At 63.5% G+C, this 47,140-nt stretch carries 49 protein-coding genes and 1 pseudogene (1 of these 50 only partly in view); 37 read left to right on the top strand and 13 right to left on the bottom strand.

Translation table 11 applies throughout. The features are described 5' to 3' along the window. Nucleotides 1-118, top strand: a pseudogene (locus tag H8S34_RS15125) (acryloyl-CoA reductase electron transfer subunit beta); the annotation flags it as partial. Between the two features lie 87 nt (nucleotides 119-205). Here the strand turns inward: H8S34_RS15125 and H8S34_RS07705 are convergent. The 4 genes from H8S34_RS07705 to H8S34_RS07690 all read right to left on the bottom strand — a co-directional run bounded on the left by H8S34_RS07705 (nucleotide 206) and on the right by H8S34_RS07690 (nucleotide 5,443). After that, complete coding sequence (locus tag H8S34_RS07705; RefSeq protein ID WP_101691596.1) at nucleotides 206-1,015, bottom strand: SDR family NAD(P)-dependent oxidoreductase; 810 nt, start codon at nucleotides 1,013-1,015, stop codon at nucleotides 206-208. Further along, the gene (locus H8S34_RS07700) at nucleotides 1,015-1,914 is read right to left on the bottom strand and encodes a dihydrodipicolinate synthase family protein (protein WP_243207945.1); all 900 of its coding nucleotides are present in this window, start codon (nucleotides 1,912-1,914) and stop codon (nucleotides 1,015-1,017) included. The genes H8S34_RS07705 and H8S34_RS07700 overlap by 1 nt, the downstream gene beginning before the upstream one ends. 194 nt (nucleotides 1,915-2,108) lie before the next feature. Continuing rightward, nucleotides 2,109-3,830 (bottom strand): dihydroxy-acid dehydratase, encoded by a 1,722-nt coding sequence (ilvD, locus tag H8S34_RS07695; RefSeq protein WP_101691598.1) that lies wholly within the window; start codon nucleotides 3,828-3,830, stop codon nucleotides 2,109-2,111. A gap of 182 nt (nucleotides 3,831-4,012) precedes the next feature. Continuing rightward, nucleotides 4,013-5,443, bottom strand: a complete 1,431-nt coding sequence (locus H8S34_RS07690) for a GntP family permease (RefSeq protein WP_186963560.1) — start codon at nucleotides 5,441-5,443, stop codon at nucleotides 4,013-4,015. 645 nt (nucleotides 5,444-6,088) lie between these two features. Between H8S34_RS07690 and H8S34_RS07685 the strand changes: the two genes are divergently transcribed. From H8S34_RS07685 to H8S34_RS07555, 27 genes are all read left to right on the top strand, one after another. After that, complete coding sequence (locus H8S34_RS07685; protein WP_180956730.1) at nucleotides 6,089-6,895, top strand: AraC family transcriptional regulator; 807 nt, start codon at nucleotides 6,089-6,091, stop codon at nucleotides 6,893-6,895. A 279-nt stretch (nucleotides 6,896-7,174) separates the two neighbouring features. Next, nucleotides 7,175-12,109, top strand: a complete 4,935-nt coding sequence (locus tag H8S34_RS07680) for a fibronectin type III domain-containing protein (protein ID WP_186963557.1) — start codon at nucleotides 7,175-7,177, stop codon at nucleotides 12,107-12,109. A 28-nt stretch (nucleotides 12,110-12,137) separates the two neighbouring features. Next, the gene (locus H8S34_RS07675) at nucleotides 12,138-13,367 is read left to right on the top strand and encodes an S-layer homology domain-containing protein (RefSeq protein WP_180956731.1); all 1,230 of its coding nucleotides are present in this window, start codon (nucleotides 12,138-12,140) and stop codon (nucleotides 13,365-13,367) included. Between the two features lie 254 nt (nucleotides 13,368-13,621). Then, nucleotides 13,622-14,773, top strand: a complete 1,152-nt coding sequence (locus tag H8S34_RS07670) for an iron-containing alcohol dehydrogenase family protein (RefSeq protein ID WP_101691603.1) — start codon at nucleotides 13,622-13,624, stop codon at nucleotides 14,771-14,773. Nucleotides 14,774-14,794: 21 nt separating this feature from the next. Next, nucleotides 14,795-16,246 carry an aldehyde dehydrogenase family protein gene (locus tag H8S34_RS07665; protein WP_186963556.1) on the top strand — a complete coding sequence of 484 codons (1,452 nt, stop codon included), beginning with the start codon at nucleotides 14,795-14,797 and terminating at the stop codon, nucleotides 16,244-16,246. A gap of 146 nt (nucleotides 16,247-16,392) precedes the next feature. After that, nucleotides 16,393-16,701, top strand: coding sequence for an XRE family transcriptional regulator (locus tag H8S34_RS07660; RefSeq protein WP_101691605.1), 309 nt, complete (start codon nucleotides 16,393-16,395; stop codon nucleotides 16,699-16,701). Beyond that, a complete protein-coding gene (locus H8S34_RS07655; protein WP_101691606.1) occupies nucleotides 16,691-17,947 on the top strand; it encodes a PBSX family phage terminase large subunit in 1,257 nt (418 codons plus the stop codon). The genes H8S34_RS07660 and H8S34_RS07655 overlap by 11 nt, the downstream gene beginning before the upstream one ends. 18 nt (nucleotides 17,948-17,965) lie before the next feature. Next, nucleotides 17,966-19,159, top strand: coding sequence for a phage portal family protein (locus H8S34_RS07650; protein ID WP_101691607.1), 1,194 nt, complete (start codon nucleotides 17,966-17,968; stop codon nucleotides 19,157-19,159). After that, nucleotides 19,156-20,082, top strand: a complete 927-nt coding sequence (locus H8S34_RS07645; protein ID WP_186963555.1) for a hypothetical protein — start codon at nucleotides 19,156-19,158, stop codon at nucleotides 20,080-20,082. The genes H8S34_RS07650 and H8S34_RS07645 overlap by 4 nt, the downstream gene beginning before the upstream one ends. 44 nt (nucleotides 20,083-20,126) lie before the next feature. After that, a complete protein-coding gene (locus tag H8S34_RS07640; protein WP_186963554.1) occupies nucleotides 20,127-20,468 on the top strand; it encodes a hypothetical protein in 342 nt (113 codons plus the stop codon). A 25-nt stretch (nucleotides 20,469-20,493) separates the two neighbouring features. Continuing rightward, nucleotides 20,494-21,525, top strand: coding sequence for a phage major capsid protein (locus H8S34_RS07635; RefSeq protein WP_186963553.1), 1,032 nt, complete (start codon nucleotides 20,494-20,496; stop codon nucleotides 21,523-21,525). Nucleotides 21,526-21,553: 28 nt separating this feature from the next. Then, the gene (locus H8S34_RS07630; RefSeq protein ID WP_186963551.1) at nucleotides 21,554-21,901 is read left to right on the top strand and encodes a hypothetical protein; all 348 of its coding nucleotides are present in this window, start codon (nucleotides 21,554-21,556) and stop codon (nucleotides 21,899-21,901) included. Continuing rightward, nucleotides 21,898-22,209, top strand: a complete 312-nt coding sequence (locus tag H8S34_RS07625) for a hypothetical protein (RefSeq protein WP_101691612.1) — start codon at nucleotides 21,898-21,900, stop codon at nucleotides 22,207-22,209. Before H8S34_RS07630 ends, H8S34_RS07625 begins: the two co-directional genes overlap by 4 nt. 4 nt (nucleotides 22,210-22,213) lie before the next feature. Next, nucleotides 22,214-22,720 (top strand): hypothetical protein, encoded by a 507-nt coding sequence (locus H8S34_RS07620; protein WP_186963549.1) that lies wholly within the window; start codon nucleotides 22,214-22,216, stop codon nucleotides 22,718-22,720. Then, on the top strand, nucleotides 22,717-23,751 hold the full coding sequence (locus H8S34_RS07615) for a phage tail sheath C-terminal domain-containing protein (protein ID WP_207724916.1): 1,035 nt from the start codon (nucleotides 22,717-22,719) through the stop codon (nucleotides 23,749-23,751). The genes H8S34_RS07620 and H8S34_RS07615 overlap by 4 nt, the downstream gene beginning before the upstream one ends. 16 nt (nucleotides 23,752-23,767) lie before the next feature. Next, nucleotides 23,768-24,157, top strand: a complete 390-nt coding sequence (locus H8S34_RS07610; protein ID WP_101691614.1) for a hypothetical protein — start codon at nucleotides 23,768-23,770, stop codon at nucleotides 24,155-24,157. Then, entirely contained in the window at nucleotides 24,154-24,618 is a 465-nt protein-coding gene (locus tag H8S34_RS07605; RefSeq protein ID WP_243207944.1) for a hypothetical protein, read from the top strand. The genes H8S34_RS07610 and H8S34_RS07605 overlap by 4 nt, the downstream gene beginning before the upstream one ends. Continuing rightward, nucleotides 24,579-24,788, top strand: coding sequence for a molybdopterin oxidoreductase (locus H8S34_RS07600; RefSeq protein WP_101691615.1), 210 nt, complete (start codon nucleotides 24,579-24,581; stop codon nucleotides 24,786-24,788). Before H8S34_RS07605 ends, H8S34_RS07600 begins: the two co-directional genes overlap by 40 nt. Then, nucleotides 24,785-25,351, top strand: a complete 567-nt coding sequence (locus H8S34_RS07595; RefSeq protein WP_186963547.1) for a hypothetical protein — start codon at nucleotides 24,785-24,787, stop codon at nucleotides 25,349-25,351. The genes H8S34_RS07600 and H8S34_RS07595 overlap by 4 nt, the downstream gene beginning before the upstream one ends. A 34-nt stretch (nucleotides 25,352-25,385) precedes the next feature. Further along, nucleotides 25,386-25,949 carry a LysM peptidoglycan-binding domain-containing protein gene (locus H8S34_RS07590; protein WP_101692043.1) on the top strand — a complete coding sequence of 188 codons (564 nt, stop codon included), beginning with the start codon at nucleotides 25,386-25,388 and terminating at the stop codon, nucleotides 25,947-25,949. Next, the gene (locus H8S34_RS07585; RefSeq protein WP_186963546.1) at nucleotides 25,949-26,890 is read left to right on the top strand and encodes a hypothetical protein; all 942 of its coding nucleotides are present in this window, start codon (nucleotides 25,949-25,951) and stop codon (nucleotides 26,888-26,890) included. Before H8S34_RS07590 ends, H8S34_RS07585 begins: the two co-directional genes overlap by 1 nt. Before the next feature lies 1 nt (nucleotide 26,891). Further along, the gene (locus H8S34_RS07580) at nucleotides 26,892-27,272 is read left to right on the top strand and encodes a hypothetical protein (protein ID WP_243207942.1); all 381 of its coding nucleotides are present in this window, start codon (nucleotides 26,892-26,894) and stop codon (nucleotides 27,270-27,272) included. Next, nucleotides 27,263-27,607 carry a hypothetical protein gene (locus H8S34_RS07575; RefSeq protein ID WP_186963544.1) on the top strand — a complete coding sequence of 115 codons (345 nt, stop codon included), beginning with the start codon at nucleotides 27,263-27,265 and terminating at the stop codon, nucleotides 27,605-27,607. Before H8S34_RS07580 ends, H8S34_RS07575 begins: the two co-directional genes overlap by 10 nt. 13 nt (nucleotides 27,608-27,620) lie before the next feature. Beyond that, nucleotides 27,621-28,676 carry a baseplate J/gp47 family protein gene (locus H8S34_RS07570; protein ID WP_186963542.1) on the top strand — a complete coding sequence of 352 codons (1,056 nt, stop codon included), beginning with the start codon at nucleotides 27,621-27,623 and terminating at the stop codon, nucleotides 28,674-28,676. Continuing rightward, entirely contained in the window at nucleotides 28,673-29,248 is a 576-nt protein-coding gene (locus H8S34_RS07565; RefSeq protein WP_101691620.1) for a DUF2313 domain-containing protein, read from the top strand. Before H8S34_RS07570 ends, H8S34_RS07565 begins: the two co-directional genes overlap by 4 nt. After that, nucleotides 29,249-29,716 (top strand): alpha-amylase, encoded by a 468-nt coding sequence (locus H8S34_RS07560; protein ID WP_186963540.1) that lies wholly within the window; start codon nucleotides 29,249-29,251, stop codon nucleotides 29,714-29,716. A gap of 55 nt (nucleotides 29,717-29,771) precedes the next feature. Then, complete coding sequence (locus H8S34_RS07555) at nucleotides 29,772-30,356, top strand: helix-turn-helix domain-containing protein (RefSeq protein WP_101691622.1); 585 nt, start codon at nucleotides 29,772-29,774, stop codon at nucleotides 30,354-30,356. Nucleotides 30,357-30,417: 61 nt separating this feature from the next. Here the strand turns inward: H8S34_RS07555 and H8S34_RS07550 are convergent, their stop codons facing one another. The 3 genes from H8S34_RS07550 to H8S34_RS07540 are packed head-to-tail and all read right to left on the bottom strand — an operon-like array spanning nucleotide 30,418 to nucleotide 32,214. Further along, complete coding sequence (locus H8S34_RS07550) at nucleotides 30,418-31,104, bottom strand: hypothetical protein (RefSeq protein WP_101691623.1); 687 nt, start codon at nucleotides 31,102-31,104, stop codon at nucleotides 30,418-30,420. Continuing rightward, complete coding sequence (locus tag H8S34_RS07545; RefSeq protein ID WP_186963538.1) at nucleotides 31,101-31,850, bottom strand: permease prefix domain 1-containing protein; 750 nt, start codon at nucleotides 31,848-31,850, stop codon at nucleotides 31,101-31,103. Before H8S34_RS07545 ends, H8S34_RS07550 begins: the two co-directional genes overlap by 4 nt. A 13-nt stretch (nucleotides 31,851-31,863) precedes the next feature. Continuing rightward, complete coding sequence (locus H8S34_RS07540) at nucleotides 31,864-32,214, bottom strand: PadR family transcriptional regulator (RefSeq protein ID WP_186963536.1); 351 nt, start codon at nucleotides 32,212-32,214, stop codon at nucleotides 31,864-31,866. A 157-nt stretch (nucleotides 32,215-32,371) separates the two neighbouring features. Between H8S34_RS07540 and H8S34_RS07535 the strand changes: the two genes are divergently transcribed. The 3 genes from H8S34_RS07535 (at nucleotide 32,372) to H8S34_RS07525 (ending at nucleotide 34,640) form a co-directional block, all read left to right on the top strand. Next, nucleotides 32,372-32,662, top strand: coding sequence for a NifU family protein (locus H8S34_RS07535; RefSeq protein ID WP_101691626.1), 291 nt, complete (start codon nucleotides 32,372-32,374; stop codon nucleotides 32,660-32,662). A gap of 134 nt (nucleotides 32,663-32,796) precedes the next feature. Next, the gene (locus H8S34_RS07530) at nucleotides 32,797-33,264 is read left to right on the top strand and encodes a sigma-70 family RNA polymerase sigma factor (RefSeq protein ID WP_186963534.1); all 468 of its coding nucleotides are present in this window, start codon (nucleotides 32,797-32,799) and stop codon (nucleotides 33,262-33,264) included. A gap of 2 nt (nucleotides 33,265-33,266) precedes the next feature. Beyond that, nucleotides 33,267-34,640, top strand: a complete 1,374-nt coding sequence (locus tag H8S34_RS07525; protein ID WP_186963532.1) for a DUF4179 domain-containing protein — start codon at nucleotides 33,267-33,269, stop codon at nucleotides 34,638-34,640. Between the two features lie 64 nt (nucleotides 34,641-34,704). On the opposite strand, the gene H8S34_RS07520 is transcribed toward H8S34_RS07525, so the two are convergent. Continuing rightward, a complete protein-coding gene (locus tag H8S34_RS07520; RefSeq protein ID WP_186963530.1) occupies nucleotides 34,705-38,139 on the bottom strand; it encodes a pyruvate carboxylase in 3,435 nt (1,144 codons plus the stop codon). A 63-nt stretch (nucleotides 38,140-38,202) separates the two neighbouring features. On the opposite strand from H8S34_RS07520, the gene H8S34_RS15015 reads away from it, so the two are divergent. The 5 genes from H8S34_RS15015 to H8S34_RS07500 are packed head-to-tail and all read left to right on the top strand — an operon-like array spanning nucleotide 38,203 to nucleotide 42,473. Further along, nucleotides 38,203-38,415, top strand: coding sequence for a hypothetical protein (locus H8S34_RS15015; protein ID WP_207724915.1), 213 nt, complete (start codon nucleotides 38,203-38,205; stop codon nucleotides 38,413-38,415). Between the two features lie 46 nt (nucleotides 38,416-38,461). Beyond that, on the top strand, nucleotides 38,462-40,552 hold the full coding sequence (gene recG, locus H8S34_RS07515; protein ID WP_186963528.1) for an ATP-dependent DNA helicase RecG: 2,091 nt from the start codon (nucleotides 38,462-38,464) through the stop codon (nucleotides 40,550-40,552). A 47-nt stretch (nucleotides 40,553-40,599) separates the two neighbouring features. Then, complete coding sequence (locus tag H8S34_RS07510) at nucleotides 40,600-41,058, top strand: GNAT family N-acetyltransferase (protein WP_101691631.1); 459 nt, start codon at nucleotides 40,600-40,602, stop codon at nucleotides 41,056-41,058. A 29-nt stretch (nucleotides 41,059-41,087) separates the two neighbouring features. Beyond that, nucleotides 41,088-41,471 (top strand): C-GCAxxG-C-C family protein, encoded by a 384-nt coding sequence (locus H8S34_RS07505; protein ID WP_186963526.1) that lies wholly within the window; start codon nucleotides 41,088-41,090, stop codon nucleotides 41,469-41,471. Nucleotides 41,472-41,519: 48 nt separating this feature from the next. Beyond that, nucleotides 41,520-42,473 (top strand): D-2-hydroxyacid dehydrogenase, encoded by a 954-nt coding sequence (locus H8S34_RS07500; RefSeq protein ID WP_186963524.1) that lies wholly within the window; start codon nucleotides 41,520-41,522, stop codon nucleotides 42,471-42,473. Nucleotides 42,474-42,802: 329 nt separating this feature from the next. Here the strand turns inward: H8S34_RS07500 and H8S34_RS07495 are convergent, their stop codons facing one another. The 3 genes from H8S34_RS07495 to H8S34_RS07485 all read right to left on the bottom strand — a co-directional run bounded on the left by H8S34_RS07495 (nucleotide 42,803) and on the right by H8S34_RS07485 (nucleotide 45,410). Then, nucleotides 42,803-44,221, bottom strand: a complete 1,419-nt coding sequence (locus H8S34_RS07495) for an MATE family efflux transporter (RefSeq protein WP_186963522.1) — start codon at nucleotides 44,219-44,221, stop codon at nucleotides 42,803-42,805. A gap of 66 nt (nucleotides 44,222-44,287) precedes the next feature. Next, a complete protein-coding gene (locus H8S34_RS07490; protein WP_101691635.1) occupies nucleotides 44,288-45,178 on the bottom strand; it encodes a radical SAM protein in 891 nt (296 codons plus the stop codon). Between the two features lie 16 nt (nucleotides 45,179-45,194). Continuing rightward, on the bottom strand, nucleotides 45,195-45,410 hold the full coding sequence (locus H8S34_RS07485; protein ID WP_101691636.1) for a helix-turn-helix domain-containing protein: 216 nt from the start codon (nucleotides 45,408-45,410) through the stop codon (nucleotides 45,195-45,197). Between the two features lie 79 nt (nucleotides 45,411-45,489). Between H8S34_RS07485 and H8S34_RS07480 the strand changes: the two genes are divergently transcribed. Then, a complete protein-coding gene (locus H8S34_RS07480) occupies nucleotides 45,490-45,672 on the top strand; it encodes a hypothetical protein (protein WP_101691637.1) in 183 nt (60 codons plus the stop codon). On the opposite strand, the gene H8S34_RS07475 is transcribed toward H8S34_RS07480, so the two are convergent. Beyond that, nucleotides 45,658-46,227 carry a thymidine kinase gene (locus H8S34_RS07475; protein ID WP_101691638.1) on the bottom strand — a complete coding sequence of 190 codons (570 nt, stop codon included), beginning with the start codon at nucleotides 46,225-46,227 and terminating at the stop codon, nucleotides 45,658-45,660. The two genes, H8S34_RS07480 and H8S34_RS07475, sit on opposite strands and share 15 nt — an antisense overlap. Nucleotides 46,228-46,272: 45 nt before the next feature. Beyond that, nucleotides 46,273-47,140, bottom strand: the 3' portion of a protein-coding gene (locus H8S34_RS07470; protein ID WP_186963520.1) for an aldehyde dehydrogenase. 497 nt of this gene lie beyond the right edge of the window; only the last 868 of its 1,365 coding nucleotides appear in the window; its start codon lies beyond the right edge, outside the window; the stop codon is at nucleotides 46,273-46,275.

The raw sequence follows: 47,140 nt of genomic DNA, 5'->3' as shown, positions 1-47,140 counted from the left end.
GAACAAGAACGAGACCGCCCCCATCTTCGAGGTGGCCTCCTACGGCATCACCGGCGACCTCTTCAAGGTCACCCCCATGCTCATCGAGTCCATCAAGGCCCTGAAGGCCTCCAAGTAATTCGTTTTCCTTTCACAGCAGCATAAAATAGAAAGAAGCGGGAGCACAGAACCATCTGTGCTCCCGCTTCTTTTCTTGATAAGCAGATCAATATTTGGTGTCATACTCCCAGGGGGCGCCGCCGCACAGGCAGCCGCCGTCCACATGGTAGGCCTGACCAGTCATATAGCTGGAGGCGTCGGAGGCCAGCATAATGGCCATACCGACCAACTCGTCCGGACGGCCGGGGCGTCCCATGGCGATCCGGTCCTTCAGATAGACGGAACGGGTAGGATGATCCCAGGTTACCTGGGTCAGCTCGGTCAAAATATGGCCGGGGCTGATGGCGTTGGCGCGGATGCCATACTGGGCAAACTCCACCGCCATGGCACGGGTGAGGGCGATCACACCGCTCTTGGCCGCGCCATAGACCGAACAGCCGCCCAGCATCCCCTCGTCATTGTGGGAGCCAATGTTGATGATGTGTCCGCTCTTCCGCTTGTACATCTCCCGGGCAACGGCCTGACTCATGAAGAAAAGCCCCTTCAGGTTGGTGTCCATGATGCGATCGTAGGTCTCTTCCTCCACATCCAGGAGACCCTCGCGCTTGTTGATACCGGCCACATTGAAGAGCACATCGATCTTTCCATAGCGGGCGACCACTTCGTCCACACAGGACTGGATGCTGGAGCGGTCAGCCACATCCAGAAGGTGGGCCGACACGTGGCAGCCCTCCGCGCTCAGCTGGTTTACCAGCTCCTCACATTTGGAAAGCGTGCGGCCGCACAGGGCGACTTCCGCGCCGGCACGGGCCAGGCCGGCACTGATGGCAGCGCCGATTCCGCCGGCCGCGCCGGTCACCAGAATGGTTTTGCCCTCCAGAGAAAAGAGACTGTGGAGATATTCTGCCGTATTCATCAGCGGATCCCCTCCCGGTGGAAGAGGGCGCGGATCTGGGCGTCATCCTCAACGGTGGCATTGGGCATGGGGAAGGTGCTAGAGCTGGAGGCAGCAATGCCGCGCAGCTTCAGGGCCTCTTTCAGCACGGGCAGGAAGGGGCTGCGGACGGTGTAGAGATCCATCAGGCGGTTGATGGTCTGCTGGCCCTTGGCGATTCCGTCCAGATCGTTGTTGCGGAAGGCCTTGACCCAGGCGGCGCAGAGCTCAGGCACCACATTGGAGAGTGCACCGATGCATCCGTCACCGCCGGAGAGGACGTTGTGAGCAAAGTTATCGTCAAAGCCGGAGTAGATCTCAAAGTCAGGCAGTTCCGACTTGACTACCTTGATCAGCTCGCGGGTGTGGTCCATACCGGAGATGGTGTCCTTCATACCCACGATGTTGCTGTGCAGCTTAGCCAGCTTGACCACGGTATGGGGAGAGATGGTGTATCCGGTGTTGTCCGGGAAGTTGTAAATGTAGATGGGGCCGTCGATGGCGCTGGCCAGATGATCGTAATACTGAAGCAGAGCCTCATCGTCAAAGTGGAAGTAGTAGGGGGGAAGGATCATAACCGCGTCGGCCCCCTGCTCCAGGCAGTAGTTGGAGAAGGAGATGATCTCATCGGCCACCATGCTGGAGGTACCCACGATGAGCTTGACCCGATGGTCAATGGTATCGATGGCGAACTTTGCCATGGCGCGGCGCTGCTCCATATTCATGGCGAAAAACTCACTGCTGCTGCCCTCGACCAGAATGCCGTCCATGCCCTGTGCGATCAGGTTCTCATAGAGCTTCTTCTGGCTGTCCAGGTCCAGGCTGCCGTCGGCGTGGAACATGGTAATCGCGGGGGTCAAATAAGCTGCTTTCATTTTCATACCCTCTCTTTTCTGCGCGATGCGCATATTTTCCGTATCGTGAAATCATTTTCCGAATTGAAAATACAAAACCAAAACGCCTTCTGGAATTGTCCTTATGATAGCGCGCTTTTGGAACCTTGTCAAGGGCCCGGGACAAATCCCGACGGCAAAAGAATCCCCCCGTCCAGAAGACGGGGGGATGGGGATGGAACTTATTCCAGACCGGCGCCCTTCATAGCAGAGAGAGCATGGTCGGTATAGAGCTTGTAGAAGCCCTTGCGCTTCTCACGGGGCAGGATACCAGCCTTGGCACGCTCCTCCAGAACCTTGGTGGCCTCCTCCACGGTGCAGGGCTTGCCGTGGATACCGGTGAGGTTGATGGTGCGGTCCTTGACGCTGTAAGAGATGAGGTCGCCCTCCTCAATGAAGGCGATCGGACCGCCGGCAGCCGCCTCGGGAGAGACATGGCCAATGGCCGCGCCGCGGGTGGCGCCGGAGAAACGGCCGTCGGTGATGAGAGCCACCGAGCCGTTGATCCGCTCGTCGCACACGATGGCCTCGGTGGTCATGAGCATCTCAGGCATACCGCAGCCGCGGGGGCCCTCGTAGCGGATGATGACCACCTCGCCGGGATTGATCTGGTTGTTGACCACGGCGTCGTGGGCGTCCTCTTCGTGGTTGAAGACACGGGCCACGGCGTTGACCACCTCGCGCTGGTTCATGGCGCAGGCGGAGTACTTCAGGACGCTGCCCTCGGGGGCGATGTTGCCCTTGAGGATGGCCACAGAGCCCTTCTCGGGGGCCTTCTCCACGGGGAAGATGACCTGCTCGCGGGTCAGGCCGTAGTTGTGCAGGTAGCCCAGGTTGCGCTCAAACCAGTTGTCCTTGTGCAGATCCTCCAGGTTCTCACCCAGGGTCTTGCCGGTGACCGTCATCACATCCAGATCCAGCATGTCGCGCAGCATCCACTGGACCATGGGCACGCCGCCGGCGAACCAGAAGGACTCGGTCAGGTGCTGGCCGGAGGGATTGATGTTGCCCAGGTGGGGCACCTGATGGTTGATCTCGTCAAAGAGCTCGATGGGCAGGTCATAGCCCAGCTCACGGGCGATGGAGGGCAGGTGGATGGTGGCGTTGGTGGAGCCGCCGATGGCGCTGTGAACAATGATAGCGTTGCGGAAGGCGGCAGGGGTCATGATCTTGCTGGGAGTGATGTCCTTCTCCACCAGCTCCATGATCTTGCGGCCGGCATAGCGGGCGTACTGGATCACGTCACGCATGGTAGCGGGAGCCAGCGCGGCGCCGGGGAGGGTGAGACCCAGGGCCTCAGCCACACACTGCATGGTGGAGGCAGTACCCAGGAAGGTGCAGGCGCCCACCGAGGGACAGCCGGTCAGCTTGTAGTCCCGGACTTCCTGCTCGGTGATGGCGTCCTTGCGCTTCTGGCGCAGGGAGATATCGCCGGCCACCAGAGAAGTGGTCTGATTGGGGCCGGGGCGCATGGAGCCGCCGGGCATAAAGATGGTGGGGATGTCCATACGGGCGGCCGCCTTCAGATGGGCGGGGATGGACTTGTCGCAGCTGGAGGAGAGGATCATGCCGTCCCAGGGCACGGCGGAAGCGTGGACCTCCACCATGTTGGCCAGCGCCTCACGGGAGGCCAGAACGGCATTCATGCCGTCATGACCCTGGGCGCAGCCGTCACAGATATCGGTGGCATAGTACTTGGCAGGCTTGCCGCCCTTTTCGTACACGCCGTAGACGGCCTGCTCCACCAGCTGGTTCAGATGCCAGCTGCCGGGATGAGAGTCGCCGTAAGCGCTCTCCACCATGATCTGGGGCTTGTTGATATCAAGATCGTCCCAGCCGGTGCCCATCTCCAAAGCGTCGAACTGGGCCCACAGCATACGGTCGGCATGGCTTTTCTGATTCATAAATGCGTCCTCCTTTGGGCATAGAAAACAAATCGGAAATAAAAGAGGAGAAAATGGCCTGCCCCATGCTCGGTAAAGCAAGCAGCAGACCATTTCTCCTTTGGCAGGTTTTCTGGTGGGAGGAGAAAGGCTCCTCGCTTTTTCAAACGTGTTCGATTGGAAGAGTTTTACTTAGCAGGCGATCAGATGATTCCGATCATATTGCAGATCAGCAGCAGGATCATGCTGAAGACGCCAGCCACGGCATCGGGGATGGTGATGTACTTCAGGCCCTGAGTAATGGTGCCCAGGTTGAAGAAGCGGCTGACCACCCAGAAACCGCTGTTGCTCACGTGGTTGAAGCACAGGGTGCCGGCACCGATGGCCAGAGTGGCGGCCACGGGGCTCAGGCCCAGAGTGGCCATCATGGGGCCAACCACGCCCACGGCGGTGATGCCGGCAGTGGTCATGGAGCCAACGGCGGTCATCATGATAGCACCGCAGAAGAAGGGGATCAGGATGGCGGGGATGGGCAGCTTGTCGATCAGCTCAGTCAGCTCGCCGATGGCGGGGCAGGCCTTGATAACCTCGGAGAAGGCACCGCCCATAGCGGTGATGAGGAGAGCGGCCAGAGCCACTTCCAGACCACGGGCGATCCAGCTGTTGAGCACCACTTCGTTGAAGCCCTTGGGATCAGAACCGGTGGAATCCAGGTTGCTCGCACGGACGGACTTCTTGTGGAAGGTGGCCAGGATCATGGTGTAGATCACACCGGCGCCCAGAGCCACGACCTTGTCGCTCATGATGGCGGCCACAGTGCGGATCATGGCGTCTTCCGCCACGCTCTCAGGAATGGACATGTTGATGAAGGAGCCGCCGGCGATCAGGACCACCGGGATCAGGATGGTCAGGAAAGCGGCAAAGGTATTGGGCAGATCAGGCTCGTTGATGAGGATGTCGGAGACGCTGTTGGACTTGGTCTCCTCAATGCCCTCGACCACGGCGGGCACGGGCTCGATCCATTCCTTCTCACACCACTTCTTCAGGACCAGCCAGGTCAGGAAGAAGGCGATCGCAGTGATGACAATACCCCAGGTGATAACCATGCCCAGGTCGGCGCTCAGAGCGACAGACACAGCCAGGATGCCGGGCGTGGGGGGAACCATGGCGTGGGTCAGGTTCAGACCGGTCTGAGTGAAGGCAGCCATGGTGGACATGGAGATGTGCTTACGCTTGGAGAGCACGTTGGCGATGTTGGAGCACAGGATGGTGGTGATATCGCCAAACACGGGGATGGAGACCACATAGGCGGTCAGCGAGGGAGCCAGCTCCAGGTTCTTACCGTGGAACAGGCGGATGAAGAAGTTGGCAATGGACTTGGCGGCGCCGGTATCCTGTACGCCCATAGCCAGAATGGCACCCAGCATGATGGGGATACCCAGGCTGCCAAGGGTATTACCAAAGCCCTTGGTCAGAAGACCCATGGCTTCCATGAAGGGGAAGCCGTTGACCAGAGCCATACCCAGACCAACCAGGAACAATGCAAACGTGGGATGCAGCTTTACCTTCATAATCAGCACCACCAGAATGGCGATGGCGATTACGAGAGTAATGAGAAATAATACAGCAGACACTCAAAAAACTCCCTTTCCATAACAAACGCTTGCCCATCTGCAAAACCTTCTAAGAATGCAGACGGGACCGGGTCAGGATGCGCGGTTGCTCGACCAATCGATGGGATTACCGGAGGTACATAGGGTTCTGTATCCTCCTGTAGGGTTTCCGTACGTTTGAGACACTCCTCCTTCCTCTGTGCACAGTCGAAAACTGTGGACCTGCCGTGCATATCTCCATGTGATTCCGCTATGCGGAATCACATTTCGGGAGATGATGCTTAAAAAATGCGCTCCTTTTATGGATGCACATTTTAACATGATTATAATAATCGCTTTGGTTGGATTTGTCAAGATACAATAAAAAACGGAGTGAAAAGTAAAAAATTTAGAATAAAATGTTGTAAACTTGATGGTCTGAATCAAAAGAGATGAAACAATATGAAACTTATTTCTGCGATTTGGTCTGGATTTACTTTCTCCAATATAAAAATTAATAAGGTGACCGGATAAAAAGAGACAAAAAACGACTGAGAACAGAATGCAGAAAGTGGTTTGACACACCGGAAAAAGCTATGGTATAACAAAATCAAATCATAAAGCATAGATCAGAAAGCGGTGAAAGAAATCATGCGAGCGGACGATTTCTATAAGCATTCTTTTAAGTTGGAACACGGAGTCGGCTCGCTCTTTGTACAGAATACGGGCCGGCAGCAGTGTGTACCTGGGTACCGCTGGGGACCGGGCGTACGGGACCATTACCTCATCCACCACATCCTCGCCGGGCGGGGAGACTTTGTGGTGGATGAGCAACACTATACCCTCTCCGCAGGGGATACCTTTCTGGTCTATCCCAATACCAGCATTCTGTATTATGCCGATGAGCAGGAGCCGTGGGAGTATGTCTGGGTGGGATTCCAAGGACGGGAGGCCGGCGGACTGGTGGAGCAGACCCCGTTTGCTCCAGACCGCCCGGTACTGCGGGGATTTTATCCCGAAGAGATCAGCCGTTTGCTGCTGGAGCTCTATTCAGACTACGGAACGACTGCATGGAGCGGCTGCGCGCTTACCGGGAGGCTCTATCTCTTTCTGGCGTTTCTGGTTGACCATGGGCGTGGAGGAACAGCCGGGGAGCGGGACAGGGAGGACTGTGCGGAACAGGCCGCCCGCTATGTGATGAGTCACTATGAACAGCCCATCACGGTGGAGCAGCTGGCAGAGTTTGTCTCCACCAGCCAGAACAGTCTCTACCGCAGTTTTAAGGAACGGTTCCAGGTATCCCCCAAACATTTTATTGTGGAATACCGGATCGAACAGGCCTGCCGCCTCCTCTCCAGCGGGATGTACTCGGTACAGGAGATCTCCAATTCTGTGGGATTTGAGGATCCGCTCTACTTTTCCCGCGCATTCAAGCGGGTCAAGGGACTTTCCCCCAAAGCCTATGCGGAGCAGTGCCGGAAGAATGGAATATAATAGAGGGGAAGCTCCTCCGTTTTCAGGACTGAAAATGGAGGAGTTTTGTTATTTTTGACACAGAATGAGCTGTAAATAGAGAAATAAATTGGAGAAATGGCTGCGAGGCAGAAAGAAAAAAGAAACAAATGGTTACATTTTAATATAAAGCCTACCAAACCTATGTGTTTTATGTTACAATACGCCGGCTGAAATATTTCCCATCCGATTGGGGCAGGCAGAGAAGAGCTGCCCCCATAAGAAAAGAACAGGAAGATCAGGAAAGGAAGATATGTGGACATGAACTGGTATCGACGAGCGCTATCTGGACTGCTTGCAGGCGCCATGGGCGTATCCCTGCTGGGGACCGCTCCGGTGGCTGCGGCGGCGGAAACACGCGGCGCCGGCACTGTGCAGGACGCAGAGGGAGAAATTACGGTCACGCTGCGTCTGGACTACCCCTTGACCGTCTCCGGCTGGAAGGCAAGAGCCCCGAAAGTCACGCTCAAGCGGGATGGAGCGGCCCTGCTCCAGGCCGGCCTGGAGAAAGCGCAGACCCTCCCGGACGGCGGGAAGGGAAGCGTAGAGATCGCACTGCGCACCGAGGGAGAAGAGGTACGCTATGTGGATATGACCTTTGCCGGGCTCTCTGCCCGGGAGGGGGAGAATACCTATGCGCTCTCTCTGGAGGGAACCGGTTTTTGCCCCTATACCACCCCGGAGCTCACCCTGGACACTCACTCCAAAGGTGTGGTCCTGGGAACGGGAGACGCCACCTTTACGCTGGGTGATGTGACCGGCGACGGCCTGGCCGATCAGCGGGATGTAGCCCGGGTGCGGGATGCATTGGACACCGCGGACGCCGCATGTGACCTCAATGGGGACGGCGTGGTGGATATTTCCGATCTGGCCACCGTCACCATGGCCCAGGATGCCCAGGGCACGGCACAGATCTTCCAGACCGCGCTGATCCCCGCCAACACGCTGGATCTGGAGCGCATCCAGGAAGCCGTGACGGCGGCAGCTGTGGTAGAGGGAACCGTGTCCGACCTCTTTGCGGACAATGGCCAGAGCGTCAAGCTCTCCCCCAAGGGAGAGGAGAATACCATCACGCTGCCCATCCCGCTCACCGAGGAAGGAGTGGAGATGGAAGAGGTGGCCATTGTCAGCTCGGCGGCCTATCCGGTGGAAACCGGTGTTGTCGTGGCTGAGACAGCCAGCGGAGAGACGCTGGAGATCCCCTTCTCCCAGGCACTGCCTGAGGGAGTGTACGCCATTACCCGGACCGATGACGGGCGCAGAACGGTGACCATTTCCCTGGGGAACCGGGTGCCGGTCAAGAAGATCACCATCCGGGTGGAGACCAAGGGCGATGAGCCGGTGGTCGTGGAGCAGATCCGCTTCCTCCAGGACATCGTGCCCGAGGAGCCCGCGGTCCATAAGCCGAAGGTGGAGCAGCTGCGGGCAGAGGCCGGTGTGGAGTCGGTCACCCTGCGCTGGAAGGGCGTAGTCAATGTCACCGGCTACCGGGTGGACTATGGCACCAGCCCCGATGCGCTGAACCAGTCCGTGGAGAGCGGAGAGACCACCTGTGTGATCTCCAAGCTGGAGGCGCTTAAGCCCTACTATTTTGCCGTGACCCCCATCTCGGATGCCGGCGGGAGCCGGTGGGAGGGCGCGCGCTCGGAAGTGGTCACAGCCACACCCAAGGTGGAGAGCCGCCCGGACCGGCCCGACCGCCTTCAGGTGGAGCCGGGAGACAGCCTGCTCACCGTGAGCTGGCAGCCGGGCAAGCGTACCCAGTATGTGCGGGTTGAGTACCGCAAGAAGGGGGAGGCTGCTTTCCAGACGCTGTCCGGCTCCTTCCAGAACAACAGCGCCGTTATCGGCGGCCTGGAAAACGGAACGGAGTATGAGGTGAGAGTCTACGGCGTCAATGAGCTGGGACAGAGCCCCTATTCCGAGACGGTGCTGGGTACCCCCAAGGCCGCAGAGTTTGAGACCCCCGATCTGCCCACCGCAAACCGGCTGGATAATCAGAGTATCATCGCCTCGGCGGACTATCCGTCCGGCAACACCGACTGGACGGTGAGCAAGGGAACCCTGCCGGGATCCGTATACGATGGGGACTACCGCACCAGCTGGGTCGCCAGCACGTACAATCGGTCCAGGGCCTTTACCTTTACCTTTGATCAGGCCTATTCCATGGACTATCTCATCTATGTCCCCGACCTGGGCAACGAGCCCAGCGGACAAAAGCGTCCCTACCGCAACTTCTTTGACAAGTTCAATGTGAGCATCAACGGGCAGGCTGTACCGGAAGATCAGGTCTCCTTTGAGAAGGGGGAGAATAACACCTACTTTATCGTCAAGTTCCCCCGTTCGGACGTGAAAACCATTACGGTGGAGGGTTCTCAGTGGGCTGGCGCAGGCAACATCAGCCTGTCCGAGATCGCCTTCTATCAGTATGACGGACTGGCCGATGAGATCAACGCCCTCTTTGCCAACGAGAGCCATACCGAGCTGGCGCAGGGTGTGGAGGAAGGAACCATTGAGGCGCTCCGCACCCGGGCGAGCCGTGCCGAGGCCTACTATGTGGATCGGAAGATCCTCTTGGACGAGCTGGACAATGCCCAGCAGCTCCTGGAGGGCCGCCGGAATGAGCTGATGGTGTACTCCGGCCTTCAGAGCCGAAGCGCCGGAGCCGACCAGGCTGCCTTCGGCCAGAGTGCGTCGGCCCTTCAGCCCCTGGGCGTGTCCGCCCGCTCGGGCGCCTGGATCACCGTCTACGTCCAGGGCATCCAGCCCGGCGAGTCGGTCAAGCTGGTGCAGTGGCAGCAGTACTCTGAGACCAATGCCACCCGGGCGGAGTATGCGCTCCGGAACGGACGCAACCAGATCTGGCTCCAGGTCATCGGCAACAGCGGCCTGGGAGAGCGGGGCGGCTCCCTGTATGTGGAGTACGCCGGTTCCCACGGGGAAGACATTCAGCTCCAGATCCGGGATGTGTCGGAGAACAAAAACGTGATCTCTGTCATTCCCATGCTGGATCTGAGCGGAGCGGACTGGTATGGCCACAGCGAGCAGGAGCGCAAGGAACAGCTCAAACCCTATGTGGAGGCCCTCAAGACCTACGTGGCCGGGCTGAGCCTGAGCAATGACCAGGCGAAAAAGACCAGCATCCGCAATGTGACCGAGGTGGGAGGTCCCGGCATGCTCCTCTCCCTGCCCGCCACCCAGGTGCTGGCCGGTCTGGGCGGCGCCCAGGCCTCTGTGGAGGTCATGACGGACAAGCTCTATGACGCGCTGTGCGCGTGGGAGGAGCTGCTCTTCCTGGCCAATAAGACACAGGGAATCATAAGCGCAGATACTTCCTTTGCAGACTACCAGTATCCCATGAGCACGCGGCACAATATCCGCTTCTCCAGAATGTTCTCCGGTGCGTTCATGTTTGCCGCCGGCAGCTATGTGGGCATCGAGTTCAGCGAGACCAGCGGCATGGTGACCGGTGCTCCGCTGGCCGAGACCGGGACGGGCGCCAACGCCCTCTTCGGCTGGGGCATCGCCCATGAGATCGGCCACAACATGGACAAGATCGGAAAGGCCGAGATTACCAACAACATCTACTCTCTGGTGGCCCAGACCGCCGAGGAGACCGGCGAGCTGACCGGCCGTTCCCGCCTGGAGGAGAGCGGATTCTATTCGGACATCTTCCAGAAGACCGCCCTGGGCAAGCCCGGCGAGGCCGCCAACGTCTTTGTACAGCTGGGCATGTACTGGCAGCTCCACCTGGCCTACGATGAGGGCGGAAGCGTTCTGGAGGGGAGTGGTCCCCTGGATTTCTACAACCGCTTCTTTACCCTGTGGAAGTCGGACGCAGAGAAAAATGTCCCGGTTAACGACCGGATCGCCCGTCTGGCCAGTCAGGTCGCCGGGAAGGATCTCTCCGCCTTCTTCCAGCACTGGGGCATGGAGCTGAGCCAGGAGACCCTGGCGTATCTGGCCGCCCAGGGCGAACCCGAGGAGCGGGAGATCTGGTATCTGAGCGACGAGTCCCGCCGCCTGCGCCTGGATGGAGCCGAGCGGGCCCATGTGACCCCCACGCTGGAGAGCACCGCCTCCGGCGGAAAAACGGTGGAGCTGACCATCTCGGTGGACGACCCCGCTATGGTGCAGGGCTATGAGATCCTGCGCAATGGAACGCCGGTGGCCTTCCTGTGCGCGGACGGCACGGCCGTACAGACTTATACGGACCAGGTGGGTGCGGCCAATCACATGGTCTTTACCTACCAGGTGCGCGCCATCGACAAGCTGGGCTATGAGGCCGGCGTGTCCGAGGAGCAGCAGGTACGCATCTCCTACGAGAAGACCCTCTCTCCCGAGCTTTACGAGATCCGCCGGGACGAGATGGGACGGGTCCACATCACGGCCCAGGAGGGCCTGCTCTCCACGGCGGGACTGCTCCTCACCGGAGAAGCGATCCCGGCCGAGGGGAACGTGCAGGCCTGGGTCACCGATGACGCCGGGGCCCAGCCCCTGGAGGGCTGGACGCTGGCCCGGGAGACCAGCTTCCAGGGGGGAGAGACCTTCCTGTGCTACTTCCAGAAGCCGGGGGCCGACGCGGATGATACCCGGATCTGGATCTATGACGCGGCCCAGATCATCCTCACCGGAATCCCGGAGGAGATGGCGTTGGAGGACATCCAGCTGCTGGATTATCCGGGAGACAACATCGAGTTCACACTGGGAGCATCCATTGGCGTGCTGGAGAAGGAGTTTACCTATGACACCGAGGAGGGGAAGGAGAGCATCCCGGCCGGAACGGTGATCATCACCGGCAGCTACCGGGGAGATCCCCTGTACAACAAGGTGCGCATCCTGGGCAAATTCCAGGAGCGGAAACCTGCCTCCGACGAGGCCCCTGTGCTGCGGGAAGAGATTCTGGAGGGCGATGCCCTGCTCTTTGCCGAGATCCCCGAGGATGGAGCGGTGAGCGACATCAGCGACGGCTTCTTCCTCTTTGTGCCCCTGGATCAGGATCTCTTCAAGGCTGTCAATGAGGACCACGGAGAGAAGCCCAGCGCGGGTACTGCGGTGCTCATTGAGCTCAAAGCCCAGCTCTATCGCGGTGAGGACATCGAGGGGAACGGGGAACGCATGACCAGCGATACCCTGTTCATCAGCGTGCCGCGCTATGACAGTATGCCCGCCATCCGTTTTACGACGGAAGAGTGAGCGGGAGATCAGAAGGAGGAACCATTTCATGCATTCCTGGTTTCGTACCGGAATCTGCGCCCTCACGATGGGCGCCATGCTCCAGTTCCCCGCCCTGGCGGCGGGGGTGGAGCTGTCCTTTGACCGGGCGGGCGAGAACGCCGGCGTGACGCTGACGGAGGTGGCCTCCGAACGCTATGCCGCCCAGGTCACCCTCAGCGTGACACAGACCAAAGACATCCAGTTTACCGGCCGGGCGGAGAGCTATGCCATGACCGTCCGGGCCGACCAGGGGGAGATCACCCTGTATGCCGCCGACCGCAATCCGCTGAGCCGTGCAGATGGCCGGCTGGAGATGGGGACCCTGAAGGTGAGTTCGGGCACGGAGATCACCAAGGCCTCCCGTGCGGTGGTCCTGGACCGGAGCCTGGAGCGCACCGAGTGGGCCGACCTGGCCCTGGAGGTAAAGCGGGATACCGCATCCTCCTCCGAGGACGGGAGTGATGGGGAGAGCAGCTCTACCCCCAAAATCACCGTACAGGGAGAGGGCGGGCAGGTCCGGGCGGAGCGGGGCGGCCGGGTGGTCATCACGCCTGACTCCGGATACCGCATTGCCCGCATCCTGCTCAATGGCAAGGAGATCCAAGTGACCAACGTGCTGACCGGGCTGTCCGGAAAGGATCGGCTGGTGGTCTATTTCGAGCGGGAGGAGACAAAGCCCTCTACGCCCTCCTTCACCGACGTGCAGCCGGGAGACTGGTATGCCGGAGCGGTGGAGTTCGTGGTGGAGCGCGGGCTCTTCTACGGACAGTCGGAGACCCGGTTTGCGCCCCAGGCCAATATGAGCCGGGCCATGCTGGTGACCGTCCTCTACCGTTTGTCCGGCGAGAAGGCCCCTGATGCCGCAGGTGTCTTTACGGATGTGCCGGCCGACGCCTGGTACAGTGAAGCGGTGGCCTGGGCTTACGACCGGGGCGTGGCCATGGGGGTCCTGCCCGGGCAGTTTGCCCCGGATCAGAACGTCACCCGGGAGCAGACCGCTGCCCTTCTGAGCCGCTTCTGTGCGGTGCAGGGGACCCCTCTGCCGGAGGGAACGCTGGATTTCACCGATCAGGATGAGATCGGTTCCTATGCCCGGGATGCGGTGGCCTCGGTACAGGCAGCCGGACTGATGCGGGGACAGGGCGAGGGACGCTTTGCGCCCAAGGCGCCCATTACCCGCGCGGAGGTGGCGATGCTGCTGATGCAGTACATCCAGTGGAGCCAACCGGAGAACTGAGAAACGTTCTTTGCCCTACTCCCCTCTCCTGTTTTTGGAGAGGGGAGTAAAATTTTATAAAAAAAGACTTGCAAAGACTATAAGAGTGTGGCATAATGACCACAGAAGCTCTGGCGAAAATAAAATAGTCCCCGAGTGGGATAACGCAGTGGAGAGACGGGAGACCGCCTGATCCCTGCGCGGAGAACGCAGCCGTAACACTGGTAGAGATACCGTGTGGACGGCTGATTTTATTTTTTAGGAGGGTTTTTGAGATGATTACCAAGTACCACATGCCGGTGGATATCCACTTTGAGATCGGATGCCTGAAAGAGCTGGGCGGTTTTTTGAGCCCCTCGGACCGGGTGCTGCTGGTTACCGACCCGGGCCTTCGGGCGGTGGGCCTGGTGGAGCGGGTGGAGGGGGTCATCACCCCGACAGGGGCGGATCACCTGGTGTACGACGCGGTCTCCCCCAACCCGGACGCCCCGCTGGTGGAGCAGGCCATGGAGACCGTGCGGGACTACCGGCCCACCAAGGTGGTGGCCCTGGGCGGCGGCTCCTCCATTGATACGGCCAAGGTCCTGGCGGCTCTGGCTACCAATGAGGGACCGCTGGTGGATTACCAGTGGAACGGAAAACCCTTCTCCCAGGCGCCGCTGCCCCTGATCGCCATTCCCACCACGGCGGGAACCGGCAGTGAAGTGACCATGTGTGCCGTCATTGTGGACCGCAACTGCAAGAAGGGGATCAACAGCCCCGCCCTCTTCCCGGCGGTGGCTCTGGTGGATGCCGAGCTCATGGCCAGCCTGCCGCTCTACCTGACGGCGACCACCGGTATGGACGCCCTCTCCCACGCGGTGGAGGCCTATGTGGGCAAGGGAGCCAATCCCATCACGGACGCCATGGCACAGGAGGCCATCCGGCTGATCGGCGGGGCGCTCTGGCGGGTGTGTGCGGACGGAAAGGACCTGGAGGCCCGGCGGGACATGGCCATGGGCAGCGTGCTGGCTGGCGTGGCCATGGATCAGGCGGGGTTGGGCCTGGTCCACTCCCTCTCCAGCCCTCTGTGCACCTTCTTCCACATGGCCCACGGCGAGGCCAATGCCGTGCTACTGAAATACTGCATGGACTTCAACCTGATGGCACGGCCCGAACGTTTTGCACACATTGCCGCCCTTCTGGGGGAAAACACCACCGGAATGCACCCCTACCAGGCGGCGCAGGCCTCGGTACGCGCGGTGGAGCGCCTCTTCGACGAGACCGGCGTGCGGGTGCCCTTCGCCTCCTTCGGCATGAAGGAGAGCGACGCCGAACTGGTGGCAAGCAACCTCCCCGGCTTCCTGCTGGCCAACAACCCCCGCGCCATCAGCCAGAAGCAGTGTGAGAAGCTCTATCTGGAGATCCTGGCCGATCAGACCCGCTGAGAGATGAGAGGAGGACATTCGATGCAAGTGCGTACCTATCGGAACCTGGTGGACGGCGTTTGGCAGGAGGCTGCCGGCGGACAGACTATGGAGATCTTCTGCCCCTGTGATGGGGAACTGGTCTCCCGTGTACCGGCCTCGGAGCAGGTGGATGTGGACCGGGCGGTGGCGGCAGCCCGGCGAGCCTTTGAAGAGGAGAACTGGGCCTTCAATCCCCGGCTCCGCTCCCAGTGCCTGAGAGCGTGGGGCGCCGCCATGCGGGCCAATCTGGAGGAGCTGGCCACCCGGCTGGCGCTGGAGACCGGCAAGCCCATCAATGAGGCCCGCTTTGAACTCAACAGCTCCATCGGCTATGTGGAATACTATGCCGCCGCGGCCCGGACCCTCTATGGAACGAGCACCGCGGTGGAGCCGGGGCTGCTCTCGGTGCTGGCCCGGGAACCGGTGGGCGTGGTGGCAGTCATCACCCCCTGGAATTACCCGGTGACGTTACTTATGCGGGATATGGCCCCGGCGCTGGCGGCAGGCTGTACCTGTGTGCTCAAGCCCGCTGCCCAGACCACCGGATGCACTCTGGCGGTTCTGGAGCTGCTGGATCAGATCCCGGCCTTCCCGAAGGGCGTGGTCAACGCCGTGTCCGGCCGGGGCGGAACGGCCGGTCAGGCCCTGGCCGAGCATCCCGAGGTAGACATGATCTCCCTCACCGGCGGACTGGAGACCGGGCAGGCCATCATGCGCACGGCCGCCGACACCATGAAGAAGGTCTCCCTGGAGCTGGGCGGCAAGTCCCCCAACATCATCTTTGCCGACGCCGATCTGGATAAGGCCCTGCCCTTTGCCCTCAAGGCCATCTTCACCAATGCCGGTCAGCTGTGCACGGTGGGATCCCGCCTGGTGCTGGAGGAGTCGCTGGTGGATACCTTCCTGCCCCGACTGAAGGAGGAGGCCGAGAAGCTCCGTCCGGGCTACTGCATGGAGGAGAGTACCACTCTGGGGCCGGTCATCTCCCAGACCCAGCTGGATACCATCCTGGAATATATGGAGGAGGGCAAGGCCTGCTCCCAGCTGATCACCGGCGGGTACCGGCTGACGGAAGGGGGCCTGGACAAGGGGTTCTACCTGGCACCCACCATTTTCCTCAATCCGCCCATGGACGCCCGCGTGGTCCAGGAGGAGATCTTTGGGCCGGTACTGGTGGTGCAGACCTTTAAAACAAAAGAGGAGGCCCTTGCCATCGCCAACGGGACGGCCTATGGACTGGCCTCCGCCGTGTGGAGCCGGGACATCGACAAGGCCATGTGGGTGGCGCGCCGCCTGCGGGCGGGCTCGGCCTGGGTCAACTGCTACAATAAGCTCCTGCCCGAGTGCGAGACGGGCGGGTACAAACAGAGCGGCATGGACCGGGCGGGCGGTGCCGAGGGCATGCTGAAATATACAGAAGTGAAACACCTGTGCGTGGATTTTGGAATCTGAGAGCCATCAGCCGGCACGGAGAGAGCGGTATACCTGCAAAGAGCGGGTATACCGCTCTTTTTTTCTTTTTCTCCGGATTGGTGTACGCAAACGTGCAACATTTGGCCCTGGGGCTCCAAGGGTGAGAAGGAGGAGAGAACACAGATATGGAACGAGGACGGAAGGAGAAAAAGGAGGTCCTGGAGCAGATGCGCCGGATCGTGCGCAGCCGGCCCAATGACGCCGTCAAGCTGGCCTTTCTGGACAAAGAACAGGTGGAGGAGATCGACGGGATGGATCTCTTCCTGCTCTCGGAGCTGAAACGGAGCGGAAACGGCGGCGTGGAGGTCAAACTCAGCGACCCGCTGCAGACCATGGAACGGCTGCTGGCCGTCCTGCGGGAGGGAGAGACCAGTCCCGCCGAGTCCTTCTACCGGGCGCTGGAAAACGGAGCGGGAGGAAAGGATGCGCTTTGAGACCTTTTCCCCGAAGCAGCGGACCGTACTGACCTGGTGGTGCCCCTCCTCCCCGTGGGTGGAGAAGGAGGCCATCCTCTGTGACGGCGCGGTGCGCAGCGGAAAGACCCTGTGCTGCGGACTCTCCTTTTTCTGCTGGGCCATGGGCAGCTTTCACCAGAGACAGTTTGCCCTGTGCGGCAAGACGGTAGGATCCCTGCGCCGCAATCTGGTGCGGGAGCTGCTGCCGGTGCTGCGGGAGCTGGGCTTTCACTGTGAGGAGCGGGTGAGCCGCAACGAGATCACCGTGCGCTTTGGGGGAAGGGAGAACCGCTTCTCCCTCTTCGGAGGAAAGGACGAGGGGAGCGCTTCCCTCATCCAGGGGATTACCCTGGCGGGGGTGCTGCTGGACGAGGTGACCCTTATGCCGCGCTCCTTTGTGGAGCAGGCCTGCGCCCGCTGCTCCGTGGCCGGAAGCCGGCTGTGGTTCAACTGCAACCCGGAGGGGCCGGAGCACTGGTTCTACCGGGAGTGGATCTGCAGGGCTGAAGAGCGCAGGGCCCTCCACCTCCACTTCACCATGGCGGATAACCCCTCCCTCTCCCCGGAGATCCGGCAGCGCTATGAGCGGCTGTACAGCGGCACCTTCTACCGCCGCTTTGTTTTAGGGGAGTGGGCGGCCGCTGAGGGGCGGGTATACGACTTCTTTGACGAGAGCTATGTCCGCGCGCCCCCCGAGGGGGAGATGGAGGAGTGGCGCATCTCCTGCGACTACGGCACGGTTAACCCCGCCTCCTTCGGCCTGTGGGGCCGGAAGGATGGGGTGTGGTACCGGGTGGAGGAGTACTACTATGACTCCCGCCGGGAGGGACGGCAGAAAACCGACGGGGAGTATGCCCAGGACCTGGAGCGGCTGGCCGGAGGACGGGAGATCTCCTGCGTGGTGGTGGACCCCTCGGCAGCCAGCTTTCTGGAGACCCTGCGCCGCGCGGGCTGGCGGGTGGTCAAGGCGGAGAACGACGTGCTGTGGGGCATCCGCATCACCGCCGAGCTGCTGCGCAGCGGACGGCTGGTGATCACACCCGCCTGCCGGGACAGCATCCGGGAATTTTCCCTCTACTGCTGGGACCGGCGGGGGACGGAGGACAAGGTGCGCAAGGAATTTGACCACGCCATGGACGACATCCGCTATTTTGCCGCCCTGGTCAAGCGCCGGGAGCAGGCTGGATGCCTGAGCGGCGGCTTTGTGGAGCGGCGGGTATTTTGATGGACAGGAGGAATCAGCATGGGCTGGCTGGACAGGCGCCGAAAACCGGCGCAGGCTGTGCCGCAGATACAGCTGCGGCAGCCGGAAAAACATCCCTTCGGGGCGTGGGACGGGTATGTGCCGCTGCACAGCGGTGAGACTGCCCTGTACCGGAGCATCCGGGAGGCGGTCCCCATCGTGGACGCCGCTATTTTGAAGCTCATCCGCCTGGTGGGCGGCGTGGAGGTGGAGGCGGCAGACCCGGCGGCCCGGGCGGGCCTGCGGCGCTTTCTCAGCCAGGTCCCCACCGGGCGGGGACAGCGGGGACTGGAGTCCTTTCTGGACTGCTATCTGGACTCCCTTCTCACCTGCGGCCGGGCAGTGGGGGAGGTGGTGCTGGACCGGCGGCACAGAGAGGTGGCCGCTCTGCTGTGCGCCAACGTGGCCGACATCGAGATCCGGGAGGGGGAGAGTCCCTTGGATTTTGCCCTGTGCGCCCGGCAGAGTGGGGGAGAGCCGGTGGAGCTGCCCCGGCAGGATCTGCTTCTCTTCACCCCCTTTCAGCCGGAGACCGACAGCCCCTACGGGGTGTCCCTGCTGCGCTCCATGCCCTTCCTCACGGGCATTCTGCTCAAGATCTATCAGGCCATCGGCATGAACTGGGAGCGGATGGGCAATGTGCGCTTTGCCGTGGTCTACAAGCCCGGGAGCGACGGTATGGAGCGGGCCTATGCTCAGGAGCGGGGCATGCAGATCGCCCGGGAGTGGTCGGCCGCCATGCAGGAGGGCAAGCAGGGCAGCATCCGGGACTTCGTGGCTGTGGGCGATGTGGACATCAAAGTGATCGGCGCGGACAACCAGGTCCTGGACAGCGAGGTGCCCGTGCGGCAGATCCTGGAGGAGCTGGTGGCCCGCACCGGCATCCCGCCCTTTCTGCTGGGGCTGAGCTGGTCCTCCACCGAGCGGATGAGCACCCAGCAGGCCGATATGATGACCAGTGAGATCACCGCCATCCGCCGCTCCCTCACCCCGGTGGTGGAGCGGATCTGCGAGATCTGGCTGCGGGTCCACGGGTATGAGACCGGCGTGGAGGTCACATGGGACAACATCAACCTCCAGGATCTGGTGGAAGAGGCCCGGGCGGAGCTCTACCGGCAGCAGAGCGAGAAGCTCCGTCTGGAGATGGAACAGGCCGGTGCGCAAGACCGGCAGAGAAAGGAAGGAGAACCATGAAGCTATCCAAAAGGGCGCAGGTAAAGGAAGGGGTGGACCTCTCAGAAGAGGATCTGGCCCTCATCCATGCCCAGAGCCGCAGTCCGCTGACGGCAGAGGAGATCTACCCCTTCGCGGTGCGCCTGTGCGACAACCGGGTGGACCGGGACGGGGAGCGCTTCCCCCGGCAGACACTGGAGGAGCTGGCCCCCCTCTTCGTGGGCAAGTGCGGCATCTTTGACCACCGGTGGAGCGCCCGGGAACAGGTGGCCCGCATCTACCGCACCGAGGTGGTGGACGAGGAGGGCACGGCCGAGGGCGGCGAGGGCCGCTGCTACCTGAAGGGCTACGCCTACATGATGCGCACCGAGAGCAACAAGGATCTCATTGCCGAGATCGAGGGGGGCATCAAGCGGGAGGTGTCGGTGGGGTGCAGCGTGGCGCGCCGGGTGTGCTCCATCTGCGGCGCCGATCTGGAGGACCGGAGCCGCTGCACCCACGTGAAGGGAGAGGAGTACCACGGACAGCGCTGCTGGGCTGAGCTCCTCCAGGCCACCGACGCCTACGAGTGGTCCTTTGTGGCGGTGCCCGCCCAGGAGCGGGCGGGGGTCATCAAAGGCCTCTCTCCCACCCTGAAGGATCTGGTACAGTCCCATCCGGAGTGCCGCTCCGAGCTGGAGCGCCTGGAGGAGGAGGCTGCCCGGGGCCGGCGCTATCTCTCCTCCCTGCGGGAAGAGGTGGCCCGCCTGGGCGGAATGGCCGAGCCGGGCCTGCGGCAGAAAACCCTCCGCTCCATCGTGGAGCGGCTGGGGGAGGAGGAGCTGACCGCCCTCAAACGGCTCTATGAGGCCAGAGTGGAAGAGGCATACCCCGAGGGAAGTCAGCTGAGCTACGCCTCTTCCCGCACCGGGAGGGAAGGCAGCGACGAGGTATTCCGAATCTGAGCAGATATACCCCCGTTTGAGGGGCGGAGAAAGGAGAAAACGAGATGAAACAGGTATCCTTTGAGGGCATCGGCCAGGTGCTGGCCACCTTCCAGGCCGGCGAGGGTGTTGTGGAGGGCCACACCGTCTGGGTCAGCGGAAACGGAATGGTGGAGCCCTGCACCGATGGCGGCAGCGTGGACGGCGTGGCCGTGGTGGTGAAAAACGGCTGCGCCGCGGTTCAGGTGCGGGGCTTCGCCACGGTCAAGGCCACCGGCGTGACCGCCGGGCGGGTCAAGCTCTCGGCCGACGCAAGCGGCGGCATGAAGACGGATGAGGAGGGGGGCACCCCCTATCTGGTCGCCGAGGCAGACACCACAGCGGGCACCATTGCGGTGCTCCTCTAAGCAGAAAGAAAGGATGGGATGAATCATGGGTCGTCAGTATGACAATCTGAGACTGGAAAAGGGCATGTATCGGGAGGCTGGGCACTCCTTTGCCCAGGTGCTGGAGCAGGAGGACCCCTCCGAGCAGTACAAGGGCACCGCGCTGGAGGGCCTGGACGCCTACCAGCGGCAGCTCAAGCGCTTCGACATCAAGGTGAAGGGACCGGCCAGCGACGTGGTGGAGAAATTTTTTGCCACCTCCCAGTCGGCGGTGCTCTTCCCCGAGTACATCGCCCGCTCGGTACGGCAAGGCATGGAGGAGAGCAATCTCCTGCCCAGCATCACCGCGGCGGTCACCCGGTTTGATGGGATGGACTACCGCTCCATCGCCTCGGTCCCCCAGGAGAAGGACAAGGAGCTGCGCCATGTGGCCGAGGGCGCCGAGATTCCCCAGACCGAGGTGCGCACCCAGGAGAATCTGGTGCGCCTGCACAAGCGGGGCAGAATGCTGGTGGCCTCCTATGAGGCGGTGCGCTATCAGAAGCTGGACCTGTTTTCCGTGACCCTGCGCCAGATCGGCGCCCACATCAACCGGATGCATCTGGAGGACGCCATTGACGTGCTCCTCCACGGGGATGGAAACGACAATCCCGCCCAGTCCTTCACCGTGGGCACTTCGCCCATCGGCGGCTCCAAGGGCACCCTGACCTACGAGGATCTGGTGGATTTCTGGGCCCAGTTCGACCCCTATGAGATGAACACCCTGCTGGTCTCCAGCGATGTGATGCTCAAAATGCTCAAGCTGGAGGAGTTCCAGAATCCCCTGACCGGCCTCAACTTCCAGGGCACCGGCAAGCTGGTCAGCCCTCTGGGCGCCAACCTGCTGCGCACCTCCGCCCTGGGAAGCGGTCAGATCATCGGCCTGGATAAGAACTATGCCCTGGAGATGGTGCAGGGCAGCGATGTAATGGTGGAATACGACAAGCTCATCGACCGCCAGCTGGAGCGGGCCGCCATCACCAGCATCAGCGGCTTTGCCAAGCTCTTTGCCGACGCGGCCAAGGTGCTGAACGTATAAGAATCCGGAGAAGAGGGGGAGAGACGGGATGGAAGAGGAGATCTACCAGCTGGCCCGACAGTTGGGCGAGGTGAGCGAGGGAGAGGAGGAGGCCCTGCGCACCCTGTGTGCCGGGGCAGAGGAGGAACTGCGGCTGCGGCTGCGCTCCGGCTGTACCCCCGAGAGCTGCGGAAAATGCTTCCCGCTGGCGGCGGCATGGCTGGCGCTGGCGGGATTGGAGGGCCTGCGGGGCGGAGTGACCGACTTTTCCGCGGGAGATATGCGCATTTCCGCCCGAAGCGGCGAGGGGAGCGCCTGGTACTATGCCCAGGCCCAGCGCACCCTGAGCCCCTATCTGGAGGATGACGGGTTCTGTTTTCGAGGGGTGAGAGGATGAGAAGGAATGTTCTGCCGGGCCTCCTGCGGCGGTACGGACGACAGGTCGTCCTGGAGGACGGACGCACCGGCATGGCCTTTGTGCAGCCCATCCTGGAGCGCAGTGAGCGTTCCGACCAGGTCCTGCCCACCCCGCTGGGGCGCAGGCGGGCCGACCGCTTCCTCTACTTGGGGGCGGCCGAGCTCCCCCTGCGCTGGGGAGACCGCCTGCGGTGCGGAGAGGAGTACTACCGGGTCTGTTCTGCCCAGGCCATCTATGTGGGCGGAGCGGTCTCCCACTGGTGGGGGATGCTCCGGCCGGAGGAGTGAAGCAATGACAGCACTGGATACCATCCGGGAGACCATGGCCCGGTATCTGAATGAAAACGGCGTGGCCGCCATCACCGCCTGGCCCGAGGAGAACCGGGCACGCCCCCAGGGGGCGGTGGCGGCGGTCTCCCTCCGGGCATGCGAGGGAGAAAACGCGGGGTTTCAGAATTACCTGGGGGAGCGCTACAACCAGGAGAGCGGCCGTTGGGAGGAACTCTACGGACGGCGGGTCACCCTGACCTTCGGGCTGGACCTCTACGCCGGGACTGGCGGGACAGAGGGCGAGAAGCAGGTACGCGCTGCCTTTGACCGCATGGCCGAGGCCCTCCACCGGGGAGGACCGGACGGATTGAAGATCAAGAGTCTCTCCTGTGGAGAGACCGACTATGACAGGACGGCGGACCGCTACCGCTGCCCGGCGGAGGCGGTGTGTGAGGCCTTCCTCTATGCCGTGGCCGACGAGGGCGGGACCTTCCTGGAATTTGAGGTGAAAGGAGCGGCACAGTTTTGAACCAGATCACAAGCCATGAGCGCCCGGGAGTCTACTCCTCCTACGAGGCGTCCACACTGGTCAGCGCCAGCCGGAGAGGCGGCGTGGTAGGCATCGCGGCCAAGAGCGGCAGCGAGCACAAAAATACCCTCTACCGGCTCAGCCGGTATGAGGAGGCGGTGAGTACCTTTGGGGAGGGGGATACCCTGACAGGACTCATCCGCCTGCTCTTTCAGAACGGCGCGTCGGCAGTCTATGCCGTGGTGGCGGGAGAGGAGGGCTATGACACCGCCTTCTCCCTGCTGGAACAGGCCGAGGGACTGACCGCCGTGGTGTGCGACAGCACCGAGCTGAGCGTGCAGCAGGCCCTGCGGCAGAGTGTGCTGGAGGCCTCGGCCGCCCGGCGGGAGCGCATTGCCGTCGTCAGCGGCGGAGCGGAGGGCGTCAGTGAGCTCACCGAGCGGGCCCAAGCCCTCAACTGCGAACGGGTCGTACTGGTGGCCCCCGCGCTCTCCGAAGGAGAGGGCGCGGAGCTGGCCGCCGCCGTGGCAGGGGCCATTGCGGGGGAGACCGATCCCGCCGTGCCCCTGGGCGGCGCGGAGCTGACCGGAGTGGGCGGCCTGAGCGCCGCATATGGAGACAGTGAGATCGATCTGCTGGTCCGGGGCGGCGTGACCCCGGTGGAGGAGGTGGGGGGCATATGCTCCGTGGTACGCGGGGTCACCACCCGGACCACCACCGGAGAGGCCCCCGACAATACCTGGCGGGAGCTGACCACCATCCGGATTGTGGACGATGTGATCCCCGCCGTGCGCAACGCCCTGCGCGCTAAGTTCCGACGGGCCAAAAACACGGAGCAGAGCCGGGGGGCCATCCGCTCCCAGGTGGTGCTGGAACTGGAAAACAAGCGCAGCCGGGAGATTATCACCGACTACGGCGAGGTGCTGGCCCGGGCGGATGAGGAGAATCCCAACGTGTGTGTGGTGGAGTTCTCCTTTACCGTGGCCCACGGCCTCAACCAGATCTGGCTGAGCGCCCATATCACGGTGTAAGAGAGGAGGAAGGGCGATGAATGTAGCGGGATTTCCCACCAGCAGCGACATCTATCTGGAGGTGGACGGCAAAAAGGTGGCGGTGGTGCAGAGCTACGCCGCCAAGAGCAGCAAGACCAGCAAGAATGTGGAGGCCTTCGGTGAGGATCAGCCGGTGGCCGCCATCCCGGGCCAGCGCACCCATGTGATCGAGCTGACCCGGCTCTATGCCACCGACGAGGCCATCCGGGACGGCATCGATTTCCATTCCCTGGAGGATTTCAGCCTGGTCATCTGCAAGCCGGACCGGAAGATCCTCTATTCCGGCTGCCAGTGGAGCAGCATCCAGGAGAGCGGCGCGCTGGGCGCTATGGTGGTGGAGAAGATCACGGTGGTGGCCGCCAAGCGCATCGAGACTACCGTATGAGCGGGCTGTGGCAGATCCTGAGCGCCGGCGCCCGGCGGCTGGAGGCGGGGGAGGGGTATACCCTGCGCCTCCTCTCCGCCCGGGAGACCCTGGAGGCGGGGCGGGAGAGTGAAGAGCTGGCGCGCAATGGCCGGGAGAAGGCCCTTTGCGCCAACGCCTGCCTCCTGGCCCGGGCGCTGGAGAAGGACGGCGTTCCGGTTTTTCCAGACGGGGGCGCGGTGTTGGAGGGGTTGAGTGCCCGGCGCATCGGAGACCTGGCCCGCCGATGGGCCGAATTTGACCGGGCGGAAAATCCCTCCATCCGGGAGGAAGAGAGGGCCGCTGCCCTAAAAAAAGCCTGGAGCACACGCCGGAAGAACGGCTGCGCTGGCGTGTGCTCAAGACCTTCGGCGTGCTGCCCTGCGAGGAGCGGGCCGCAGCCATGCTGGAACGGGATTACCTCTGGTGCGCCCTCCACCTGATGCTGGACGACGAGGAGGAGCTGGCCCGGCTCTGTCCCACCTGCCGCAGCCAGGCCCAGGAGGGCCGCTGTCCCGTGTGCGGGGAGCCCACGGGCCTCTGGGAGGAGAGCCACAATGTGGCCTTTGATCCTGAGCGCTTTGCGGCGTTGAGCCGGGGGGTGAGGCCATGATCGACTATCTGGCGATGCTCCTGGAGGAACAGGTCTGGGAGGACGAGGAGGAGACCGCTTCCCTGGAACTTCCACCGGAGGGCGGCACGGTGTGGAAAAAAGGAAGGGCAGAGCGCGCTCCAGAGAGGGAAACGGTTGAACTGGAAGCGCCGGACTCCTTTCCGGCGTGGCTGGAGACAGAGAGAGCGGCGGTACAGCGGGAACCTATCTGGGAGGAAAAAGAGGAGCCCTCTGCCCAGGCGGAGGAAGCCCTTCCGGAGGGGGGAGCCTCCGGGGAGGAGAGCGTCCTGGAAGTGCTCCGGAGTGGAAGCACATCCCCATTTCCCCGTTGGGCTTCCCCCCGATACAGTTCAGGGACTGCTCACCGGGAGAGCGGGATCTATCCTCAGCTGAAGATGGGACAGGCGGCGGTGGCCTATGCCCGTCAGCGGGGAAGTGCAGGGGGGCTGCTGCTGAGCCGGACCGAGCCGGAGGAGGGGGCCGCCCCCCTCCCGGTGGGAGAGCTGGACCGGCTGGTGGAGCGGGACGCCCGGCGCTATGACGGGGCCCGTCCACTCTACTGAGCGGAGAGAAGGAGGATGGAGCATGCTGAGCGCCATGCGCTACAAAGAATTTACCTGGCCCCACAATCCCAGGACCTATACGATTGAATACCAGCGGAGTATGGCGGTGAACAAAGTGCCCTTCGGACGCTATCACCTCCAGGATCTGGGACCCACCCGGCGGGTGATGCGGGGAGAGGGGGAGTTCGTGGGGGAGGACGCCTATGCCCAGTTCCAAAAGCTGGCCTCTGTCTTTTACCGGGAGGGGCCGGGACTGCTGGTCCACCCGGTGTGGCAGTGTGCAAAGGCCTATTTTGTGGAGCTGTCTCTTCGGCAGGAGCCCCGCAGAGACTATGTGAGCTATACCTTTACCTTCTGGGAGACCTTTGAGGAGGAGAACAACGGCATCACCATGGCCGGGACGGGGAGTGCCTCTTCGAGCGGTCCGGGGAGCACCAATACCGGAACGGGGGAGACCTGGCACACGGTAGAGCGGGGCGAGAGCCTGTGGAGCATCGCCCAGGCCTACGGGATATCCCTCACGGACCTCATTACACGCAATCCCCAGATCAAAAACCCCAATTATATCCGGGTGGGAGAGAAGGTGCGGATTTCCTGATGGAGTGTTGGATCGAGACCTGGGACGGCCGGAAGGAGAGGCTGCCCCAGGCGCTGGAGTGGACCTTTTCTTACGGTGTGGGGACCCCCTGCGACAGCTTTACCCTCCAGTGCGCCTGGGGGGAGAGCCGCAGCGCGCTCTGGGGAGAGGGGGTCACCTTTTGGGCCGAGGAGGGAGGAGAACGACTTTTTACCGGGCGGCTGGACGAGGTGGAGACCAGCTGGGACGCCCGGGGCGGCCTCCTCACCCTCTGTGGACGGGGGATGGCGGCGCTGCTGCTGGACAATGAGACAGTGGGGGCCCAGTATCAGGCCGCCGTCTGGGAGGATATCCGGCGGGGGTATGTGGAGCCTTACGGCATCCGCTGCACCGGAGGAGAGAGCCTGCGGGCGGTGGAAGGATTCACGGTGGAAAATGGCGCCAGCGCCTGGACGGCGGTGGAGACCTTTGTCCATCGCTGCAACGGAGTGGAACCCTGGTTTGACCGGCAGGGGGTCCTCCACCTGGATGGATGGAGGAGCGGAACCGAGCGCACCCTGAGCGGGAAGATCCCCCTGATCTCCGCAGTTTGGCGGGAAAAGCGGTACGGGGTACTCTCCGAGGTGCTGGTGCGGGACCGGATGGGGACCGTGTCCCAGACGGTGCGGAACGAGTCCTTCGTGGCCCGGGGCGGGCGGTGCAGACAGGTCCTCACCCTGCCCGGAACGCGGGGCTATGAGGCCATGCGGTACAGCGGGTCCTATCAGATCGGAGAGTCTGCCCGGGAACAGGAGGTCCTCACCCTGCGTCTGGCCGGGACCGGGGCCGCCTGGGTGGGAGACCGCCTGAACCTGGATATGCTCCGCCCGCGGCTGACCGGGTGCTGGCGGGTACGCGCCTGTGAGACCGGTGTGGGCCGGGAGGGCGGCTTTACTGAGCTGAAGCTGATACGAGAGGAGTGATATGATGTGGCTGTCCCAGAAAAGGCCGGAACGGTGGGAGAGTCCCGCCCAGGTGGGTGTGGTCACCCTGGAGGGGGACCCGGCCGCCGTCTATCAGAGCAGTGAGCGGCGGGACCTGCCCGTCTTTGCCCCGGGCGGCTACTGCTGGCGGCCCGCCCTGGGCGCAGAGGTCCTGGTCCTCAAGACCGGCGCCCAGGGGGAGGGGGCCTGTGTGGCAGGTACCAGAATAACGGCCAATGTAGCGCCCGGAGAGGTGCGGATCCAGAGTGAGGGCGGCGCCTCCATCACCCTGGGAGCGGACGGCACCATCCGGCTGGAGGGTGACGTACTGGTCAACGGCGTCCCCCTGCCGGGGACGGGAGGGGGAGAGATATGGAGCTGATGATGCAGAACGGGGACTATGTATCCGACGGACGGGGCGGCGTAAAGCGGAGCGAGGGGGGCGAGGAGATCCTCCAGCGGGTCCTCTTCCAGCTCAGTGCCCGGCGGGGAGCCTTTCCCCTGCTGCCCCAGGTGGGGAGCGAGCTGTGGCGGCTTCCCCGGGCAAAAGAACAGCAGCGGGCGGCTCTGGCGGCGCAGTATGTGTCCCAGGCACTGGCCGGAGAGCGGGATCTGGAGATCGATGAGTGCGTACTGGAGGAGCGGGAGGGAACGCCCTGGCTCACCGTGCGCCTGACTTGGCAAGGGACGCCCCTGGAGGCGGAACTCGCGCTATGAGAGGGGAGAGGACATGAAAGAGATGGAGGAACTCTACCGCGAGATGCTCGCGGAGTTCCAGAGATTGACCGGGACGGCCATGACCGGGGAGAGCGATCTGGCGGTGCGTCTGTATGCGGTGGCGGCCCAGGTCCACGCCTTGTATGTACAGAGCGACTGGGTGACCCGGCAGTGCTTCCCCCAGACGGCCACAGGCGAATGGCTGGATCAGCACGCCCAGCTGCGTGGGGTGGAGCGGCGGGAGGCGGCCGCCGCAGAGGGGATCATCCGCTTTTTCCTGGCGGCTGCCGCCGAGACCGGTGTGCTCATCCCAGCCGGGACGGTGTGTATGACGGCGGGATTGATCCGTTTTGAGACGCTGGAGGACGCCACGGTCCCGGCAGGCTCCCTCCAGGTGGATGTGCCTGCCCGCGCGGTGGAGACCGGGAGCGGCGGCAATGTGGGTGCGGAGACGGTGACCATGATGGCCCTCCCGCCGGTGGGGGTGAGCCGGTGCAGCAATCCCCAGACCTTTACCGGGGGAAGCGCGGCCGAGACCGACGAGGAGCTCCGCGCCCGGGTGCTGGAGACCTTCCGGCGGATGCCAAATGGGGCCAACGCCGCCTTCTACGAGCAGGGGGCCATGTCCTTTGAGGAGGTGGCCGCCGCCGCCGTTCTTCCCCGGAGCCGGGGCGTGGGGACGGTGGACGTAGTGATTTCCACCCGGCAGGGACTGCCCGGAGAGGACCTGCTGGAAGAAGTGCGGGCCTATTTCCAGCTCCGGCGGGAGATCGCCGTGGATGTGCAGGTGAAGGCCCCGACGCCCAGAGAGGTGGCCGTGTCGGTCCAGGTGGCTCCCGCACAGGGCTATTCCATGGAGGAGGCCAAGGCGGGGGCCAAAGCGGCGGTGGAGAGCTGGTTTGACGGGACCCGGCTGGGCCAGAGCGTCCTGCGGGCTGAGCTGAGCGGACGGGTCTTCTCTGTCCCCGCCGTGGGCAACTGCACGGTGACAGCGCCCCAGGCCGACGTGGTCCTTCAGCCCCAGGAACTGCCGCGGCTGAGCGGCGTGACCGTGGAGGAGATGCCATGAGCTGTGCCCGCTATTTGAAAGAGATGCTGGCGCCCCTACGGGTCTACCGGCTGGAGGGGACCCTCAACGGCGCCGAGCTGGAGAGCATCGGCATGGCGCTGGACGGTCCTGCCGGGGCGCTGGAGGAGCTGGAACGGGAGATGCTCCTCACCACGGCGGAGAGCTGGGGACTGGACCAGATCGAGTCCCTTCTGCGCCGCCGCCCGGTGGCACAGACCTCCCAGGACCGGCGAGAGGCCCTGGCTGCCCTGCTGCGGATCGGCGGGGACAGCTTCACCCTGGCGGCCATCAACGACAACCTCCGGGGATGCGGCGTCAACGCGGTGGTCAGCGAGACAGATACCCCCGGGACCGTGGAGGTCCGCTTTCCCGATGTGCCGGGCATTCCGGATGGATTTGACGAGATCCGGGAGATTTTAGAGGACATCCTGCCCTGCCATCTGCTCATCCGATATGTGTACTGGTATATTACCTGGAAGATGTTGGAGGAACGGTTTTCCTGCTGGGGGGAGATCGAGGCAATGGGACTGAGCTGGGGAGAGCTGGAGAAACTGGTGAAGGAGGAGATCTGAGTGCGCGCAGAACAAGAGGGGCGGCATGTGATCCGCTATACCAAGGAAAAGAGCGACCGGGTGCAGGAGGCCATAGAGCGTCTGGCCCGCATCCGGGCTGCACAGCTGGATGACGGCATCGCCAGTACGGTAGCTGATCTGTTCGACGAGTGGAGCCCGGGGATGTACTACGCCAGAGGGGTGCGCATTGCCGACGGGGAGGGAAATCTCTACCGGGTGGAGCAGGACCACACCTCCCAGGCCGACTGGCCGATTTCCTCCACGCCCAGCCTCTACACCCCTCTGGGGGTGACCGAGGAGAACCCGGAGGCCATCCCCCTGTGGCGGCAGCCTCTGGGGGCCCACGATGCCTACCCCAAGGGGGCAAAGGTGGAGTATGAGGGCGCGGTCTATGTCTCTCTGGTGGACGGAAATGTGTGGCCGCCCGATACCCCGGGCATGTGGCAGGCGGACTCCACGCAGCGTTGATTGCGCCCGGGAGCGGCATAGGGTATACTGAGAGGGACGAGGAGGCGAGCAGCACATGGACTGTGAAAAGATCGGCGCCCTGATCCGGGCGGCCCGGCGGGAGCGGGGCATGACCCAGAGAGAGCTGGGGGAGGCCCTGCACATCAGCGACCGGACGGTGAGCAAGTGGGAGTGTGCCCAGGGGTGTCCCGATGTGTCCCTGCTGCCCGCCCTGTCGGCCCGGCTTGGAGTGGACCTGGAGCGGATGCTCTCGGGAGATCTGGAGCCCAGCCGGGAGAAGGGAGACAGTATGAAGCGAATTCGTTTTTTTGTCTGCCCCCACTGCGGCAATGTGGTGACAGCCACCGGGGAGGCCTCGGTCTCCTGCTGCGGTCGGAGGCTGGAGGCCCTTACGCCCCAGCGAGCGGAGGGTGTCCACCGGCTTCAAGCGGAGGCGGTGGAGGATGAGTGGTTCCTCACAGCGGAACACCCCATGGAGAAGGGGCATTTTCTCTCCTTTGTGGCCTTTGTGACGGGGGAGCGGTGCCTGCTCATCCGCACCTATCCGGAGTGGGAGATGCAGGTGCGCATTCCGCGCAGAGGCCATGGAAAGCTGCTCCACTACTGCACGGAGCACGGACTGTTCTACCAGCTGCTATAACAAAAGCCCTGATCCCGGACGTGAATATGTCCGGGATCAGGGCTTTTTACCATAAAAGCGATCAATCCTCGTTGGAGTAGGTGCAGAGAAGGGTACCGGCGGCATCGTAGGCCCGGCAGGTATAGGAGAGAGAACCGCTGTCCGGCATGGAGACATCGGTCTGGAGGAGCCAGATCCCGCTGTCCGGGGCGGTCTCGGTGAGGGAGAGGGTGGTGAGATGGTCCCCGTTTTGAGCTCCGCCCCGCCAGCCCACGGTGGCTTCTACCCGCTCCACCGCCGGGTCGGTGGTAAAAGCCAGGGCACAGATCTCGGAATACCAGGTCCAATCTGGCATGCCGTCCTTCCACCCCAGAGATTCGTTATACATGGAGTTTTCCAATATGGTCAGACAGAGCGGCTCGGAGAGGGGAAAGTTGGTATCCAGCCACGGAGTGGAGGTATCCCGCCAGAGCCCCAGGAAGTGCTGTAGTTTGAAAAGCCGGTATCCGTCCTCATACTGCCGGAGGACCCAGGTGAAGGAGCTGGGGGGATCGTCCGCCGGGAAGGCGTGTTCCATCCGGACACTGCCCCGGGCGACCGTAGTGCCCCGGGGAAGGATGGCCTGCTGTTCCAGACGGACCAGGGCCAGCTCCTGGGTGGGCATGGCAAAGCCGGTGCAGGCCCACAGGAAGAGCAGGGAGAAGACCAGAAACAGGAGGCTGGCCAGAAGGGGCCAGTAGGCCCGGAGCCAGAGAATCCGTCGTCTCATTTTGCACCCACCTCCTTATCCCAGGTCACGGTGAACGTGACTTGCTCGCCGTTCCAGGCCCGGAGGGACAGGGGGGCGGTGGGGGATGCGTCCTCCTCCAGGGAAAAGATCAGCTCCCCGCCGGTGGTCAGCAGCCGGGACCACTGGGGAGAAAAGCGGACGTTCAGCCGATAAGAGGAAGGCGAGAGCTCGGTGGCGTTGGCATACTCCAGCCCGTCGCCGGGGTGTTCCAGCCAGAACTGGGGGTGGGAGATGGTGACCGGGATATGGACCTCCCGCCGGGCATCCTCGTAGTCCGGCAGGACCAGAGAGGCGCTTCCCTCCGCGCGGATAGTGTAGACCCCCAGCCGCCCGGTGCCTCGGGCTGTGCCAGTGGAGAGGACAGGCTCCTCCGGCGGAGAGGGGTAATCTCCCGGAAAGAGAAACCGCTCCTCCAGTGGAAAGCCGTGGGAGAGGAGAAACGCGCCCAAGAGAAGAAAGAGAAGGGCCAGGGCGGTGAAGAGGATGGGGAGACGGCGGGGACAGTAGGGATAGAGCCGGTCCAGTGCGGCGCCCAGGGCGTAGGGGTCCCCCATGGCCTGCACGGCCCGTTCCCGGGCCACGTCGGGCGGGACGCCCCGGTCTTCCAGTGCGGCGGCATGGTCCTCCAGATGGGCGGTGAGCTCCTCGGTCACGGCGGCGCGGCCGTCCTTGGAACGGATGAGACGGCACACCTGCTCACAGTAGCGGGAAAAGGGATTCAGCATAGGAGCACCCCCGTTATGCCGGGGAGAGGGAGCCCTCCCCCTCGGCCACGATGGCATCCACCAGATGGCGGAAGGTGCGCCACTCCTCCCGCTTCTCGCCCAAAAGGGTGAGACCGGTCCGTGTGATGTGGTAATACCGGCGCTTGCGGCCCGAGGGGGCCTCCTTCTCATAGGCGGTGACCGCCCCCTCCCGCTCCAGACCGTGGAGGATGGGGTAGAGGGTGCCCTCCCGCAGGGTAAAGGTGTGGTCACTCTTCTCCTCCAGGGCGGCGATCATCTCATAGCCGTACTTGTCCCCCGAGGCGAGGAGGGAGAGGACCAGCAGGGTGGTGCTGCCCGAGAGCAGATTTTTGTCGGGTTTCATGTGGGACCTCCTTTCTCTGGATACCTTTCTTATCTAGGTATATTTTACCTAGATAATCGAGGTATGTCAAGGCGCGGCGGAAATTTTGGAATTGTATTTTTGGGCCGGAAATGGTATGGTAAAAGGGAACTATGTGACCGGAAATGGAGTGTCAACGATGCTGGAGAAGATCGAAGCAGTTTTGAATGAAAAGGTGCGCCCCAAGCTGGCCGAGCACGGCGGGGACCTGAAGGTGCTCAAGTACGAGGGGGGCGTGGTTCACATCCAGCTCCTGGGCCAGTGTTCCAACTGCCCCTCGGCCTACCTGACCACCGAGAGCGTTATCCAGGCCGAGCTCATGGAGGCCCTGCCCGAGATCAAGCAGGTGGTGGTGGACCAGACGGTCAGCGACGAGCTGTGGGAGCAGGCCAAGTCCATCCTCCGGGGCGACCCCAAGTGGAAGCGCTGAGAGAAGCATACCGAAAAGCTGAGCCCCGGCGGAGGTCCGCCGGGGCTTTTTGCTGTCTCGGGAAGAAAATTTTTGGTTGGGGGCAATGAAAGGGAGCCGGAACTGCGTCTAATGGGTGAAAGGGGGGAAGGGCTGTGAAGGAAGCGGAATACATCCGGCGGGCTGAGGTACTCAAGGTGCGGCTCTACCGGACGGCCCGGCTCTATCTGGGTGGGGAGCATGCCGCTCTGGACGCGGTGGACGAGGCGGTCTACAAGGGCCTGCTGGCCTGTGGAAAGCTGCGGGAGCCGGCCTACTTCGACACCTGGCTCACCCGCATCCTCATCAACGTGTGCAACAGCGAGCTGCGCCGCCGCAAGCGGGAGCGGACCATGGAGGAACTGCCCGAGACGGCGGTGGAGGCCTTTGACGCCCTTCCGCTGCGGGAGGCGGTGGAGCGACTCCCCCGGGAGCTGCGGGCGGTCATCGTGCTGCGCTATTTCTCCGGGTATACCCTGGCGGAGACCGCCCGGGCGCTGGAGCTGCCGGCGGGAACGGTATCCACCCGGCAGCGGCGGGCCCTGGAGCTGCTGCGGCTGGAACTGAGCGAACAGGAGGTGTGAGCATGGATCGGAGACAGGAATATGAAGCGCTCCTCCGGGCGCTGGAGGAGACCCCGCCCGCGCTGGAGTACACGGTGCAGCGCTCACTCGCCCGCCGGCGCCGCCGGCGCTGGGGGATGAGGCTGGGGATCCCGGCGGCCAGTCTGGCAGGCGTGTTCACCGCCTTTGTGGTGTTGGTGAACACCTCCATGCCCTTTGCCATGGCGTGCAGCGGCGTGCCGGGGCTGCGGGAGCTGATGGCGGCTGTGGCCCTCTCGCCCAGCCTGAAAGCAGCGGTGGAGCACGACTACGCCCAGTATATCGGCCAGAGCCAGACCGACAATGGCATTACCCTGCGTCTGGAATACCTGATCCTGGACCAGGGGCAGATCAGCTTTTTCATGGAGGTGGAGGGGCCCTATGAGAGCTACCTGGTGAAGGCCAAATGTTTGGATGGAGCGGGGAAGGAACTCCAGGGGGGACTGGGGATCTCCAGCGTCAGTTTTGCGGGAGATACCCTGGCCAATGCGGTGAGCCTGGTGGCCGACGACTCCTTCCAGTTCCCGGAGGAGATGCGGATGGAGTGTCGGGTGGAAGGGCAGCGCCAGACCGACGGAATCGCTCCGGAGGCAGCGCCCGGGACGGGGAGTGCGGATGGGGAAGAGCCGGAGGCCACCTTCGTCTTTACCTTCCCGATGGACACCCAAAGCCTGAACGACTGCCGTTCCCTCCCTGTGGGGGACTGGGTGGAGGTGGACGGACAGCGCCTGCGCTTTGGCCTGGACAGCTATCCCACCCACGGCCGCCTGACGGTGGAGGAGCACCCGGACAACACCGCCCGTCTGGCCGGGATGGACTTCTATCTGGAGGATGAGACCGGGCGGCGGTACGAGGACAACCCGGCCGGTTCGGTGGGAGCCATCGGCAACCGCCGGATGTGTGACACCACCTATTTTTCCGATCCCGCTCATCTGACGCTCTATATCACCCGCCTGGAATGGCTGGACCAGGGCCGGGAGCGCGTGACGGTGGATCTGGAGACCGGAGCGGTGGAGGGCGTGCTGCCCGAAAGGGTGAGTGTATATGCCCGCCGGGTCGGCGCAAAGGGAGGCGAGGTGGCCTTCCTGGCCCCCAATCCCCCGGAGAGCAGCGAGACAAACATCGTCTTGTACCAGGTGGCCCAAGAGGTGCGCTGGAAGGACGTCAGCGGCGCAGAGCAGACCGCCTGGAGCCACAGCAGCAGGAGCGGAGGGGAGATCTGGCCCGGGACACCCTGCCCGGAGGGCTATTTTGCGGAGATCTGGAATCTGGAGGACTGCCCGGACACCGTGGAGATCGACCTGCACTTCTCCCGGCGCAATATGCTGGAGCAGCCCATCGCGGTCACGCTGCAATAGCGGAGCAGAACGACAAAAGGGGCATGGCCTTTCGGCCATGCCCCACTTTTATGGACAAATTGATTTACTTGAGCTTGATGGTCATGAGCAGCTCGCCTGCCTTGACGGAGGAGCCCTCCTGGATGAGGACCTGGTCCACGGTGCCGGCCTTGCGGGCCACCACGCTGGTCTCCATCTTCATGGCCTCGATAACGGCCACCACCTGGTTCTCCTCCACGGTGTCGCCGGGCTTGACGCTCACCTTGGAGACCATGCCGGGGATGGACGCGCCGATCTGGCTCTTGTCCTCGGGGTCGGCCATGGTGACCGGACGCACCTGGGAGACCGCATGCTTATCGGGCACGGCCACCTCGCGGCGCATACCGTTGAGCTCGAACTGCACGTTGCGGGTGCCGTCCTCGTTCAGGTCGCCCAGGCCCAGGTACTTGATGACCAGGGTCTTGCCGTCCTCGATGTTGATCTTGTTGGTCTCGCCCAGGGCCAGACCGTTGAAGAACACATGGCTGCCCATGCGCATGATGTAGCCGTACTCCTTCCGGTGGCGGCAGAACTCCTCCACCACCTTGGGATACAGGCACCAGGAGATGACGGTGCGCTCGGAGGCCTCGGGGTAGAACTTCTGGACCTCTTCCCGGGCCTTGTCGAAGTCGATGGGCTCCAGCAGCTCGCCGGGGCGGCAGGTGATGGGCTCCTCGCCCTTGAGGACCACCTTCTGGAGATCCTCCGGGAAGCCCCAGGCGGGCTGGCCCATCATGCCCTTGAAGTAGGACACCACCGAGTCGGGGAAGGTGAGGGCCTCGCCCCGCTCCACGACGTTCTCGGGAGTGAGCTGGTTCTGCACCATGAAGATGGCCAGGTCGCCCACCATCTTGGAGGAGGGGGTCACCTTCACGATGTCGCCCAGCATGTGGTTGACCTTCACATACATCTCCTTGACGTCCTCGAACTGATGGCCCAGGCCCAGGCTCTCCACCTGGCTCTTGAGGTTGGTGTACTGGCCGCCAGGCATCTCGTAGCGGTAGATGTCGGTGGAGGGGTTCTTGATCCCGGCCTCAAAGTTCTCATAGCGCAGGCGCACGTCGGCCCAGTAGTCGGAGAGCTTCTGGAGCTTTTCGGGATCGAGACCGGTATCCCGCTCCTGACCCTGGAGGGCGGAGACCACCGCGTTCATGGAGGGCTGGCTGGTCATGGAGGACATGGAGTCGATGGCGCAGTCCACGATGTCCACGCCGGCCTCGGCGGCCATCAGGTAGGCGGCCACCTGGTTGCCCGAGGTGTCGTGGGTGTGCAGGTGGATGGGCAGGCCCACCTCATTCTTGAGGGTGGTGACCAGCTTCTTGGCGGCGTAGGGCTTCAGGAGGCCGGACATATCCTTGATGCAAAGCATGTGGGCGCCCCGGCGCTCCAGCTCCTTGGCCATCTTCACATAGTAATCCAGGGTGTATTTGTCCCGCTTGGGATCCAGGATGTCGCCGGTGTAGCAGAGGGTGGCCTCGCAGAGCTTGCCCTGCTTGAGGACCTCGTCCATGGCCACCTCCATACCGGGGATCCAGTTCAGGGAGTCAAAGACGCGGAACACGTCGATGCCGGTGCGGGCGGCCTCCCGGACGAAGGCCCGGATGAGGTTATCGGGATAGTTGGTATAGCCCACGGCGTTGGCGCCGCGCAGAAGCATCTGGAAGGGGATGTTGGGGATCTTCTCCCGCAGCATCTCCAGCCGCTCCCAGGGGGACTCATGGAGGAAGCGGTAGGCCACATCGAAGGTGGCGCCGCCCCACATCTCCAGGGAGAAGCAGTCGTTCAGGATCTCGGCGGTACCCTCGGCCCCCTTGAGCATATCCCGGGTGCGCACCCGGGTGGAGAGGAGGGACTGGTGGGCGTCGCGCATGGTGGTGTCGGTGATGAGGAGCTTCTTCTGATCCAGCACCCAGTCCCGCACGGCCTCGGGGCCCTTTGCGTCCAGAAGCTGCTTGAGGCCGGTGCACTTGGGCGGGGTGTGCTCGAAGGGCGGGAAGCGGGGGATGTCCCGCTGGACCCGCTCGGCGGAGGGGTTATCCACCTGGATCTGGGCGATGTACTTGAGCACCTTGGTGGCACGGTCCCGGCTGTTCTCAAACTCGAAGAGCTCGGGAGTCTCGTCGATGAACTTGGTGTGGCACTTGCCAGCCCGGAAGGTGGGGTGGTTCAGAATGTTGGTGACGAAGGGAATGTTGGTCTTGACGCCGCGGACATGCTCCTCGCTGATGGCGCGCAGGGCCTTGCGGCAGACCGCCTCAAAGGTGGAGTCCCAGGAGGTCACTTTGACCAGCAGGGAGTCATAGTAGGGGGAGATCACCGCGCCAGTGTAGGCGTTGCCGCCGTCCAGACGCACACCGAAGCCGCCGCCGGAGCGGTAGGAGGTGATCTTGCCGGTGTCGGGGGCAAAGTTGTTGGCCGGGTCCTCGGTGGTGACGCGGCACTGGATGGCGTAGCCGTTCATCTTCAGATCGCTCTGGCTGGCCATGCCGATCTCGGGGGTGGAGAGGGGCTTGCCCTCGGCGATGAGGATCTGGGCCCGGACCAGGTCGATGCCGGTGACCATCTCGGTGACCGTGTGCTCCACCTGGATGCGGGGGTTCATCTCGATGAAGTAGTGGTTGCCGTCCTTGTCCACCAGGAACTCCACCGTGCCGGCCGAGACATAGCCCACGTGCTTGGCCACCTTGACGGCGTCCTCATAGAGGGCCTGACGGGTCTTTTCGGGCACCGACCAGGCGGGGGCGAACTCCACCACCTTCTGGTAGCGGCGCTGGAGGGAACAGTCGCGCTCGCCCAGGTGGACCACATTGCCGTACTGGTCGCCCAGGATCTGCACCTCGATGTGCTTGGGCTCCACCAGATATTTCTCAATGAAGATGTCCTCGTTGCCGAAGGCCTTCTTGGCCTCGCTCTTGACCAGCTCGAAGGCGGGCTTGACTTCCTCGGGGCTGTCGCAGCGGCGCATGCCGCGGCCGCCGCCGCCGCCGGCCGCCTTGAGGATGATGGGGAAGCCGTAGGAGATGGCCTTCTCCAGCGCCTCGTCCCCGTCCTTCAGGGGCTGGGTGGAGCCGGGGATGGTGGGGACGTTGCAGGCGTGGGCGATGGCCTTGGCGGTGAGCTTGTCGCCCATCTGGCCCAGGATCTTGGAGGAGGGGCCGATGAAGGCGATCCCCGCCTCCTCACAGGCCCGGGCAAAGTCGGCGTTCTCGCTCAGGAAGCCGTAGCCGGGGTGGATGGCATCCACATTGCGCCGCTTGGCCAGGTCGATGATCGCGGGGATGTCCAGGTAAGCGCCCAGGGGGCTCTTGTTCTCCCCGATGAGATAGGCCTCGTCCGCACGGGTGCGGAAAAGGCTGTATGTATCCTCATTGGAATAGATGGCCACCGTGTGAAGTCCCAGGTCGTAGCAGGCGCGGAAGACGCGGATGGCGATCTCGCCGCGGTTTGCCACCAGGACTTTTCCGAAGGAGTGTTCTGCCATGGGGAATACCGTCCTTTCTTGCATTAATATGAAGGAATTCCTGCAATACCTTGCTGTGCATTCTTGGAACGCTTCGGTGAATTTGCCTTTATTTCCTTCAAAACAGCCATTTGTTTTACGAATATTATAAGTCTAGACTCTTGGTTTTGCAATCCTTTTATGTCAAAATTGCATTTTTGGCAGAAGAGACAGGATTCCGTGCCCGAAGGAAGAAACCCTTGGGAAAAACCACCAGAGTCTTCCGGCGGCGGGGACGGCCTTGCCGCTGTCCAATGATTTGTGGTAAACTAAAAGATATTGCCCGGGGAGAGGAGGGATCGGCATGGAACTGACCCTGGGCTCCGGCGTGCGGGAGCTGCCCGGGATCGGGGAGGCGCGGGCTGCCCGGCTGGAGAAGCTGGGCCTGGCCACCGTAGAGGATCTGCTGCGCTATTTCCCCCGGGACTATGAGGACCGGCGGAAGCACTATACCATCGCGGCGGCCCCGGTGGGGATCCCCGTGTGCGTGGCTGCCATGGTGGCCGAGCCGCCCCGCCGCTCCTACGTCCGCAAGGGGCTGGAGCTGACCAAGGTGCGGGTGGTGGACGCCCATGGCTCCATGGAGATCACCTTCTTCAACCAGGGCTATGTGAAAAACGCCCTGGTCCCCGGGGAGAGCTATATCTTCTACGGTATGGTGGAGGGCCTGCCTCCCCGCCGGAGGATGACCAACCCGGTCTTTGAGCCGGAGGACCGCCCCCGCTTCACCGGGCGGATCATGCCCATCTACCCCCTGACGGCGGGGATCTCCAACAACCTGCTCTCGGGGCTCACCCTCCGGTGCGCCCAGGACTGCGCCCAGGAGATGCCCGAGATCCTCCCCTTCCGGGTGCGGCAGGAGCACGCCCTGGCCGCCTGCGGCTACTCCTACCAGAACATCCACTTTCCGGCCTCCGAGGAGGCACTGGATCTGGCCCGGCGGCGGCTCATCTTTGAGGAGCTCTTCTACCTCTCCTGCGGTCTGGCCTTTCTCCGCTCCCGGCGGGAGGGGGCGTCCGGCCCTGCCTTCCGGCGGGAGAGCCTGGAGCCCTTTTTTGCGCTGCTCCCCTTCGCCCTCACCCAGGCCCAGCAGCGGGCCATCCGGGAGGCGGCGGAGGACTGCGCCTCGGGCCGCCCCATGAACCGGCTGGTCCAGGGCGATGTGGGCTCGGGCAAGACCATGGTGGCGGCGGCCTGCTGCTTCCTGGCCTGGAAGTCCGGGTGGCAGGCCGCCCTGATGGCCCCCACCGAGATTTTGGCCGAGCAGCACTTCCGCACCCTGTCGGGGGTGCTCGCCCCGGCGGGTCTGCGGGTGGGACTTCTCACCGGCTCCATGCGCGCCAGTGAGAAGAAGAAGGTCCGCGCCGCCCTGGCCGCCGGGGAGATCGACCTGCTGGTGGGCACCCACGCCATCCTCTCCGCGGGGGTGGACTTTGCCCGGCTGGGCCTGGTGATCACCGACGAGCAGCACCGCTTCGGCGTGGGGCAGCGCTCCGCCCTGGCGGCCAAGGGGGGCGGGCTCTCCCCCCATGTGCTGGTCATGTCGGCCACCCCCATCCCCCGTACCCTGGCCCTCATCATCTATGGGGATTTGGATGTGAGCGTCATCGACGAGCTCCCCCCGGGGCGCACCCCGGTGGAGACCTTCCTGGTGGGGGAGGACAAGCGGGCGCGTATGTATCAGTTCGTCCGGCGGCAGGTGGCCGAGGGGCGGCAGGTCTACATCGTCTGTCCCGCGGTGGAGGAGGCCCAGCCCTCCCCCGAGGGGGTGGAGCCGCCCCCCGGCTTTGCCGACCTGAAGGCGGTCACCGCCTACGCCAAGGACCTCCAGGAGGGGGTCTTTCCCGACCTGCGGGTGGGCTTTGTCCACGGCAGGCTCAAGCCCAGGGAGAAGGAGGCCGCCATGGCCGCCTTTGCGGGGGGCGCGCTGGATGTGCTGGTCTCCACCACCGTCATCGAGGTGGGGGTGGACGTGCCCAACGCCTCCCTCATCATTGTGGAGAACGCCGACCGGTTCGGCCTCTCCCAGCTCCACCAGCTCCGGGGCCGGGTAGGCCGGGGAAAGCACCAGTCCTACTGCGTGCTCATCACCTCCAACCGGAACCAGGAGACCCGTGCCCGGCTCAAAGTCCTCACCCAGACCACCGACGGTTTCCGCATCTCGGAGGAGGACCTGAAGCTCCGGGGGCCCGGCGACTTTTTCGGCAAGCGGCAGCACGGCCTGCCCCAGATGCGCATCGCCGACCTGGCCGGGGATACCCGCCTGCTCAAGGAGGCCCAGGAGGCCGCCCAGGCCCTGCTGGCCGAGGACCCCACCCTGGACCGGCCGGAGCACCAGCCCCTGAAGGAGCAGATCCGGCGGCTCTTCACCGAGCACGCCGACATCTTTAATTGATGGACCGAAAAACAACCCAAATCACGATCACACAGGAGGAAATCCATATGTTTGAGATCCGCGCCATGACCGCCGCCGACCACGATGTGGTTATGCCCATGGTCCAGGCCTTTTACCAGAGTCCCGCCGTGGACCACGACACCGACCCCGCCGTCCTGGAGCGCACCTTCCGGGACGCGGTGGACCCGGCTGAGCCCCTCCTCCGGGGCATGCTCCTGGTGGAGGACGGGCAGGCCGTGGGCTATGCCTACCTCACCGAGTGCTACTCCGGCGAGGTGGGAGGCCGCTGCGTCTTTTTTGAGGAGATGTACTTCACCCCCGCCTGCCGGGGCAAGGGCTACGGCACCGCCGTGTTCCGCTGGGTGAAGGAGCAGTACCCCAACTACCCCCGCATCCGTCTGGAGGTCACCGACGTGAACGAGGGGGCCATCCGGCTCTACCAGCGGCTGGGATTCCAGTTCCTGGACTACCGCCAGATGGTGCTGGAGGGCGACCTCCAGGCCTAAGCCAATTGTGAGAAAAGGAGAATCATTGTATGGATCGAATGGAAGCCTGCCGCGCGCTGCGGGGCGATACCAACGTACACTATAACTGCGCCCAGGCGGTGCTCCTGCCCTTTGCAGATCAGTGCGGCCTGGACGAGAAGGCCGCCTTCCAGCTGGGGGCCCACTTCGGTGCCGGGATGCGCCACGGTTCCACCTGCGGGGCCGTGACCGGCGCGCTCATGGTGCTGGGTATGGCCGGAAAGGGAGAGGCCGAGAGCCGGGAGCTGCTGCGCCGCTTCCGGGAGAAGAACCAGGTGCTGGACTGCGCGGGGCTCCTTCAGCGGGCCAAGGAGAACGGCGAGGAGCGCAAGCCCCACTGCGACCGGATGGTCTACGACGCGGTGGAGATCCTCCAGGACCTGCTGGAAGAGTAAATATCCCGCCTGCGCCATCAGGACGCATCATAGGGAGGAGGTCCCGTCATGGAAACGATTTTGAATTTTCTGCCCCTGACCGGGGAGGAGCGCGCGGCCTTTGCAGCGGCCGCGCCCGGCGTAGAACAGATCTTCCGCCCGGTGGCGGCCACCCGCTTTTCCCCCGAGGCCCCCGAGGAGGAGTATGCCCGGGCCACCGTCATTCTGGGCTGTGCCCCCACGGACCGGGTGGCAAAGGCCGGACAGCTCCGCTGGCTCCAGACCTGGAGCGCCGGGGTGGACCCCTATCTGAAGGAGGGGGTGCTGCGGGAGGGGGCCATGCTCACCTCTGCCGTGGGGGCCTACGGGCAGGCGGTGTCCGAGCATATGTTCGCCACCCTTCTGGCCCTGTGCAAGCGCCTGCACCAGTACCGGGACACCCAGAACCGGCACTGCTGGGCCCCGCTGGGAGAGGTCAAGACCCTGGCGGGAGCCACCGTACTGGTGGCGGGCACCGGGGACATCGGCTCCGCCTTTGCCCGGCTGGTCAAGGGGATGGGGGCACATACCGTGGGCCTGCGCCGCTCCCCCGAGCGGGGGGCGGAGGGCATCGACGAGATGCACCCCCTGTCCGCGCTGGACGAGTGGCTGCCCAAGGCGGACGTGGTGGCCCTGGTCCTCCCCCACAGCCCGGAGACCGACCGGCTCATGGACCGGGCCCGCATCGGGCGGATGAAGGAGGACGCCATCCTCCTCAACGCCGGACGGGGGAGCGCCGTGGACTGCGACGCCCTGGCCCAGGCCCTGGAGGAGGGACACCTCTGGGGGGCCGGCCTGGATGTGACTTCCCCGGAGCCCCTGCCCGAGGACCATCCCCTGTGGCGGGCCGAGCACTGCCTCATCACCCCCCACGTGGCGGGGGGCGATCACCTTCCCGCCATCCGGGACCGGCTGGTGGAAATCGCGCTGGACAACCTGCGCCGCTATCTGGCCGGAGAACCGCTCCGCAACCGGATGAAATAAAAATACCGCCCGTCTCCTCATGTGCAGCAGGAGACGGGCGGTTAGCGTGTCGAAAAACTTCGACACGCTTCTCAAAAATGCAAGCATTTTTTCGAGGGGATACAGGCCGCTGCGCGCACTCGCTTTCGCTCGCACACTTGTGGCCTGAGAAGTGTGTTTTCCGACGTACATGCCGCCGGAAAACACGATTTGACCTTCTTCCGCCGTCTGCGGACGGCGGAACTCTGCGAGGCGCTTGCAGCACAAAGCGCAGAAATACACGTTATCGACAGCCAGACCGCTCGTCTCTTCACAACAGGAGACGGGCGGTGTTTTTCTTTTTATCCACATCAGGAGGGCGTGGTGTGGACCGCGGGCTGGGCGTCCAGTCCGGCGATATGGACCCACTTTCCGCTGTGCCAGCGGTGGGTGCACAGGAAGCCCCGGAGGATCAGGTCCACGCTCATGGCAATCCACACGCCGGCCAGGCCCAGCTTGCCGTAGATCACCAGAATGGGGGCCAGGACGATGCGCACGCCCCACATGCAGATGAGCCCCACCACCATGGGATAGCGCACATCGTGGGCGCCCCGCAGGTTGCTGGAGAGCACGATGGACAGGGCGAAGAAGGGCTCGGCGAAGCAGACGATGCGCAGCATCAGGGCGGACTGCTCCACCACCTGGGGATCGGAGTTGAAGAGGGAGGCCAGGGCCGGGGCGAAGAGGAAGAGCAGGACGGCCAGGCCGGTGCAGAGCACCAGGGCCACCTTGGCTGAGAGGGAGCCGTAGGCCCGGGCGTTCTCCGCCGAGCGGGCCCCCACCGACTGGCCCACCAGGGCCACACTGGCGTAGGAGATACCGTAGGCCGGGAGATAGCACAGGCCCTCGGCGGTGGTGGCGATCTGGTTGGCCGCCAGGGCCACCGTGCCGATGGAGGCCACCAGGGCGGTCATGACGATCTGGCCCAGGTTGATGGTGGCACGCTCCAGGGCGGAGGGGAGGCCCAGGTGGAGGGCCATCTGGATGATGCTGCTGTCGGGCCGGAAGCCCTCCCGGAACCGGACCTGGAAGCGGGGGCCCTGGCGGATGCCCACGTAGAGCAGCATGGACCCGGCAAAGGCCCAGGCCACCGCCGAGGCAATGGCCGCTCCGGCCACCCCCAGTCCCGCACCGGGGACCGTGAGGGAGAATCCGCCCACGGTGACGGTGCGCGTCTCATAGATGAGGAAGAAGTTGAGAATCAGGTTGATGAGGTTGGCCGAGAAGTTGAAGATCAGCGGGGTCTTGGTGTTGCCCATGCAGCGCAGGATGGCCGAGAAAATGGCACTGGCCGCGGCGAAGGGCATACAGAGGGTGTACCAGCGCAGATAGGCGGTGGCGGTGGGACGGACAGAGGGCTCCGCGCCCAGCCAGACCGGAATGAAGGGGGCCAGCAGCTGGAAGAGAAGCAGGGCGGCCATACCACATACCACCGTGGCCAGGATGCCCTGCCGGATGATGCGCCGGGCCCGCGCGTCGTCCTCCGCGCCGATGGCGTTGGAGACCTGCACCGAATAGCCCACCCCGATCCCGGCCAGAATGCCGTTGATGAGCCAGATGGAGGAGGCGTTCACCGAGACCGAGGCGGTGGCCGCCGCGCCCAGCACGCCCACCATGGCGGTGTCCACATAGCTGACCATGGTGGCCAGCACCTGCTCGATGATGGCAGGCCAAGAGAGATGCCACATGACCTTCATACGCGGGTTGGAGCCGAAACGACTCAGGGCCATAAATTCACTCCTAACAGTTGAAAATAAAGTCGAATATACGAAACGTTTTCGGAAATTGCGGGAAAATCAGAGGGCAGGCTTCTCCACCCCGATGAGATCGAAGGAGGGGATGAAGGTACTCGCAGCGGAGGAGTCCTCCTGGGTAAAGCCCGAAAGACCCAGGGCATCCATGTACTGCCGGGCGCTGCGGGCCTCAGAGGGGCGCAGCTTCCGGTTGATCTCGGGGAACTCCGCCGCCCGGCCCCAGGGGATGTACTGACTCATGAGGGAGAAGAGGACCTGACCGGGTTCAAAGTGCTCGGCCACCCAGTCCATGACGGCCTTGGCCTCACTGAGCCGCCCCGGGAGGACCAGATGGCGGATGATGACCCCCCGCCGGAGCAGGCCCTCTTCGTCATAGACACAGGGGCCGGTCTGGCGGTACATCTCCAGAATGGCGGCACAGGCCACCTCCGGATAGTCGGGGGCGTCGGAGTAGCGCGCCGCCGTCTCGGGGCGGAGGTACTTGAGGTCGGGGAGGTAGATGTCCACCTTCCCCTCCAGGGCGCGGAGGGTCTCCGGCGCGTCATACCCCCCCGAGTTCCACACCACCGGCACGGGCAGGGGCTCCTCCAGGGCCTGGAGCACCGCGTGGGCAAAGTGGGTGGGATTCACCAGGTCGATGTTGTGGGCACCCTGGCCGATGAGCTCCTGAAAGATGGCGCGCAGCCGCTCCACCGAGATGGGGCGGCCGAAGTTCTCGTGGCTGATGGACTCGTTCTGGCAGAACACACACCCCAGCGGGCAGCCCGAGAAAAAGACGGTGCCCGCCCCACGGGTGCCCGAGAGGGGCGGCTCCTCCCACTGGTGGAGGGCGGCCCGGGCCACCACGGGAAGGGAGGGCATGCCGCAGCGTCCCTCCCCGCGGGTGTCGGTGCGCAGTGCGGCGCACTTCCGGGGACAGAGATTGCAGATCATGGCGGTCCTTCCTTTCTCATTCCTTCCAGACCTCCCGGCGCGGGGTGCGGCCCATCAGCCAGTCCACTGACACGCCGTAAAAATCCGCGATGTGGAGGAGGGTATCATATTTTGGCTTTCGGCCCAATTCCAGGTCCTGATATCCCCGCATGGAGAGGTGAACTTCCTCTGCCACTTCAGTCTGCGTCAGTCCCCGTTCCTGGCGGAGCTGACGAATCCGCTGTGAAAACATATGCGGCCTCCTTGACGCACAGTTAACTGTGTGTTAAAATCACAATACACAGTTGACTGTATATTGTGGAGGGATAAATATGTCGCTGATGATTAACTTACTCTACGACTATTTTGTGGGCTATCCCAAGCCGGAGCGCTGGCCGGAGGAGCTGCGGGACAACCCCGTGGCCGGACACAGCCGCTACGCCTTTGAAGAGGGATTCCGGCTGGGGGTACTCCTCATGCTGGAGAGCACCGCCGGGGAGTTACTTCGGCCCTAGATTGCCCTCTTTCCAGTGCTTGCGGCACAGGCCGATGTACCGGTCGTTGGCCCCCAGCACCACCTGTTCCCCCTCCTTGAGGACGTTGCCGTGCTCGTCAAAGCGGGCGTTGCAGGTGGCCTTTTTGCCGCACCAGCAGATGGTCTTGATCTCCTCGATGATGTCGGCGCAGGAGAGCAGCTCCTGAGAGCCGGGGAAGAGGTCCCCCTTGAAGTCGGCCCGCAGGCCGTAGCAGATGACCGGGATGTTCTGCTCATCCACCAGGTCGGTGAGGTAGCGCACCTCCTCCCGGGTGAGGAACTGGGCCTCGTCCACGATGATACAGGCGTAGGCCTTGAGCTCCTCCGGGGTCTTTTTCATCAGGTCGGTAAAATAGATGCACGGATGGCTCAGTCCCGCCCGGGAGGCCACGAAGCGGGCCCCGTCCCGCTGGTCCAGCTCAGGCTTGACCAGGAGGGCGTCCTGCCCCCGCTCCTCGTAATTATAGCGCACCATCAGGGCGTTGGCGGTCTTGCTGGACCCCATCACGCCGTAGCGAAAATACAGCTTTGCCATGGTCGTTCCATTCCCCCGTTTTTCTCTGTATAGGTTCTGATATGATCACATGAGTTTCTTGAGTGTGCTCAGGCTCTTGCCCTTGTGGGGCGGGTAGCGCACCGGAATGTCCAGTGAGAACTTGCGCAGGATGCCCTTCTCGTGGGAGAAGGTGCGGTAGCCCCACTCCCCGTGGCAGCGGCCCATGCCGCTCTCCCCGATGCCGCCGAAGGGCAGGTTGCCGTTGGCCAGGTGGACGATGGTATCGTTGACGCATCCGCCGCCGAAGGGGAGCAGGGCGCTGATGCGGTCCATCCGGTAGTGGTTGCGGGTGAAGAGGTACAGAGCCAGGGGCCGGGGTTTGCTCTGCAGGTGGAGGACGAGCGCGTCCAGATCCTCATAGGTGAGCACCGGCAGGATGGGGCCGAAGATCTCCTCCCCCATGACCGGCATGTCCTCGGTGACATCCACCAGGACGGTGGGCTCGATGCGCCGGGAAGAGGCGTCCCAGGCGCCGCCGCAGGCGGTGGTTCCCGACTTTAAGAGGCCCAGCAGACGCTCGAAGTGCTTGTCGTTGATGATGCGGGGAAGGTCGGGGCTCTCCAGGGGCCGCTCCCCGTAAAAGCGGGTGATACAGGTCTTGAGCTTCTCCACAAAAAAGTCCCTGGCCTCGGCGGGGACCCACACATGGTCGGGGGCCACACAGGTCTGGCCCGCGTTGAGGAACTTGCCCCACACGATGCGCCGGGCCGCCAGGTCCAGATCGGCGTCGTGGGCCAGAATGACGGGGGACTTGCCCCCCAGCTCCAGGGCCACGGGGGTCAGATGCCGGGCGGCGGCGGCCATGACGGTGCGCCCCACCTCGGTGCTGCCGGTGAAGAAGATGAAGTCGAAGTGCTCCTCCAGCAGGGCGGCGTTCTCGGCCCGGCCGCCC

This window comes from Pseudoflavonifractor hominis (assembly GCF_014288125.1).
Taxonomy (GTDB): Bacteria; Bacillota; Clostridia; order Oscillospirales; family Oscillospiraceae; genus Pseudoflavonifractor_A; species Pseudoflavonifractor_A gallinarum.
This window is presented reverse-complemented; position numbering and strand designations above follow the sequence as displayed.

Excerpts from the sequence above, each read along its gene's own strand:
- H8S34_RS07705 (WP_101691596.1), bottom strand. The coding sequence starts at position 1,015 with ATGAATACGGCAGAATATCTCCACAGTCTCTTTTCTCTGGAGGGCAAA.
- H8S34_RS07700 (WP_243207945.1), bottom strand. The coding sequence starts at position 1,914 with ATGAAAATGAAAGCAGCTTATTTGACCCCCGCGATTACCATGTTCCAC.
- ilvD (WP_101691598.1), bottom strand. The coding sequence starts at position 3,830 with ATGAATCAGAAAAGCCATGCCGACCGTATGCTGTGGGCCCAGTTCGAC.
- H8S34_RS07680 (WP_186963557.1), top strand. The coding sequence starts at position 7,175 with ATGAACTGGTATCGACGAGCGCTATCTGGACTGCTTGCAGGCGCCATG.
- H8S34_RS07675 (WP_180956731.1), top strand. The coding sequence starts at position 12,138 with ATGCATTCCTGGTTTCGTACCGGAATCTGCGCCCTCACGATGGGCGCC.
- H8S34_RS07670 (WP_101691603.1), top strand. The coding sequence starts at position 13,622 with ATGATTACCAAGTACCACATGCCGGTGGATATCCACTTTGAGATCGGA.
- H8S34_RS07665 (WP_186963556.1), top strand. The coding sequence starts at position 14,795 with ATGCAAGTGCGTACCTATCGGAACCTGGTGGACGGCGTTTGGCAGGAG.
- H8S34_RS07660 (WP_101691605.1), top strand. The coding sequence starts at position 16,393 with ATGGAACGAGGACGGAAGGAGAAAAAGGAGGTCCTGGAGCAGATGCGC.
- H8S34_RS07655 (WP_101691606.1), top strand. The coding sequence starts at position 16,691 with ATGCGCTTTGAGACCTTTTCCCCGAAGCAGCGGACCGTACTGACCTGG.
- H8S34_RS07650 (WP_101691607.1), top strand. The coding sequence starts at position 17,966 with ATGGGCTGGCTGGACAGGCGCCGAAAACCGGCGCAGGCTGTGCCGCAG.
- H8S34_RS07645 (WP_186963555.1), top strand. The coding sequence starts at position 19,156 with ATGAAGCTATCCAAAAGGGCGCAGGTAAAGGAAGGGGTGGACCTCTCA.
- H8S34_RS07640 (WP_186963554.1), top strand. The coding sequence starts at position 20,127 with ATGAAACAGGTATCCTTTGAGGGCATCGGCCAGGTGCTGGCCACCTTC.
- H8S34_RS07635 (WP_186963553.1), top strand. The coding sequence starts at position 20,494 with ATGGGTCGTCAGTATGACAATCTGAGACTGGAAAAGGGCATGTATCGG.
- H8S34_RS07630 (WP_186963551.1), top strand. The coding sequence starts at position 21,554 with ATGGAAGAGGAGATCTACCAGCTGGCCCGACAGTTGGGCGAGGTGAGC.
- H8S34_RS07625 (WP_101691612.1), top strand. The coding sequence starts at position 21,898 with ATGAGAAGGAATGTTCTGCCGGGCCTCCTGCGGCGGTACGGACGACAG.
- H8S34_RS07620 (WP_186963549.1), top strand. The coding sequence starts at position 22,214 with ATGACAGCACTGGATACCATCCGGGAGACCATGGCCCGGTATCTGAAT.
- H8S34_RS07610 (WP_101691614.1), top strand. The coding sequence starts at position 23,768 with ATGAATGTAGCGGGATTTCCCACCAGCAGCGACATCTATCTGGAGGTG.
- H8S34_RS07605 (WP_243207944.1), top strand. The coding sequence starts at position 24,154 with ATGAGCGGGCTGTGGCAGATCCTGAGCGCCGGCGCCCGGCGGCTGGAG.
- H8S34_RS07600 (WP_101691615.1), top strand. The coding sequence starts at position 24,579 with ATGCTGGAACGGGATTACCTCTGGTGCGCCCTCCACCTGATGCTGGAC.
- H8S34_RS07595 (WP_186963547.1), top strand. The coding sequence starts at position 24,785 with ATGATCGACTATCTGGCGATGCTCCTGGAGGAACAGGTCTGGGAGGAC.
- H8S34_RS07590 (WP_101692043.1), top strand. The coding sequence starts at position 25,386 with ATGCGCTACAAAGAATTTACCTGGCCCCACAATCCCAGGACCTATACG.
- H8S34_RS07585 (WP_186963546.1), top strand. The coding sequence starts at position 25,949 with ATGGAGTGTTGGATCGAGACCTGGGACGGCCGGAAGGAGAGGCTGCCC.
- H8S34_RS07580 (WP_243207942.1), top strand. The coding sequence starts at position 26,892 with ATGATGTGGCTGTCCCAGAAAAGGCCGGAACGGTGGGAGAGTCCCGCC.
- H8S34_RS07575 (WP_186963544.1), top strand. The coding sequence starts at position 27,263 with ATGGAGCTGATGATGCAGAACGGGGACTATGTATCCGACGGACGGGGC.
- H8S34_RS07570 (WP_186963542.1), top strand. The coding sequence starts at position 27,621 with ATGAAAGAGATGGAGGAACTCTACCGCGAGATGCTCGCGGAGTTCCAG.
- H8S34_RS07565 (WP_101691620.1), top strand. The coding sequence starts at position 28,673 with ATGAGCTGTGCCCGCTATTTGAAAGAGATGCTGGCGCCCCTACGGGTC.
- H8S34_RS07555 (WP_101691622.1), top strand. The coding sequence starts at position 29,772 with ATGGACTGTGAAAAGATCGGCGCCCTGATCCGGGCGGCCCGGCGGGAG.
- H8S34_RS07550 (WP_101691623.1), bottom strand. The coding sequence starts at position 31,104 with ATGAGACGACGGATTCTCTGGCTCCGGGCCTACTGGCCCCTTCTGGCC.
- H8S34_RS07545 (WP_186963538.1), bottom strand. The coding sequence starts at position 31,850 with ATGCTGAATCCCTTTTCCCGCTACTGTGAGCAGGTGTGCCGTCTCATC.
- H8S34_RS07540 (WP_186963536.1), bottom strand. The coding sequence starts at position 32,214 with ATGAAACCCGACAAAAATCTGCTCTCGGGCAGCACCACCCTGCTGGTC.
- H8S34_RS07535 (WP_101691626.1), top strand. The coding sequence starts at position 32,372 with ATGCTGGAGAAGATCGAAGCAGTTTTGAATGAAAAGGTGCGCCCCAAG.
- H8S34_RS07525 (WP_186963532.1), top strand. The coding sequence starts at position 33,267 with ATGGATCGGAGACAGGAATATGAAGCGCTCCTCCGGGCGCTGGAGGAG.
- H8S34_RS07520 (WP_186963530.1), bottom strand. The coding sequence starts at position 38,139 with ATGGCAGAACACTCCTTCGGAAAAGTCCTGGTGGCAAACCGCGGCGAG.
- recG (WP_186963528.1), top strand. The coding sequence starts at position 38,462 with ATGGAACTGACCCTGGGCTCCGGCGTGCGGGAGCTGCCCGGGATCGGG.
- H8S34_RS07510 (WP_101691631.1), top strand. The coding sequence starts at position 40,600 with ATGTTTGAGATCCGCGCCATGACCGCCGCCGACCACGATGTGGTTATG.
- H8S34_RS07505 (WP_186963526.1), top strand. The coding sequence starts at position 41,088 with ATGGATCGAATGGAAGCCTGCCGCGCGCTGCGGGGCGATACCAACGTA.
- H8S34_RS07500 (WP_186963524.1), top strand. The coding sequence starts at position 41,520 with ATGGAAACGATTTTGAATTTTCTGCCCCTGACCGGGGAGGAGCGCGCG.
- H8S34_RS07495 (WP_186963522.1), bottom strand. The coding sequence starts at position 44,221 with ATGGCCCTGAGTCGTTTCGGCTCCAACCCGCGTATGAAGGTCATGTGG.
- H8S34_RS07490 (WP_101691635.1), bottom strand. The coding sequence starts at position 45,178 with ATGATCTGCAATCTCTGTCCCCGGAAGTGCGCCGCACTGCGCACCGAC.
- H8S34_RS07485 (WP_101691636.1), bottom strand. The coding sequence starts at position 45,410 with ATGTTTTCACAGCGGATTCGTCAGCTCCGCCAGGAACGGGGACTGACG.
- H8S34_RS07480 (WP_101691637.1), top strand. The coding sequence starts at position 45,490 with ATGTCGCTGATGATTAACTTACTCTACGACTATTTTGTGGGCTATCCC.
- H8S34_RS07475 (WP_101691638.1), bottom strand. The coding sequence starts at position 46,227 with ATGGCAAAGCTGTATTTTCGCTACGGCGTGATGGGGTCCAGCAAGACC.